Here is a 40,900-nt window from a genome sequence, read left to right as displayed (position 1 = left end):
CGACAATCACATGGGGGAGGTCGAGGGGGTCGCGCGCCGGCAGGGCGGGGATGACGCGGGCGTCTTCGCTGAGGCGGCCGGAAGGCGGCCCGTCCTCCGAGGGCGTCGGCCCCGCTTGCGCCGCCGGCACCTGGGAAGGGAGGGCAGCGCTCAAGGCCACGACACAGCATGCGCCTACAACGAGGCGCCGCAGCGCGGGGGTGAGGGTCAGTGAGGCCGACACGCGACTGGGGGCGGGGCGAAGGGTCAGATCCTCACGGCCGTGCCATTGGCGACGGCGGCAAGCATGCCATTGTCGGTGCCCAGGGTGAAGTAGTCGACGCGCACGCCTACCACAGCATTAGCTCCCATCGCTTCGGCGCGCTGGCACATTTCGTTAATGGCTGTCTGGTAGGCCTGCTGCAATTCGCCCTCGTATGCGGTGGAGCGACCGCCGATCATATTGCGAAAACCGGCGGCAATGTCCTTGAACATATTGACGCCCATGATGGTTTCGCCCGTGACCATGCCAACGTATTGCTGGATGGGGTGGCCTTCGATGGTGGGCGTGGTGACGGCGAACATGGGCTCTCCTTATGCGTGAGACAGTATCTGGGCACGCTGTGCGGCCCTGAGGACACTGCTAATGATTGTTGAGTCCATTGTGGCACCGCTGCCTGCGTAAGAGCGAGGACATCACCCCTGAAAACTCCCTGAAAAGGGGGAAAGAACGGGTGAAGAGCTTCAGAGAATGTAGCAGGCAGGATCGTCTACGAGGTCTTGGAGCACGCGATGAGCGGCACCCGTGACTGCGAGGTTCGCGGAATCTTCAAGGATTTCGATCTGAGGGTGAGTCCATGCCGATTGGAGGATGCGCATGGACATGATTTCCTGGGTGGTTTCGAGAATATGCGGGGCAATGTCGGCGAGATTCCCGCCCAGGATCACCAGGGGAATATCGGTGATATTCACGGCGGCCGACAGCGCGCGTCCCAGAGCGATGGCTCCCTGATGGAGAGCCGCTTGGGCGGTCTCGTTACCGGCCTCGGCCTCGGCGCAGACAGCAAGGGGAGGTGTCGTTTCGGGCAGCCCGGCGTGGCGGGCAAGGGCGCAGCGGCCGAGGAAGGATTCGAGGCAGCCGGTGGCGCCGCACTTGCAGGTGGGGCCGGAAGGGTCGACGCAGACATGACCAATTTCGCCCGCCCACCCGTTGGCGCCGCTGAAGGGCGCGTGGTGGAGGACGAGGCCGGCGCCCACGCCCACTTCACCTGAGACGAACATGAAGGAGGCGGGTCCGCCGGGTACGCCTGGGCGCGGGTGGGCGATGGCGTAGGCGGCGAGGTCGGCCTCGTTGGTTACGGTGCGGGGGTGGAGGTTGGTGATGGGGGCGAGGAGTTCGTTGAGGGGGAGGTTCTCCCATTGGAGGTTGGGGGCTTTGGCGACCATTTCGGCGGAGATAATGCCGGGGAGGGCCAGGGCTGAGCCGATGAAGGTCAGGGGGGTGGAGGCGTATTGGTCGAGGAGGTCTTGGCCGAGGGTGTTGAGTGCGGCCATGGTGGTGGCGGGGTCGCCGAGGACGGGGTTGTCGCAGGAAGTGAAGGCGAGAATCTCTCCCGAAAGGTCAATAAGTTGGGCTTTGAGGGTGGAGACGTTGACTTCCAGGCCCAGGGCGCAGTAGCGGCCAGATTGGGGTTGGAGGCGGATGGCGGGGCGGCCTCGGGAGGGTTCGCTGGAGGGTGCGAGTTCTTCAACGAGGCCGGCGCTGATGAGTTCGTCGACGAGGCGGGAGATCGTGGCGCGGGTGGTGCCGGTGTAATTGGCGATGGAGGCCCGGGAGATGGTTCCTGGGTTGGAGAGGATCTGACGCAGGACGAGGGAAAGATTCTTTGCGCGGAGGCTGTGTGCGGTGACGCCGGAGGCAGCCGGTGACGGAGTGCCCGGCTGGAGACATGGAGTCAGTGGCGTGGAGGCCAGGGAATGAAGGCGCATGGCTTGACTGTAGCGCACACATCCAGTATGTTTTTTAACACAACAAAATAAGTGGCCGATGCCGCATTTTCCTCCGCGCGAGTGAAGATGTGCAGCGCGGCAGACGCCTCCACACAAAAGCGTTCAAAATACTGAGCAAAAGACAGAAATTGTGCGGATTATGTGAAATCTCCATAAGCTGAGATCAGCAAAGGTGCTGAACAAAAATGCACAGCATCAAGAAAACTATGCAAAAATTTCCAACCCTGTATGTGCTCCACTACCACACCATGAGAGGCAAAGAACAATGACTACCCCACATAACAAGAAGTTCTCCTTCGGCCTTTGGACCGTCGGATGGACCGCAGCTGACCCCTTCGGCGCAGCAACCCGCCCCGCCCTCGACCCCTGGGAATACGCCGAAAAACTCGCCGAACTCGGCGCCTGGGGCATCACCTTCCACGACAATGACGTCTTCGACTTCAACGCCTCCGACGCCGAACGCGCCGACCGCATCGCACGCCTCAAAGCCGCAGCCGACAACGCCGGCCTCGTCATCGAAATGGTCACCACCAACACCTTCAGCCACCCCATCTTCAAAGACGGCGGCCTCACCAACAACGACCGCTCCATCCGCCGCTTCGGACTGCGCAAACTCCTGCGCAACGTTGACCTAGCCGCCGAGCTTGGCGCCACCACCTTCGTCATGTGGGGCGGGCGTGAAGGCGCAGAATACGACTCCTCCAAGGACCTCGGCGCAGCCATGGAACGCTACAAGGAAGGCCTTGACACCGTCGCCGCCTACATCAAGCACCAAGGCTACGACCTGCGCATCGGCCTCGAACCCAAGCCCAACGAACCCCGCGGCGACATCTTCCTACCCACCATCGGCCACGCCCTCGGCCTCATCGCAGAACTCGACAACGGCGACATCGTCGGCCTCAACCCCGAAGTCGGCCACGAACAAATGGCCAACCTCAACTTCACCCACGGCATCGCCCAAGCCCTCCACGCCGACAAGCTCTTCCACATCGACCTCAACGGCCAATCCGGCGTCAAATACGACCAGGACAAGGCCTTCGGCCACGGCGACCTCGCCAGCGCCTTCTTCACCGTCGACCTCCTCGAAAACGGCTTCCCCAACGGCGGCAATAGCTACGACGGCGCCCTGCACTTCGACTACAAGCCCGGCCGCACCGAAGGCATGGAAGGCGTGTGGGAATCAGCCCGCGCGAACATCGAAATGTACCTCATGCTCGCCGAAAAGGCCGCCGCCTTCCGCGCCGACCCGCGCACCCAAGAACTCATGGCCAAGGCCTCCATCCCCGAACTCGGCCAATCCACCCTGGCAGAAGGCGAAAGCTTCGAAGACTTCCTCGCCGACCGCTCGGCCTTTGAAGACTTCGACGCCGAAGCAGCCGGAGCACGCGAATACCACTTCGTTGAGCTCTACCAGCACGCCATGCGCCACCTCATCGGCTAAGGGACAATACGAGGGTGGCCTCACCATCGCACCGGTGCACCAACACCCGGCCACGAGGCCACCCTCGCCCTTTCCTCACAGGACCCACAACGGGCCCCATGCCTCGCCGAACGCCCTCGTCAATCACGGAAAGGAGACGCAAGGATGCGTCCCTATGTTGCAGGTGTCGACACCTCCACCCAGTCCTGCAAGGTCATCATCTGGGATCCCGCCACCGGCCAGATCGTGCGGGAAGGCAAAGCCTCACACCCCGACGGCACCGAAATCCACCCCGACCACTGGTGGACAGCCTTCGAGCAGGCGCTTGAGGCCGCTGGTGGGCTCGATGATGTGCACGCCCTGTCAGTCGGCGGGCAGCAGCACGGCATGGTGTGCCTCGATGCTGACGGGCAGGTCATCCGCCCAGCCCTGCTGTGGAATGACACGCGCTCAGCCCAAGCCGCCGTTGACCTCATTGAAGAATATGGGGGTGAAACGGGCGGAAATGCTGATGGTGTCCAGCGCGGCAATGACAGTGAGGGCCTAGATGCCGCCTGCTGTACCGGGGGTACCCAGGAGAGTGGGGTTGGCCAGCGCGCTACTGAGCTGGCGACCGCCCATGAGGTGGGCAAACGCTGGTGGGTGGAGGCCACTGGCTCCGTTCCCGTCGCCTCCTTCACCGTCACGAAACTACGCTGGCTGGCCGACAATGAGCCTGAAAACGCCGCGCGCATCGCCGCGATCTGCCTGCCTCACGACTGGTTGACCTGGAAAATCTCAGGCTCCACGGACCTGGCTGACCTGCGCACGGACCGCTCGGACGCCTCCGGCACTGGCTACGTCGCGGCCGATGGGTCCACCTACCGCTACGACATCCTCGCCCGCGCCCTGCACATCGACGAGGACGCCGCCCGGCGCATTATCCTGCCGCGCATCTGCGAGCCGTGGGAGGTGGCCGGACGAGGCGACGCCACCCGCGGTTGGGGTGAGATTCTGTTGGGCCCGGGCTGTGGTGATAACGCTGGCGCGGCCCTGGGTGTGGACCTGCGTCCTGGCCAGGCGCTTTTGTCCCTGGGGACCTCTGGTGTGATCTCTGCTGTTGCGGCCCAACCTGTTGCCGATCCGGAAGGCCTCGTCGCTGGCTTCTCAGACGCTTCCGGCCATTGGCTGCCTCTGGCCTGCACCCTCAATGCCTCGCGCATTATCGACGCCATGTGCAAGGTGACGGGCCTGGACTATGACGCTTTCGACGAGGCGGCCCTGTCTGTGCCCGACGCGCGCGGCCTGGTGCTCGTCCCCTACTTTGAAGGCGAACGCACCCCGAACCTGCCACACGCTACCGCAACACTTTCAGGCATGACCCTGGCCAACTCCGCCCCCGAATACGTCGCCCGCGCGACCGTTGAAGGCTTGTTGGGACTGATGCGTTTTGCTCTGGATGCCGTGCGTAACCTGGGCGCTCCCATTGACGAGGTCGTCATGGTCGGCGGTGGCGCTCGTTCGCGCGCTGTTCAGGCCCTGGCTGATGGCGTGCTCGGTGCGCGGGTGCGCGTGGCACCCTCGGCAGAGTATGTGGCCCTGGGCGCTGCGCGCCAGGCTGCTGAGGTGGCGCGCCGGGCGGGGTGAGGTACGGGCATGCCTTGTCTTGCCTGGCCTGGCCTGCACTGCTTAGGCCGTTGGGCGGTGTGCGCGGTGCGTGCTGGCGGTGGCCCCGCCCGATTCCCTCGCTCGCTACCGCTCGCTCAGTCCATACGCCCGGGCCTGCCCCGCCGCCGCCAACACACCCCGGATGTCCGTCGGCACTGGCATGCTCCGCCTACCCTGCCGCCGCCAGCACGCCCCGCACACTCGCTGTCACAGGCATTCTCCGCTTAACCGGTGGCTTGTTGTTATTCCGGTGGCGGGTGCGGCACAGGTATGACAACAAGGCACCGGTAAGCTGCGGAATCTGCGACAAGCCACCGGTTTAGGGCAGGCGTGCGTTGTTCTGGCACGCGGAAGCTGCGACAAGGCACCGGTTTAACGTAGGCGCCCGCGCAAATTAGGCGTTTGGAGAGGCCGAGCGTCTGTGCAAGGCTTTGCGGATGAATTGAACAATGCCAATGACGATGTGGGTGAGGGCGAATACGAGGCACCCTACGACGAGGATAGATATTGCGATGAAGGTTATTCTCTCGCCAAACAATCCGGTTCCCTGAAGCGTAACAATGAGGGAACCGGTGAAGAGAAAAAGTGGTGGGGTGAGGAAGAGGGCGTAGATGATGTGTTGTTGGGGTTGGGTGTTGGGGTCTTTGAAGTAGCGGTAGTGGGGGCTGAGCCTGGCGGGGTCTTGTTGGAGGTACCAGTATTTCCAGGCGTTACCAAAGATGTAGAAGGCGTAGCAGAGGAGGAAGGCTGGGATGGTGTTGAGGGGGTAGTGTCGGATGCTTATTGCGGCGACGATCAGGGGCAGGACAACGAGGGCGCGGACGCGGACGGCGTGGTTGCGGTGTGCTCCTGCGATGAAGGTTCCTGAGGCGAATAGGGTCTGGGCGGCGAGGAAGGCGTAGCTGGTGTTGGGGATGATGGCAGGTAATGCTAGTGCCGTTGCTAGGGCGCCGAAACCTGTCGTGAGGGCGCGGGGTGTGGGACGGTTGATGGGGGTGTCGAAGCACCCTTGAAAGATTTTCCACATAGGTTTATTCCCTCCCCAGCTACTGACGTGCAGCCAGCGATGGGTGTGAGACAGCTCCAAAGGAGCACGCGGCACTCATGCAGGACGAGCTTTTGACGAGGCCGCGCGTCTGCGCAAAAGCCTGCGGATGAGTTGAACAATCCCGATAACTACCTCGAGTGCTGAGAGTAGGAGGAGAAGGATGATGATGATTGTGGCAATGCGTCCGGATGTTTCACGAGTCGCAAGATGGAGTCCTTGAATGATGAGTCCGAGAATTCCTCCAATGAGGAATGTTGATGGTGCAAGGAGAACTCCGCGTATGATGTGCCGTTGAGGTTGGGTGTTGGGGTCTTTGAAGTAGCGGTAGTGGGGGCTGAGTCTGGCGGGGTCTTGTTGGAGGTACCAGTATTTCCAGGCGTTGCCGAAGGTGAAGAAAGCGTGGACCAGGAGGAAGCCCGCGGGGATAGCTTGGGGAGCTAAGCGGCCAACTACACCGGTGATGACCGCAGTGACGACGATCGGCATGGCAATGCGGATGCGGCTGGTGCGGTGGGCGCCTGCGAGGAAGACTCCCGAGGAGATAAAGGCTTGTAATGCGATGAAGAAGGGCTCCACGTTGGGCACGATTGCGGGCCATAGGACCGCGACACCTACTGCGGCTACAGCAGTGAGGAGATGTTGAGGTTCGGGACGCTTGATCTGATGATCGTAAGTCCACCCGAAACGGTACTTCTCCATGCCGTTCTCCTTTTCGATTTAGTGATCGCCAAAGTAAATAGTCGGGGCTGTGAAGTAGATCCGGGGTCGTGGGCCGCTGATGTCAAGATAAAAGCGGGAAAGCCCAATAGGGCGAACACAGGATCTTGGCTGACGTGATAGATCGGGATTACTTCTCACGGGATTAAATGACTTGCTCTCAGAAGTGTCGACAGTGGGTTCTGTGCGAGGACCGCTTAGATGAGGATTGAGGCTATACCCACCAGGGGCATCTTGGCTAATTTTGGCGGCGGAAGGAAGATCGAGATCCAGTGCCCGCGTGCCGTTTAATGCTCCCTGGACAGTTGCGCGGAAAGCTGCAACGTCCCAGTTTGCGGGTTGACCGCCGCCATAATGGTCGACTGCATTCGAGAGAAATACTTCACTGACTGCTGCACTACCTTCTACAACGGGGTCGACGAAGCGGCTGCTAACGTTCAGGCTTCTACTAATCTTGCCCCCCAGGACAGGAGTAAGAGCACCAATAGCCATTGTTCCTCCTGTTTTACTTGCCGTAAGGAAACTATCCTGGGGGTTCTCAATAAGATCGTGGATGGCATAAGGAGTCTCGCTTGCAGCATTCCCGACTGCGCCGGCGATAGGGGTGCCGAAGCGCACCCCCTGGAGACTTTTCAATGCTAGATGTCCAAACAATCCACCAAATAGGCCACTTGCAGCCCCGAGAGTTGCATCAAATCCTATTTGCCACCAATCGAGCGTGTTTGTAGTCCATTTCTGGATGACGAGGGAAGTGCCACCCGCAGCAAGGCCACTACCAGCAATCATGAGAGCTAGTCCCGCAGCAGTACCGGGACCAGGGAAAACTTGAAGAGCAATGCCGGCGATAATCGCAGCCCCACCAACAAGGTATTCCCAGTTATTGGCAATCCAGCGCATCGTGCTTGAACCGATATCAAGCCCGTAATAATCGTTGTACGCATTCAACTGCGCGTCCGTCACCGGCCGCAGGCCCAGGGGGTCAACGGCATTGAGGGGGTTGTTGGCCGCGTAGTTGTAGGGGTTGGCTTCCCAACTGCTTCCCGCAAGGGGTGGTAGCGGGTCGCGTGAGAGGAAATGACTGGTAGCAGGATCGTAGGGGCGTGCCCCCATCCACTCCAGTCCGGCAACGACAGGCGTGCCAGTGCTACTGATCTGCAGGCCCATTACACCCGAAAGCTCTCCCAGGGCAGGTGCCGTCCACGGATTAGCCGGGTCATGCCAGCGGCTGGTGCGCCACGAAGTACCCCCAGAACACCCCGCCTGCCCCTCCGCCTGAGGCTCCACCTGAGAGCTCCCACTGCGGATTCCCCCGCCTGGCATGTGCATGAGAGGAACACCATTCACGTTAGTCAAAGACGGGTAGAGGCTGGCACTATCCCAGGTTAAATCCACATCATTAACAGAGTTGAGTTCTCCTAGCCCATCAACCCACAGGCGATGGGTCACAGGTGATCCGCCCGCACGGTGCGTGGTGATTTCGGCAAGCCAATTACGCGCATCCCAGGCGTAGTGCACGCGCTCGCCGCTCGCACTTTCTGCGCTGACGCGGCGGCCTTTTTGATCGTAAGTGTAGACGGTTGAGTCTTCACCAGAAGTCATGCGGGTCAACTGGGAGGCCTGGTCGTACTCGAAAACCGTCTCAACGCCATCACAGACACTCCGAATAAGCCGCCCAGCCTGGTCATACTCCCACTGATTGACCGTGCCAGTACTACTCCTGACCTCACACAACTGATGAGCGTCGTCGTAGGCATAGGCGTAGGTGATGCCAGCATCCTCAACCGCGCTCACGCGGCCCCACATGTCGTAAGAAACCCGCGCGGACCCGCCCGCAGCGTCAGCCTCGTCCTGCCAGTGAGCGGCCAGCCAACCACCCTCGTACAGCCAGTGGCGACTCCCCTCAGAGGAGTTGGCGCGCAGCAAGCGCCCGGCCTCGTCGTAGGCGAAATCGACCCGCCCAAGGGTTGGGTGCTCCATGCATGCCAACCGTCCGGCCTCGTCATAGGTGTAGGTCGTGCGTGCCCCATCGGGGTTAATAAACGCACTGCGGCGGCCATCACGGTCATACTCCCACCGCGCAACCCTCACCTGCCCGGCACGCTCACGTGTGCGTGACACCAGACGCCCCGCATGATCGAACGCAAGCTCATGCGTCGTTGCACGCCCATCCGGGTGAGTATGGTCAAGCAGGCGCACCGTGCGCGTCACCAGGTCACGTTCCATGCGAGTCAGCAGCTTCCCATTCGCATACGTGGCCACGCGCTCACCCGCAGCGTTGTACTCAAAAGAGAGCTCCACCCCGTCTGGCCCCATCTGAGTCACGAGGCGACCAGCCGCATCATAGGAGGCGCGGGTAACATTCCCCAAAGGATCAGTCAACGCCACAAGACGCCCAGCCACATCATACTCACGCCGACTAACCCCACCAGCAGGATCAATCACCACCCGCAAACGACCCATTACGTCATACTCATAGCGAGTCGTGCCACCCACCCCATTCACTGCCCGAACGAGCTGACCGGCTTGGTCGTAGGAGAAGCGTCGTACACCCGTCAGCGGCTCGCGTGAGAACACCACCCGGCCACACAGGTCGTAACGGTACTGACTGCGCCCCACCCCCGGAATCGACGCCTCCACGAGGCGCCCCACAGGATCGTAGGAGAAGCAGCTTTCCTCACCCGTCGGCGAGATCCTCTTGGCCACCCGCGAACAGACATCGTACTCAAACCTGGTCGTACCAGCAGCATCATGCACGCCCTGAACGCGCCCACACGCGTCGTAGGTGTAGCGCACGCTCACGCCCTCAGGGCTGATGCGCTCAACGACGCGCCCCGCCAGGTCACGCCGGAACAGTGTCAACCCGCCGTCCGCGTCAAGGAACTCCACAGGGTTTCCGCCCAGATCATAGGTGACGATGCCCTCGTCTCCTGCCGGGCCGCTCCACCGCGTCGGCCGACCGTACTGATCGAACTCCACACCATAATCGGGCATCTTCTGATCAGCGGAATTAGCAGGACCGGCCACATCGGAGTCGGCTGTCACGCCAGAGGCCCTTACCGCATTGGCTGGCGAGGGCGCAGGGGCGTGCACCCAACGCTGAGACACCCCCGTCGGATCAGTGGCGCGCACAAGATTACCCATCTCATCCCACTCGTGACGCCACAAGCCGCCATCAGGAGTGCGCAGCTCACGCAGGCGCGAAAGAGCATCATGAACGAAGGAATACTCCGCACCATCAGGCAACAGCAAGGACTCGACATTACCGCAGGCATCAAAGACGCGGCGCGTCGTGCGGCCCAGAGGATCAGTCACCGACACGGGCTGACCGTGCTCTCCGTAGGTGGCAGACGTGCGCGCCCCATACGGATCCACCGTCGCCACAAGACGCGACCCCTCAAACTCATAGGACCAGCGGGCGCCATCAGGATGCTCCACCGCCACACAATGCCCGCGCTCGTCGTACTCCAAACGCGTCACCGCCCCGTCAGGAGCAACCGCCTGGCATACGCGGCCAGCCTCGTCACGCACAAAACGAGCGCAAACCCCCTGGTCATTCGTCACCGACACCAGGTCACCGAAAACGTCATACCCCAAAGAGACGCTCACGCCCGTAGGGTCAACAATCCGACACAGCAGCCCCTGATCCCACGTCAACGAGGTCTGCCCGCCCATAGGATCAACGATCACACTCGGGTGGCGCTGCGTATCGCTGTCATAGAGGTAACTCACCTGCCCGCCGCTGCCCGTGACCATAGTGCTCAAACGGTCATGCTCATCCCACGCGAAAGTGAACTCCCCGCCCGTGGGCAAAACGGTGCGAGTGCGTCGGCCTCGTTGGTCGTACACGTGGACGGTGACCTGCCCATCACGGTCCGTTGCAGCAACGAGGTTCCCACAGTTGTCGTAGCTCATCGACTGACGATTACCATCGGCGTCGATGACGCCAACCAGGCGACCCTGAGCGTTGGAAATCCACGCGTTCGCGCGGGCACCACTCTGGTCGGCGACCTCCGTGACGCCACCAGGAAGATAGGAAAAACGCACTTCGCGGCCAAAGTCAGTCACCTGAGAGACCACCCTGCCCGCCTCGTCGTACGTGTTGGTCACCTCACGCACGCCATCAACAGAGAAGACCTGCTCAATGAGCCCCTGAACGCCCAGAATATAGCGGCGCTCACCCAACTGGGAACTCACCCCAATCAGGCGAGAATCATCGTCGTAGTGGTAGTTCAGTTCGCGGCCATCGCTACCTTGCACCTTGACACACAGGCCATTGGTGTACTCGCAGGTGATGCTCCGCCCACGCTCATGAACTAAAGCTTGAATCATCCCATCCTCGCGGCGCTGGGCGCACACAAATGTACCCTCGCCGACACCAGAACCTAACCATGCACCCCTGTAGTCGTAGAACCAGCATGACCCCTGATTATCGGAAACGACGAAGCACTCATCGTCATGCGCGGGAATAAAACCTCGTACAAAATCGGGCACATGGTTGACCGGAATACGATCACACCAATAATGATCCTGGACGGCACGCTCAAAACCCCGGCCAAAACGAGGAAACAAAATGTGGCGGCCATCATCGCGCACCCAGCGGACCTGCTCGTCCTCAAGACATAACTGCTGGTCAAGGACCGAGGTCCAATGCGGTCCAAAGACGCCACCACTATCCCCCACAGAGTTATACATGCGCGTGAAAGCCAAACTCACGCAGCCCCCTGTGAAGACGAGATCCACCTCCGGCTCAATGAAACTACCCGATGCCGCATTCACCGGGTCAAGGACATAGCCTGTCGCCGGATCAATGCCGGCCAACGTGGGGGCAGTGATATCCAAAGGAGTGCGAGCAAGTGCAACCCCCTGCGCTTCCAAAGCGGCAAGGAGGGCAACATCCGACAGAGAAACAGGGAAATCGCCGCCTCCGCCGGCCTCTTCGAATGCTTGAGCGACCACGTTGAGCCATTGGGCATCTGCACGGTTGTATTCCAACCAGCGGCGAAGATTTTGGGTAAGGTCCCCGATATCAACCGACCCATACTGGCAGCGCGACGGGTACTCATGAAGATCAGCGATCAAGGCATCAACGCCGCTGATACGATCACATGCCGCGTGAATCATTGTCGCGGCGGTACGCAAACGCGCAGGGTAAGCCGACGATATCCCCATTCGCGCAATCGTTCCCATCCGTGAGTGGTCACGGGCGTGAAGCACCATCAAATGCTGGCCCGGTTTCTCAGGAAGGATCTCGGCGGGGAAGGGCGGAACAGTTGTGCCGGCGAACCAATCCCAGATGGATGACCACCAATCATCGTGCTCAGCCATGTAGTTCCGAATATGGGCGCGGCGCTTGTTTTCCTTGATGACCTCGTGGATCAGGTAATCAATCCGGTCTGCCACAATCCCTAGCACAAAGGACAGGTTCATCCCGTCAATGCGAGCGTGGTGCATATTGTCAGAGAAGACCTGCGAGAAAGCGCCCTCGAAACCATCGCTGGCAGTGCCTTCAGCACCAGCGCGAGAGACCTCATAATCGTCAATTTTTTGCGCCATCCACCGTAGATTGCACACCAGCTCGGAAGCAAAACCAAGATCATAAACAACATCGGTTTGGTACTCACCAAAGTAAGACACAGAGGATACCTTCTCTAAGGACGCAACAATGAAAACACCTTATACCGGGGGCTGCAGCAATTCGTGAAAATGAAATGCGAATTGTTCCTCAAAGCTTCGGGGACTGGGTTGGGGTGCTTGTGGCCATACGTTTCTGTTGACTGGCATTGCGCATACCGGTGGCTGTGGGGTGTGCTGGCGGTGGCCCCGCCCGATTCCCTCGCTCGCTCAGTCCATACGCCCGGGCCTACCCTGCCGCCGCCAGCACACCCCGCGTACTCGCTGACACAGGCATTCTCCGCTTAACCGGTGGCTTGTTGTTATTCCGGTGGCGGGTGCGGCACAGGTATGACAACAAGGCACCGGTATGCTGCGGAAGCTGCGACGAGCCACCGGTTTAGGGGCTGGTATGCACTGTTATGGCGCATGGAGCTGCGACAAGGCACCGGTATGCTGCGGAAGCTGCGACGAGCCACCGGTTTAGGGCAGGACTTTGCGCAGGGTGTCGCCCTCGTAGAAGATGGGGGGCAGGACAAGTGTCTGGGGCTCAGCCTCGGCGGGGCGCTCCAGCTGAAGCATCATCAACTCCACGGCGCTGCGCACCAGATCAGGGGTGCGCATATCGAAATGCGCAGGTGAAAACGCTGAGTGCGCATGCTCGGCATCCCAGGAACTGGCCACCAGTGACACCTCACGGCCGAGCCTATGCCCACAGTCATTGAGGGCATTACTCCAGTCGTCGGCAGACACTAGAGGGCCAAGAATCACGCCCTCATCAGGTAATTCGCCCAAAGAGTGAGCGGTCTGAAAAGCGCTGGGATAGGACGCTGAACAGCCAATGACCGACAGGGGCACATTTTGCGCATTAGCTTCACTCACCGCACCAGCCCGGAATCGCTCCAAGAAGTTCAGGCGTGAGAGGGTGGGATGATCTGGCATCACCAGGGTCAGATGCTCATGCCGGGCCTTGACCAGGACCCGCACAGCCTGCCGTCCGGCCTCGACATAATCAGCGTCCACGGCGTACACGCCCTTGCTGGGGCCGGGCAAGCCGACAAAGACCGTGGGGATCTGGGACTGAGCCACCAACTCCACGCGCGGATCTGCGTCAAGAACCTCCATGAGCAGCAGGGCGTCACACAAGGCGGTGTCAATGACGCGACGCAGCCCGCTGACGCCCTCGTCAGTCGTGACCAGCAGGATGTCGTAAGCGTATCGGCGAACCTCGGAAGTGAAGGCGACGAGGAAACGGTGTTGGGCGGCGGCGTCAGCGCCACTGCGGTAGGGGACAACGAGGCCAATGACGTTGGTGCGATTGGACTTCAATGCGCGCGCTCCGGAGTGGGGCTGGTAGCCCAGCTCTGCCATGGCGGCCATGACTTTTCGTTCGGTGTCGGGGGCAACGCTGCGCCGCCCGCTCATCACATAGGACACGGTGGTTTGCGAGACGCCAGCGAGCCTGGCGACGTCACGGCTGGTGGCCTTCTTTACCATCGTTGAGAGTCCTTCGGAGTCGTGTTGCTTCATCCTAACCAGGCAGGGCTGATTCCCACACGTTCTATGCAACTTGAGATGGAGGTCGCGTGACTTGTGGGCTTTCGTCCCGAGGTGGCCGATGCCCGGGGGCGCTCCGTTATCAAACTGTTGCCAGAAACGGTGCCAAGCGGTTGCGGGCGCCACAATAGCGTTTTAGCCTCTATAGCAAGTCACTGAACTGCCCCAGACCAATCAACGGTGATTGTCCTACGGGCAGGCCGCATACGTATGCGCGCCCAATGGGGGGTACGCAGAGAGGGCTATTGTGATCACCGTAGAAACCATTGTCGACGGCCTCGAAGCACACTACGAACACGAAGTGCTGCGCATTCAAGCCTGGGGCCCCAACGCCCTGCGCGTGCGCATCACCCGCGCCGGCCACACCGCCCTCGACCACGGAGCGCTCAGCGTCCCACCCACCCCAACAGACCCGGCCACCGGCAGATCCACCCCGCCGCCCTCGCCCAGCATCACCATCCACGAGGACGGCGTCGGCGCCACCCTCAGCCACGGACGCATTGGCGCCACCCTCACCACCGACATTGGTGCAGGCATCCCCCGCCTCCACCTCACCATCACCCGCGACGGCGAAACCCTCCTAGAGGAGCAACCCGAACACTTCCTCTGGCCCGGAGCCCACGGCTTCTACCCCACAGGCGGCATGACCCAAACCCACCAGGTCTTCGCCTCCACGCCTGATGAGCGCTTCTACGGCCTGGGGCAGTCCACCCATGGATTCCTCAACCACAAGGGACTAGTCATTGACCTCGTCCAACGCAATGGCGTGGTCTCCATCCCCTTCGTCCTGTCCAACCGCGGCTACGGCTTCCTATGGAACAACCCCGCCGTCGGCCGCGTCGAATTCGCCAGCCACCAAACCCGCTGGATCAGTGACGACAGCCAGGCTATCGACTACTGGGTGTGCCTGGGCGACACCCCCGCCGACATCCTCGACGCCTACACCGCAGCAACCGGGCGCGCACCCGTCCTACCCGAATGGGCCAGCGGATTCTGGCAGTCCAAACTCCGCTACACCTCCCAAGAAGAACTCCTTGACGTCGCCCGCGAATACCAGCGCCGCAGCCTACCCCTGTCCGTCATCGTCTCGGACTTCTTCCACTGGACCGCCATGGGCGACTACCGCTTCGACCCAGCAGAATTCCCCGACCCGGCCGCCATGGTCAAAGAACTCGCCGCCATGGGAACAAAACTCATGGTGTCCGTGTGGCCAACCATCGCGAAAACCTCGCAAAACTACGAGGAAATGCGCCAAAAGGGCTACCTTATCGCCACCGATCAAGGCCTGGAATTCCACCAGCAAATCCAAGACAAAGGCATGAGCTGCGCCATGCCCAACGCCTTCTACGACGCCACCAACCCCGAGGCTCGCCGCTACCTGTGGGACAAGCTCAAGGCCGGCTACCACGACCTCGGTATTGACGTGTTCTGGCTCGACGCCGACGAACCCGAAGTTGTCCCCTGCCAGCCCGCCAACCTGCGCTTCTACGCGGGCAAAGGCGCCGAAGTCTTCAACGCCTACCCGCGCGACCACGCGAAAGGCGTCGCGGAAGGCCTCGCCGCAGCAGGCACGCCCCACACGGTGCTCCTGTCGCGCTCAGCGTGGGCGGGCCAAGCCCAATACGGCACGGCCGTCTGGTCGGGCGACATTGCCCCCACCTGGCAGGCTCTCAAGGAACAAATCCCCGCAGGCTTGAGCATCGGCATTGCTGGCATCCCCTGGTGGACCTCCGATATTGGCGGTTTCCACGGCGGGGACCCCACCGACCCCGCCTACCAGGAACTCTTCATCCGCTGGTTCCAATACGGCACCTTCTGCCCCCTCTTCCGCCTGCACGGACACCGCGAGCCGCGCGAAGCCGTTGGTTCGGTCAACACCGGCGGCCCCAACGAAGTGTGGTCCTACGGTGAGGTGGCCTACGAGGTCGCCGCCGCCCACATCCACCTGCGCGAAAAGTTGCGCCCCTACATTCAGGGCCTCATGGAGGAAGCGGCCCGCAGTGGCCTGCCACCCATGCGCCCCCTCTTCATTGACTTCCCTCAAGACCAGGCCTGCTGGGCGGACCGCGAACAATTCATGTTCGGCCCCAACCTGCTGGTCTGCCCTGTGACAGCCCCCGGCGTCACAAGCCTTGAGGTCTACCTCCCCGCAGGAAGGCGCTGGCGCGACATTGCGACGGGCACCACCTACGAGGGCGGCCAAAGCGTTGAAGTTCCAGCGCCGCTGGAACGCATTCCGCTCTTCCTCCGTGAAGGCGCGGACATTCCCCTATAAGCCGCGCTTCACGCGACAACCATCCACCATCCATCCACGTGATCGATCAAAGGAGACCAGATCATGACCCTTACTCAACGTTCCCGCCGCAGCCTCGTCGTTGCGGCCTCACTGACCATGGCCCTGGGCCTGGCCGCCTGCGGCTCCGGCGCAGGCACCGCACCCTCAGGCGATAGTGCCACCAGCGGAGCCCCCGCAGCCGAGGCTCCCGCCGAAGGCACCGTCGTCGAAGTGTGGGACTACCTCGGCCAAGGCGTGTCCGACACGGCAATGGTCGCAGCCGTCAAGGCCTTTGAGGAAGCCAACCCCGGCATTACGATCAAGCGCACCTCCTTCGCCTACGGTGACCTGGCCAAGTCCATTGTTCAGGCTGGCGTTGGCGGTTCCGTGCCCGACGTCGCCATCGTGGACGTTGTCGACAACCAGAACTTTGCTGCCCTTGGCCTGCTCAAGGACCTGAGCGACACGGATGGTTCCCGCGCCAGCGAATTCCACCCCGGCCCCTGGACCTCCACCCAGATGGATGGCAAGACCTACGGCCTGCCTCTGAACTCCAATAACCTCGCCCTCTACTACAACAAGGCACTGCTGGATGCTGCGGGCCAGCAGGTCCCCACCACCTGGGAAGAACTCAAGGCCGTCGCCAAGGCCACCACCAGCGGCGACGTCACAGGCCTGGCAATCTCAGCCGTGAAGAACGAGCAGGGCACCTTCCAATTCCTGCCCTTCGTGTGGCAGACCGGCGGCGACCTCGACAATTACGCCACCTCCGGCGCTGAGGCCCTCGGCTTCCTCAAGGGCATGATCGACGAAGGCTCCATGTCCAGCGCAGTCGCCAACTACAGCCAGGAGGACGCCCGCACCCAGTTCACCGCCGGTAAGGTCGCCATGATGTTCAACGGCCCCTGGGAACTGCAAAACCTCGAAGGCGTCGACTTTGAATGGAGCGTCGCACCCCTGCCCACAGGCAAGGCGGCAGGCACCGGCCTCGGTGGTGAGAACGCTGTCGTCTTCAATGATGCCAAGGCTGGTGACGCCGGCCTGACATTCATCCAATTCCTCACCGGCCCCGAGGGAGCAAAGATCTACTGCGACGAATCCGGCCAACTCTCCGCCCGCCCCGACCTCGCAGGACAGCTCAAACTTTCCTCTGACCCCAAGCTCCAAGTCTTCGAAAAGCAGCTGGCCGATGCGCGTGCCCGCGCCTACGGCAAGGACTACCCGAAGGTCTCTGAGGTCATCCAGATCTCCCTCCAGGAAGCCCTGACCGGTGCGAAGACCCCCGAGGCTGCCGCAAAGGATGCCGCTGACGCCCTCGCTCCTCTTCTGGAGGGCATGAAGTGACCACCCTCCGTGGAGCGAACACCCGCTCGCCAGGAAAAACGCAGATACGTGCTCGGCGGCTCGGCCTCGTCCTTGCCCTGCCCGCACTCCTCTACATCGCGGTCTTCCTCGTGGCACCCCTGTTCTACAACCTGTGGATCAGCGTCTCCGACGCCAACGGTGCCAACCTCATCAGCGGAGAGTTCGCTCCACGGGGCTTCGACAACTACCGCGACGTCCTCGCCGACGCCGACTTCCGCAACGGCCTGTGGCTCAGCGCCGTCTTCACCCTCTCCTGCCTCGTCCTCCAATTCATCATCGGCTACGCCCTAGCCCTCTTCTTCCGCCGCCCCTTCCCCGGCAACGGCACCGTGCGCGCGCTACTGCTCGTGGGGTGGATTCTGCCGCCAGTGGTCACCGGCACCATCTTCAAATGGATGTTCGACTCCGACTACGGTGTCTTCAACTACCTGCTCATGCAGATGGGCCTCATTGATACCCCCATCCTGTGGCTCACCGGCGCTACCAGCGCCATGGTTGCCGTCGTCGTGGCCAACCTATGGGTGGGCATCCCCTTCAATATGCTCCTGCTGCTGTCTGGCCTGCACACCATCGACGATTCCCTCTACGAAGCTGCCGAGGTTGACGGCGCAGGAAAATGGCGCTGCTTCACCTCCATTACTGAACCCCTCATGCGCCCCGTTGTCATCTCTGTCCTGCTGCTGGGCGTCATTAACACCTACAAGGTCTTTGACCTGATCTTCACAATGACCAAGGGTGGCCCGGTCACCGCCACCACCACCTTGCCGGTCTACACCTACGTGGAAACCTTCACCCTTTTCGAATTCGGGAAGGGGGCGGCAGCCTCGACACTGACCCTGCTCCTGCCCCTTGTCCTGTCAGTGTTTTACGTGCGTAGCCTTCGGGAGGAGGAGCGATGAGCATCCGCCCCGCTGTGGTTGGCCTCCCCCGACCCCGCGCCGAACAGCGCCGTCGGCGTGCGGCGTGGATTCGTAGTGGTGTTGCGTGCCTGATTGCTGCGGTCTACCTCTTCCCCGTGTATTGGATGGTGACGACCTCGTTTAAGGACAAGGCCGCTACTTTTGCGCAGCCGCCTCAGATCGTTCCCCGCTCTTTGACGTTCACGTCCTACGAGGCGGCCTTCACTGGGAACTACGGGATTTGGCTGGCTCTGGGGAACTCCTTCATTATTGCCACCGGTGCGCTGGTACTGACCCTGCTTGTCGCCGTGCCCGCAGCTTACGCGGTCGCGCGTATGCGCAGTGTCATCACTACCTCCATGATGGTGCTGCTGACCGTGGTGCAGCTCCTGCCCGCGATTGCGATCTCCATCCCCATGTTCATCCTCTTCCGCCAGGTCAACCTGACAAACACCCACCTGTCGATCATCCTGGCGGACGTGTCCGTGACCCTGCCCTTTGCTGTCATCTTGCTGCGGCCTTATTTCAAGCAGTTCCCCTACGAGGTTGAAGAGGCGGCGCGCCTTGACGGGCTTGGGCCGATCGGGATTATTACCAAGGTCGTGATCCCCACGATCCGGCCGGGCATTGTGATGATTGGGTCTTTTGCTTTCCTCATGGCCTGGGGTGAGTTTACGTTTGCGTTGACGCTGTCGCCTGAGCAAAGTGTCCAACCGCTGACCGTGGCTTTGAATCGTTTGATTGGTCAGTATGGGACGAACTGGAATGACTTGATGGCGGTGGCCACCATTATTGCCCTGCCGGTGCTGGCAATCTTCATTGCGTTGCAGCGTTACATTGTTGCAGGCTTGGCTGGCGGGGCGACGAAGGGGTAGGGCTGGCATCGGCAAGAGTGTAAGTAGTTTCTTGATTTCGGAGCGGGAGAGGGATGCAAAGGGTACTCTCGAAGAGTGAGTGATCTTCATATCGTTGCGGGTGATTTTGAATATTTTTCTGACCGGGTGGCAGTGGCCGGTGATGATTTGAGTCGCCTGGATGTGGATACTGCTGCTGGTGACATTGCTGCGGGAATGCCTGGGAGTGTGTCGGCAGCGCAGGCCGCTGATGTCAGTGAATGGCTGGGGCAGGGAGTGGATGCTTTGGTGAGCGAGCTTGGGCGTTTTAGTGCGGATGTGCTGGACGCGTTGTGGCGGGCTCGGGCAGCGGAGGAAGAGGTGGCATCAACCTTTACTGCCGTGTTGGGTGTAGGGGTGTCTAGTGCGTTTGAAGACCTTGCGCGCCGTCTGGGAGGTCAGTGATGGCGCTGGTGTGGGCGGATGTGTCGCGGTGGGAGTCGGCACGTATTGATGATGCCGTGGGTGTGTATCGGCGCGCTCATGCGACTGTCGTGGGGGTGAAGCAGGATTTAGAGCGCGCTGTGAATGGGTTTGTCTCCCAGGGTGAGGGCGCTGAGGCGGTGCGTGAGAAGCTGCGGGAGCGCATCGGTGCTGTTGATGAGTTTGCGCAGGTGTTGGAGGCGTTGATCTCGGCGTCTGTGCGCACGTCTGGCGAGGTTGCTGGCGTGCGTTCGTTGGTGTTGGCGGCGATTCGTTTGGCTGATTCTTACGGCTTGGTTATTGGCGCTGATGGGACTGTGGGGGTTGGTGCGTCGTGGGTGGCGCCGTGGTCGTATTCGGAGGTTGAGGCGGCCGAACTTCAGGCGGTGCAGGTGAGTGAGGTTGAGGAGGCTATTGCGAAGGCTGTGAGTGAGGCTGAGGAGGTGGATGCAGATTTTCTGAAGGCTCTGGGGATTGGAAAGGGCTTCGGTGCTGGTGGGCAGTGGGGATGGTATGCGTCATCTGTGGTGGGTGTGACGGCACCGCATATGTTGCCGTTGTTTGGTATGGCATGGGCTGGGGGGCTGCTTGAGGATCAGCGGGGAGATCAGTCGTGGTGGTGGTCGCGTTCGTCGCGTCGAGGCGCTCGTTGGGGGCGAGGTGGGGGTGAGTCGACGGATTCAGCTCAGTCGGGTACAGGGAATAAACCGGGCGGTTTGGGCAAGCCTGTACAGGGAACGAGTGCCCCGATCCCTAAGATCTCGCCTTGGCAGTATCAGGGAGATAGTGCTGTGGAAGGGTCAGGAAAACACGGTCAGCGTGCTCCGGGATTTGGTGATTATGCCGTGCATGAGGCAGCAACCAGCGCTGCTGATGTGATGGCTCCGGTGTGGCCGGATGCGTCGAAGAACCTATTGCACTTCCTAGGGAACACAGGTGCGCCACTGGATATTAACGTGGACAGGATGCTTGAGGATCTACCTGAGTTCCAGGAGGTTGTTGATGAGGTAAAACATCACAGTGTTCGACAGGCGCTTGACGCCGCAAAGCAGATGGAAACCGCTACTCCTGTAACGTATCCGTTTACGACTGATTGGGATGTGCATTATGCAAAGAAACGTGATGATGCGAATTGGTTTTATGCGACGGGTGGCTACAGTTATGCGCTTGCTGGAACAGTAACCGTGTATCCCCCAGATGAGACCTCCTCTGAATGGAGGCATGAAGTGGCCTACCAGGTACATGTGGCTGATCGGTATAACTGGGATGGGTCGAAGCAGACGCAGATTGGGCCCTTGACGGTTACTGATGCTCAGCTTGCTGAGCTTCACCGGGCAGGGATTGCCCGAGAGTTTGATCTTGTCGGGCAGTCCGGTGTGAGGAGGGTGAAGTGAAGATGCGGTTATGTAGTCGGTGGTGTCGGGTGCTCATGCTTGGGGTGGCGGGGTTAAGTGTGCTCACCTCTTGTGCTCTTGTTGAGCCCGGTGTGAATGAAAGTGAGTCGGGAATGTCTTCTGAGGTGGGTATGAGTGTGGTTCATCAGGAGGGTGCGCCTTTTCCTGCGGATGTGGAGTATTTGGAGGATATTTTGGCGATTCCTCCGGGGAATAGTCTGCCTGCGGGTGCTGAGGTGGTCGGCGTTGGGCCTGCGGTGAAGTTTGCGGAGTATTACGAGGGGGGCTGGGGGTATGTTATTGCTTTCACCGCAGAGGAGCAGGCGATACGTGATTACGTTGATGAGCATACGAGCTTTTCATCGTCTGCAATTGATGATTACATCGTGGCTTCGGGTCCTGGGGATGGGTTGAATGATGTGGAGTTGGAGTCGATTTCTCGGCCGTGGCGGATCGGGTTTGGGAATGCCAAGCTGGTGTTGGAGCGTCCGTTGGGTCGTGGCTGGTTGTTGATTCGGGGGGCCCCGCGTTGATGGGTGCTGGTGTGGTGAGTCTGGTGCGGAAGGACACGAGGGTGGTAATACTGGGACGCCGTTTGGTACCTGTGTTTGTTCTGGCAGTTGCTTCTCTTCTGGTGGCGTCGTGTGCCGTGACTGTCCCGCCCTCCTCCTCTGATCATGCTGAGTCAGGGGAGTCTTCTGACGGAGCGATGTCCGCGGTTCATCAGGAGGGTGCGCCTTTTCCTGCGGATGTGGAGTATTTGGAGGATATTTTGGCGATTCCTCCGGGGAATACCTTGCCCGCGGGTGCTGAGGTGGTCAGTGTTGAGCCTGCGGTGAAGTTTGCGGAGTATTACGAGGGGGGCTGGGGGTATGTTATTGCTTTTACCGCCGATGAGCAGGCAATACGCGACTATGTTGATGAGAACGTAAGTGTGGGGTCAAGCGCTATTGATAAGTATCCTGTGGCGTCGGGTCCTGGGGATGGGTTGAATGATGTGGAGTTGGAATCGATTTCTCGGCCGTGGCGGATCGGGTTTGGGAATGCCAAGTTGGTGTTGGAGCGTCCGTTGGGTCGTGGCTGGTTGTTGATTCGGGGGGCCCCGCGTTAAAAACCAAGATCAGTGCTGCCCCACAAAATCATTCCGGATGAATCCGGCTTCTATCCTGGAATGCGTGACGTTATGCCTCACCGGCGTGTGTTAGGCCGATGCGGCAGATCCGGACGGCGGCCCCGTCTTATGCTCACCGCGTTGTCATGTGCACACCGGGTAACCCCCAGAAACGACAACAAGCCTCCCATTCGTGGGGCGGTGGGGCAGCTTGAAGTGTCGGCAACTGGGGGCACGGCAGTGCGCCTCCCTTATCCAGCCTGTTCTTTCAGCGCCCAGGCAAAAGCTGGCCGCAGCGGCAGTGTGCCGACGATCATGGCCTGCAGAGCGTGGTAAATGTCGGGCTTGCCCGTCCATGTGCAGGGCGCAGGTTCGTTCCGTTCATTGAGCTCTTCATGCCAGCATCCCGACGGGTCGATGAGGTATCGCTGCGCGTAGTCCCAGTAGTCGGCGATATCGTGCCAGTAGGACTCATCAGCGCTGGTGTGAGCCAAGGCAGCGGCTGCGCCAATAGCCTCGCACAGCACCCAGTGCATGCGCTGGCGCACCACCGGCGTCCCGGCAAAGTCAATGGTGTAGACAAAGCCTGGCGCGCCATCCCTGCCCCAGCCCTCCGCCAGCGACTTGCGGTACAGGTAGGCGGGCAGGACATCAAAGGATGCGGGGTAGTCCACGCCGTGGGCCTGACATTCGGCAGCCACCGTCAGAATCAACCGCGACCACTCCAGCCAGTGCCCAATCGTTGAACCAAAGGGCCTGAAAGCATCGGCGGGAATGTCTTCGTTGTAGGAGAGCATGGGCCGCCACTGCTCGTCGAAATGCTCGGGCAGGCGGTGCTCGTTGGCCTCGATAAAGCCGACCACTCGCGAGCTAATCCGCAGGGCTTGCTTCAATCGCCGCTGGTCTCCATTGGCGGCGAAGGCCGCCAGCAGCGCCTCCACGGAGTGCATATTCGCATTCACCCCACGGTAAGAATCCACCTCCATCGTTTCAGGATCACGGGCGTCAACGACCATGCCCGCTGCCTCATCCCACCACAGCGCATCGAAGGTTTCCAGCGCGCGGGTGAGGAGTGTGTTGGCCTCGTCAATCCCGGCGGCGAGGGCGGAGGAGGCCGCGAGGATGACGAAGGAATGATCGTAGGAGACGCGCATCTGTGAATCGGGCGTCCCGTCAGCGTCAACGGAGGACACCCAGCTGCGCGTGGCCGCGTCGTAGAGGGGGCCGTTGAGGAGGGTGTCAACGCCGTGGCGCACGTAGGGCAGGCAGTCGGCGAAGCCCAGCAGGTGGCCGAGGGCGAAGGCGTGGGTCATGCGTCCGGTGATCCACAGGCGCGTGCCGTAGGAGGGGTCGATGTGGCCCTCATCGTCAAGCCAGCCGAATCCGTAGGATGTGCGGCCGTGGCGCGCGAAATCAATGAGGGCGCGGCTTTCGGTGAGGAAGGCGCTGCGGAGGGTGGGAGGGATCGTCATTTGTCATCTCCATTCAGTGAGCTGCGGGTGGGGGTGTGGCCGCGCGTCTTTGCGTGGCGTGGTGGTCATCATTGACGAGGTCGCCGCCCTCTGCCAGCGTGATGCGGGCGAGGGCGAGGGCGAGGGCGGGGGGCGGGGGGGTGTTTAGTTATCGGGTGTGATGACGGTGACCTCGTGTTCGCGCAGGGCGGCGAGCAGGGGCGCGGGCGGCAGGGTGTCGGTGACGAGGTAGTCGGCCAGGCTGAGCGGGCCGATGGTGGCGAAGAGGCGGCTGGTGAATTTGGAGGAGTCTGCGAGGATTGCGACCTTGCGGGATTGCTGGGCCATTTGCGCGATCATCATGGCTTCGGCGAGGTTTGTCGTGGAAAAACCGCCTTCGGCGTCAACGGCTCCGACGCCGAGGAGGGCGAGGTCGGCCTGGACAGCGACCTGGCCTGCGCCGTTTGGGGCGGAGAAGGAGACGGGGCCGATGGCGACTCGGCCGGAAAGGCGGACGTGGCCGCCGATCATGTAGACGTCGCGGCAGCTGTCGGGGTTGATGGATGTGGGGATGACCAGGGAGTTTGTGGCGATGATGAGTTCGCGTCGGTCGGCGAGGTGGGGGGCCAGTGCGAGGGTGGTGGTGCCTCCGTTGATGAGGAGGACGGTTCCGTCGTCGACGAGGCCGGCGGCGAGGCGTGCGATGGTGTCTTTCTCGTGGGGGCGCAGGCGGGTGCGGTCGTCGAGTTGGGTGTCGTGCCAGGGGATGGCGGAGGTGGACATGGCTCCGCCGTGAGTGCGGATGAGGACGCCTTCGGCGTCGAGTTGGTCGAGGTCGCGGCGGATGGTGTCGACGGAGACGCCGAAGCGTCGCGCGAGGTCGGCCACCGTCACCTGGCCGACTTCGGCGATGTAGGTGGCGATGTGGCTTTTTCGTCCGGCGGGGAGTCGAGGCTGTGCGTCTTCCACGACAGTAGGATAACGCAGAAAAACGCATCTATCTGCATGGTGTTATCGCTTTGTAACCTCATTCCGGTTGCAGGGGGCAATAAGCGGCCATAGGCTCACACTACGGCCTCAAAAAACAGCGAATAGCTGCACAAAATTGCACATCAATGACGATGGAAGAAGGCAGTTCTCATGAAGAGACGACTCGTCGCGCTCGCCGCGACCCTTGGAATGTCAGCAATGGTGCTGACAGCATGTGGATCCTTAACCCCTCAAAGCGGCGCAGCAGAATCCGGCGCGCCCGTCGAACCCGCAGCAGAGGGTACCGTCACCCTCGAGTTCGCCCAATGGTGGGAACCTGAACTCCCCGACGGCTCCTTCCGCGCCCTCATGGACGAATTTGAAGCCGCAAACCCCGGCATCAAGGTCGAACTCCTCTCTGGCCCCTACGCCTCCACGAAGGAACAACTCGTTGCCGGCGCCGCCGCAGGCACCATGCCCGACGTCGTCGGCCTCGATGGCGCATGGGTGAGCGACTTCGTCAAACAGGGCGCCATCACCGACCTCACCGCCCTCATGGGCGAGGCAGGCTACGACGACGCCCAACTCGCCAGCCAAATCAAGGTCGCTGACGCCACCTATATGATCCCCGTGGTCAACTTCGTCTACCCCATGTTCGTCAACCGCGACCTCCTCGATAAAGCCGGTGTCGCGGGGGTGCCCTCAACGCGCACAGAGTTCGCCGATGCGGCAAAGAAGGTGAGCGAGGCCGTCCCCGACGCCTCAGGCTGGGTCATGCCCCTCTCCCTCGAAGCGCCCAACGGCATCCAAAACGACGTCATGGCGTGGGTGTGGGCCTCGGGTGGCTCCATGCTCACCCCCGACGGCAAACCCAATGTCAATAACGAGGACGTCAAGAGCGCCGTCGAATTCATCAAGGGACTGTGGGATAACAAGGTCATCGCCAACGGTGCCTTCACCATGAAGGAACAAGACAAGGTCGAGGACTTCACCAACGGCCGTGTCGGCATGATGATCGACTCCCTGGCCCACATTAACCTCATCCGTGAAGCCAGCCCCGACCTGAAGTTCGAAATCGCAGCCATCCCCGCCAAGGACGGCTACAGCGGCGAACGCGGCATGCCCTACGCCTCGTGGGGTATTGGCGTATCAAACTCCAGCGAGCACAAGGTTGAAGCGTGGAAACTCGTTGAGTTCCTCATGTCCAAGGACGTCAACGCGCGCCTATCCGACAGCGCCCACGCCTTCCCAGGCCACGTTGATGCTGAGCCCGCCTTCGTCAAGGATGACGAGTTCTTCAAGGCGGCCTTCGATATCTGGAACGCTGGACGCCCCGCTAATGAGTTCACCGGCCTGCCCGTCGCTGAAAAGCTCATGCGCAGCTTCGATGAAGAATTCCAGCGCTACCTCAGTGGTGACATCACCGTCGACGAAATGCTCACGACGGTGCAAACCACCTGGGAGGGCGAGTTTTAAGCCCCCTTCCCTGGGGCGAGGATGAGGGCAGCGGTACCCTCGTCCTCGCCCCGAAGGGGAGACTAAAAGGAGTCACTGTGCCTGGACGCTCGACTCAGCCTCGAGGAGATTCCCCGCGCCCCCAGCGTTGGAGGATGCTCGTTCCCTACCTGTACCTCCTGCCCACCATCACCCTCATGCTGGTGCTCCTTGCCGTGCCCATCGTGATGGTCATTCACTACTCCTTGCAGGATGCGGTCATTACCAACCCCAACCCCGTCTTTGTTGGCATCAGCAATTACGCCGAAATCCTTGGCCACCCGAAGTTCTACACGGCCCTGAAAAACACCGCTTTCTTCACCCTGGTCAGCGTCGTCGCCCACATGATTATCGGCCTGGCGTTTGCACTCCTGCTCAACTCTGACAAAGTCTCAGCCATTACGCGCACAATCTTTCGCACGCTATTTGTCCTCCCCTGGCTGCTGACGGTGGCAATCATTGCGATCCTGTGGCGGCTCCTCCTCAACCCCAATGGCGTGGTCAACTACATCCTCAACGCCATCGGCCTTATCAGTGGCCAGCAAGAATGGCTGGCCGACCCGGACATGGCCCTCACCGTCGTAACAGCCATCAATATCTGGGCGGGCTACCCCTTCTTTATGATCAGCCTCCTGGCTGGCCTGCAGGGTATCTCCCCTGACCTTTACGAGGCCGCCGAGGTTGATGGCGCAGGGCCGGTGCGACGCTTCACCAGCATCACGATCCCCCAGCTGCTGCCGGTGTTGACCTCCATGGCGCTGCTCGACATTATCTGGACCTCCCAACAATTCGCCCTCATCTGGATGACAACGGGCGGCGGTCCCCTGGATCGGACAGAAATGCTGGCCACCTACACCTACAAGCTCGCCTTCTCCGACTACGACTTCGCGGCAGCCTCGGCGGCGGCAGTGCTCATCTTCATCATGTCGATGCTGCTGGCCGCCCTGTACGTCAAGAGCCAGAAACTGAGGGATTGAGATGAACCTGTCCAAACGCGCCCGCCACCTGCTGGCTAAGGCTGGGGTCCTCATCGGCCTGACTTGCGGGGCGCTCTTTGCGGCCTCACCCATCGTGTGGATGTTCGTCTCCTCCCTGAAGAAGAACTCCGAAATCTTCGCCACCCCGCCGCGCCTGCTGACGGAAAACTCCAGTTTCGACGCCTACCTCGCGATCTTCAACGACCCGCAAAAGGTCCGCTTCTTCATCAACAGTTACGCGGTGGCGCTGTCAGTGACGCTCCTGACGCTGCTGGTCGCCATCCTCGCGGCCTTCGCCTTTAGCCGCTTCACTTTCCCGGGCAAACGCATCCTCAACGTCATCATTATTTCCGTCCAATCCGTCCCACCCATCACACTGCTCATCCCCTTCTTCGGGCTGATGGTCGCCCTCAAGCTCTACAACACCTACCAGGGTCTGATCCTCACCTACATGGTGTTCACCCTGCCCTACGCGATCATCATGCTGACCGGCTACTTCAACACCCTGCCGCGCGAGCTCGACGAGGCCGCCAAGGTTGACGGCGCAACCTCTTTCGGTGCCCTGTGGCGGGTGCTGGTGCCGATCTCCATTCCCGGCATCGTGTCGGTAGGGATCTACACCTTCATGATCGCGTGGAACGAATACCTCTTCGCGTTGACGCTGACGCGAACCAATGACATGCGCACTGTTCCCATTGGTATTCAACTGCTGATGGGACAACACTCCTACGACTGGAACCAGATGATGGCGATGTCCGTGTTGGGCTCCATCCCCATTCTCGTGCTCTTCATCTTCTTCCAGAGGTACTTCATCGGCGGCATGTCTGCTGGATCGGTGAAGAGCTAAACAACACAACAGGAAGGAACTCCCATGCTCGTAACGGGCGACGCCATTCTCCAGGTGGCACATCAGCACTCTTTTGCCGTCCCGGCATTCAATATTTCCAGCTACTCCATGCTTAACGCAGTAGTGGAAACCTGTGAGGAGCTCAAATCTGCCCACATTATCGCTATCCACCCCGACGAACTGCGCCACATTGGTGTGGACATGCTGCCCGCCATCATCCAAAAAGCGCACCGCTCGTCGGTGCCCACCGCCATTCACCTTGACCACGGGGCAAGCTATGAGCAGGTGCTTGTGGCGATCCAAAACGGCTTCACCTCGGTGATGATCGACAAGTCCTTGGAAACTTGGGAGGTCAACGTCGAACAGACCCGCCGTGTTGTCGAAGCCGCCCACGCCGTTGGACTGTCGGTAGAAGCAGAGCTGGGCACGATTGGCGCCACCGACTCCTACGGGGAGGCCGGAACGAATGACATCGTCTACACCGACCCTGAGGATGCGTTGCGGTTTGTCGAGGCGACCGGCGTGGATTCCCTCGCTGTGGCGATCGGGACGCGCCACGGCCTGTATCCTTCCGACCTGCAGCCTGAACTCAAGCTGGACCTGCTGGATCGTATTAAGGCCGCAGTGGATATTCCACTTGTCCTGCATGGGGGGTCGAATAATCCTGATGATGAGATCCGTCAGGCGGTGCAGCGTGGCATTAATAAGGTCAATATTTCTTCTGACATTAAGGCCGCCTACTTTACGCGCATGCGTGAAGTGCTGAGCGACTTGGGGGTGCGTGAGCCTAATGTCATTGAGCCGCCCTGCGAGGACGCCCTGCGTGTCTGCGCTGCCCAGAAGATTGAGCTTTTCGGGTCGGCGGACACGCTGCGTTTCTTCTAGGGCTGGGCTGCTATCGGAGTGACTGTAAGGGAGTAGGGCGATGAGGTCGGGAGTGGTCCTCGGACTTGGCGGGAACGTCGATTTCGAGGTGGTGTGGGATGCGGAGAGCCTTGATGCCCTGACGCGCGGCTTCGACATTTACGCGGGCGAATGTGAGGCCACGCCCCGCATTGTTGAGGATGAACGAGGGATGCTCGTCGCCCTCCTTCATGCGATCCGCCACCAGAAGGGGATGGAGGTGCGGGTGGTGGACCCGCAGGCCTTGCGCAGTTTCGCCGAGCGTTTCACCTACACCATGACCTTGGGTGGGACGAGCGTGCGTGCTGCGGTGTGCTTGGATCGCCTGGGGGTGGGGTCCCTTGTCCATCTGGTGTCGACGTGCGAGGAATTGCGTTCCCTCCTGCCTGAGAGGGTGTCCTCCGTGTCGAGCGCCCGCGAGGATAGCTTGGACCCGCATGTCATCGTCCAGTATCCGGCGGCACCGACGCTGCATTTCGCTGATGGAAGCCCCGTGTGGGAGGCGCCTGAGAAGGGCGAGGGCGGGCACGCGCTGGCAGCGGGCGAGGGCCGACCCAACCGGGTCATCTTCGTCAATGACCCCGCCAATGAGCGCATGAAAATCTCCCCTGATCTGGGTGAAGCGATTTCCACAGCGAAGGTGGTCGTCATTTCGGGGTTGAACGCCATGACTTCGGAGGAGCTCCTTGCCCGACGTCTCGACACGGTTGAGCGCATGCTCGCCCAGGCGCCCTCGGAGCAGCAGGGCCGTGACTGTATGCTGCCCCCGCCGGGTTTTGCCGGGCGGCCCGTGATCTATGAGGAAGCCGGGTTCCATCATGAGCATCTGCGTCAGCAGGTCCTGGCCAGTGCGCGCCGGTGGGCCACCATTCACTCGATGAACGAGGACGAAGCCCAGCACTACCTCGGCCGCAAGGCCAATATGACCGAAGCGGAGGACCTCGTCAGTCTGATGAAGTCCCTGCGGGTGCTGTCGGGTGTGCGCAATGTCGTGGTCCACACTGCTGACTATGCGGCGGTGATTGGCGAGGATGCTCCGGCGGTAGCGAAGGCCGCAGCGCTGGGCTGTCAGATGGCGTCGACCCGCTTCGCACACGGGGATGGCTTCACGGCCGAGGATTTCCACGCGATGGCTGCGGTGCCTTATTCCCCGGTTGGGCTGTATCTGACGGCCTCACCGGCGGTGCGCAAGGCGGGTGTCCTCATTGCTCCTTCGCATGCGGTGAAGATTGCTGACCCCACGACGATTGGTCTGGGGGATGCTTTCGTGGGCGGCATGGTGTTGTCGCTGTCCCACGAAAGGGGATAGGCCCGTTTGTATGCGGTGTCGGGCCTAGGAAGGGGGTGACCCCGTGGCGAATCCTCCACGGGGCCACTTGCATTTGTTCAGGTCAGGAGAATTGTTCTAGGTGTCTTTCATTTGCAGCCGATGGCAAATTGGTGGCACTCGGGTTCGGAACTGCAGTCTTTCCACTGAGGTGAGACAAAGTCTCGCTCAAGGGTGACAGGAACGTTGAGGGATTGCAGATCAAGGATCTCTTGTTGAATTTCTGGTGAAAGAGCTTTCCAGGGATTTGCTGCGTCTACCGAATCCATGAAGGGGATTTGCCAACAATGCATGGGAATAAGTCGAATGCCAAGGTGAATCGCACCGTCAGTGAAGCGCGCGTAGGAGATATCAGCGGCGCCGGTCCCTACCTTCTGCTCAAGAGCTTGCACTCGTTCGGCGATCTCTTGCTCTGAGAGGGCAGGCTTGGGAAGGATCGGAAGATCAGTCTCGTAAATGTTAATGGCGTAGGCGGCAGTTCCTTGGGGAATACCAAAGAGTCCGCCGGAAAGCGGCTCTTCCGATTTAAGGGTGTAGGTGGGGTTTGAAGCCGCCTGTTTCTAGCAGGCTGCGGATGATGTAGTTGGTCAGGTTGCGAAAGCCCAGAGCGGTGCCGCGTAGGTGTTCGAGGCGACCGTTGATGGCTTCGGTGGGACTGTTACTGGTCTTGGGGTGGTCGAAGTAGGCCAGGATGTCAGTGGCGCGTTTCTTTAGTGTTCGTCCCAGGGTTTTGATCTCTTTAAGGACCTCGGGCACGTCTTTGCAGATCGCGGTGATGAGGTCTTGCATGAGTTGCTTGCCTTTGGCCCTGTCGGGATGGCGGTAGGCGGCCACCATTTTTTTGTGGTACACACCCCAGGTCACCTCAACTTGGGCATGGTCATCGTTGGCAAACAGCGTCTCTAGACGCTTGTGCTGGACAGGGGTGAGCAGGTCGATGCCGGTGTGTAGGGTGCGGCGGGCCTTATACAAGGGATCAGTTGATCGCCCACGGCGTGCGTGGAGTTCTTGTTGAACACGCCGCCGACACTGGTCAAGCGCATCTCCTGCTAGTTTGACGACATGGAAGGGATCTAGCACGGCCCTGGCCTGGGGTAATTCCTCACTCGCGGCAGTTTTGAACCCGGTGAAACCGTCCATGGCCACCACTTCAACGCCCCGACGCCAGGCTTGATCGCGTTCGCTTAGCCAATTCTTGAAAGCTTGTTTGGAACGCCCCTGGACCATGTCCAGCAGCCGGGCCGGGCCAGTACCGTCCCTGACCGGGGTCAAATCGATGATGACAGTAACGTACTTGTCTCCTTTGCGTGTATGACGCCAGACATGCTCATCCACGCCAATAACTCTCACACCGTCAAACCGGGCCGGGTTATTGATCAAGACCTCCAGGCCCTCAGCCACTACAGCGTCGTTAGCGGTATCCCAAGCCACCCCTAGCCCCTGGGCGAGGCTAGCTATGCTCAAGTGCTTGCACACAACCGCTTCCAACGCCCATCGCGCCGCCCGTCTGGACAGGAGTGCTTTGGGGGCTGCTGCTGACTCCATGTTCTGTCGCCACACATGCCCACACTCCCGACAGCGGTACCTACGCAGCCGTACCAACAAACTGGTAGGACGCCACCCAAAAGGCACATGCACAAGCCTTCGCGTCACGCTGTCGCGTACTAGTCCTTGGCAGCCACACCTCCTGCACCAGTTATCCGGCTCTACCACGCGGCATTCGAGCACTGCTCGCTCAGGCTCAATACACTGGCCGGTAACAATGAGCCCAAGGCCGTCCAAACCAGCAAAAGTAGTCAAATCAGGCTCAATGAAGGTAGCGTTGGACATGTTGAGGTCTTCCCGTTGGGTGCTGTGTTAACTCCCATCATCGGAAGACCTCAACGCCTATCCACACACCAACACCCCCGCACTAGCTCACACCCACCCACACCCTCATTTGGGAAGAGCCCCATAACCTGCACAGCAATGCCACCACAAGCAGCTCTCACGCGGGCGAACAAGACGGGGCCATACCCCTGATTCCGTCCATCCCATTAGTGACCCACTACCACACAACAAACCGCAGAAATTCAACAAAAAAGGACGCGACACGCGAAAAGTGCACACACGTGAGCGAGTTGGGAGAATGCTCAGATGCCTACCTTCTTTCTTTTAGAGTGTTGTAATTATGTCTGACTGGCGTGGTCTTGTGAATCTCGCGTATTGGGTGTTTTCTGGATGCGAGGACGGCTCAAATGTTTAGTTTTCATGATTTGATTGAGGTGAAGTTCCTATAAATAGGAGGGTGCTCCCGTGGAGAATCCTCCATGGGAGCAGCCCTATCAAGCCAAGGAGCAGGGCCCTGGTTTGACTTTGAGAGTTTGGCTCTGACGTGAGCAGATAGTGCTCTACTCGGTGTGATCTACTCTGCGTCGGCGAATACCTCCTGCTCCTGCGGGGCAAGTCGGGCAATGCCAATGCCGGTGGCCGCCCAGATGAGTGCGAAACCAATGGCGATCCAGTTCGATACCGCCCATGGCAGGTAGCTGAGTGTGGCGACCCCCAGGGTGCCCGCCATGTAGGCGCCAGCGGAGGTCCATGGCAGGATCGGCTCGATGACGGTCACGGAGTCTTCAATGGTGCGCGACAGGTTCTTGGGGTGGAGGCCTCGTTGAATGTAGGCCGAGCGCAGCATCTCACCGGGAATAAGGATCGACACCTGACCGTTCGAGGTAATACCAATGGTGGCCAGGCCGGTAATAATCGTGGCGCCAATGAGGGCGAAAGTGGATTTCACGCCCGCCAACAGTCGCGAGATCAGCACATCCAAAGAGCCCGACACGGAGATCACGCCCGCGAAGGTGATAGCGCAAAAACAGATCAGCAGGACACTCATCATGGAGTTCATGCCGCCGCGGTTGAGCAGGCGCGTGACATCCTCAATGACAGTGTCGGCGTTGAAACCGCTGGCGGTCACCATCTCCACATTGAAGCCATTAACAGTTGACACAACAGTGTCCTTAAAGGAAATGCCCTGAACAACCATCGCATTAAACATGGCCACCGCAATGGAGATGAGCATGACAGGAATGGTGGGCTTACGCATCATGGCGCCGCCTAGAACGATCACCACCGGTAGGAGCAGCAGAAGAATATTCCAGGTGAAGGCAGCATCCAAGGTGGCAAGAATCGTGTTGACCTTCTCTGGCACAGTGCCGCCGGTCGAGTTCAAGCCAAAGATGAGGTAGACGACGGCGGAGGTAAGGAAAGCCGGAAGGGTGGTCCACAGCATGTGGCGGATGTGGTCGAAGAGGTTCACGCCTGTAGCAACCGCCGCGATATTGGTCGTATCCGACAGGGGAGAGAGCTTATCGCCAAAGTAGGCGCCCGCCACGACCGCGCCAGCAACCATCGCGAGGTTAGCGTTCATGCCCACGGCAACACCCATGAACGCCACGCCGATCGTGCCCGCCGACCCCCACGATGTGCCCGTACACAGGGACACGATCGAGGTCACCACCAAGGCAATAAGAGCCAAGTAGGCGGGGTTAATGATCTTCAGGCCGTAGTAGATGAGCATGGGGATCGTGCCGCCAGCCATCCATGAGCCAATGAGGGCGCCCACCGTAATGAGGATGAGGATAGCGGGCATGGTTTTGGCGATCTTCTGCGCAACCGAGCCAATGATCTCATCCCAGGTGTAGCCCAGCCTCCAGGCGACAATACCGGCGACGATGGCACTTGCGACGAGCAGAGGCTCAACGGGGAGTTCGGCCAGGATGTAGCCAAAACCCAATAGGGCGATGAGGGTAATGACGGGGATGGCAGCAACCGCGACGCTGGGGGTGCGGTGCTCGCGGGTTGTTTCAGCAGGTAGGGGTGTGGACATGAGGCACTCCGTTGTGATCATGCAGGGTGTTCAGTGGATGAAGAAAAGGTGGGGGTAATGGGTGAGGTGGCGTGGGTGTTGAGGCAGTAGCAGAACCGTTCCAGTGCGTCTTCAAGATCTGCAGGGGGCAGGGCGACGTTGACGCGGAAGTAGCTGCCGTACTCGGAACCGAAGTCGATGCCGGGACTGACGGCCACACGAGCCTCGTCCATCGCCGCAGTGAGGGTGTCGGCGTGGGGCAGGTAGGCCGCAGCATCCACCCACACGAGGTAGGTGCCGTCAGGGTCGGTGATGTGGGCGGCAGGCAGGAGGGTGTGTAGCAGGTCAACGGCGAGGGCGAGGTTTGCGTCGATACGTTGCCGGAGGGTATCCACCCACTTGTCCCCGTCAGTCCAGGCTGCGATGGTGGCGGGGATGGCGAAATAGTTCGGGTTGTGGAGTCCGGCGGCACGTTTGGCTTCTTCCAGCGCTTGCCCGAGGGCGGGTGGGGCAAAAATGGCTGCACTTTCCAGCCCCGCAGTATTGAAGGTTTTACCGGGAGAGGCGCAGTGGATGAGTAGTTCGCGCTCCCATAGCTCGGGGCTGACGAGGGCGAGGGGCGTGTAGGAGGTGCGCTCAGTGCGGGTGAAGTCAGCGTGGATGTCATCGCTGAATACGAGCACGTCATGCGTGAGGGCAAGGGTGGCGACGGCGTGGAGTTCGTCGCGGGTCCATACTCGTCCGGTGGGGTTGTGCGGGTTGCACCACAGGAGCACATCGGCACCCGTCATTGCCGCGTTGAGTAGATCGTCATTGATGCGGTGGGTGAGGAAGGCAGTGTTGGGGGCGGGTGGGAGATGAGGGGAACCTCGCGGATGTGTACTCCCAGACGGCGGGCGACCTCAAGGAGTGGCCCGTAGGCGGGGGTGAGGGTGACAAGGACGGGCCGCTCGCCATTCTTCGGTGCGATCACGCGATCCAAGAGGGCGCTGAGGCATTGGACGATGCGGGGAAAGAAGTGCGTCTCGTCTGGGTGAGGTTCCCACTGGTGGCGGACGCGCTGCCAGCGACAGGCTGCCTGAGCGAAGTCGGTGAAAACCTCGGTGTAGCCGTAGACGCCGTGGGCGGCGGCCCGCGTGATGGCATGAATGACGGTGGGTGCACTGTAGAACTCCATGTCAGCCACACTCAGGCTGATGGCGTCGCTGCCAAGAGGCGAGGCGAGGAGGTCCCACTTGGCGCTGTGAGTGCCCCACCTGTGGGGGCGGGCAGTGAAGGATTGTTGGGCGTCGGAGGGCGCGCCGGGATAGGGGCGGTACACGGAATCATCCATGCGAGGTCATCCTTGTTCATGCGTCGGCGTTGACGGCAGTGTCTTGGAAAGCGCTCGGATTTGTTATACAAAGAAACTTACTCGGGGGGAAGAAGGGCGTCAAGTAAAACCAAGGCTTCGTCGCTGAAGTGAGGGGGTGGCAGAAGGGAGCTAATAGAGGAAATGCGCGAAGTTGATCACCGTATTGACGTACTGTTCATGCGGATTGTGAAGTCGGATGAGTTTGCGAGCCACATCAATCGGTCCTGCCTCTTGCGCATCTGGAGAGAATGGAGAGAAGAAGGGGACTCCTGATTGGTGGAATTCTATGAGTTCAGAACAGATATCCGAACGAGATGCCAGCTTCTGCACCGTGATCTGAATGGATTCAAGGTCGGTCAATGGGGTAATTGAGGGCACCTGCGTGACACCGAAGGTCATTGGAGTCTTCGGATGAATAATGCGGCCGAATAGACGTTCTCCAGATCTCACCCACCGAGGCCGTTCAAGAGCCTCAGTCGTCATAATCGCATGAGTGATAAAAGGCGGAACATTCTGGTTCTGCGAGAGCTCCCGGGCATACTCCCACAACTCGGCGCCGATATCCTTCTTCGCAAGTGCAATCTGCTGCTCGTTGCTCAACGCCTTAGTTGCAAACCCCTTCTGAAAAGCAGTTGCAAGGACTGCGACGAGTAGGGCTGTCCATGCCGCTGTCGTGAACTCCTGTGGTGGGGGTACAAGGAAAGAAAGGGAGGGATGAAGGAAGTAGGCAGCCAAAGCGACGCCAATGGTCAAGAGGCTGTTAAGTACATACACAGGGAGCAAGATGCGGCGCCGAGTGTCTCGATACTTCAAGGCAGTGTAGGCAGCCAGGGCATCGGTGGTAACGATGAAGCTCAAGCAGCCCGACAGCGCACTCGCAATAGTTGATGCGCCCAGATTTGCGGTGGTGACGTTGGCTGCAAGGAAGGCTGCAAACAAGGGAAGCGTTCGGAAGAGAGCGTAGCGGGGGAACGTTGTGCGTTGGAAACGCTCGAACAAGCTCCGCGTGTACACATAAGACTCCGGCCAATGGGTATCAACCGCGCGATAGATGTACTTCGCGGCAAGACCGCCAGCAATGCCAAGGGCAATTCCGATGCCATAGGGACCCATGTTCCAACCTCGCCTTTGAATGCGGAAATGATCTGATCGAGCGGTTCCATTCTCGCTGATATTCTGCCCTTTACGATAGGCACTAGACTCGTGACAATGTGCCGTCTTCCCATCCCCATCACGCACTCACCGGAGGCATCCCATGACTGATGGACAGGCCCAGGGATTTGCTGTCTACCGCCAGCTTCTCAGGATGCCTCACGCTGCCCGCGTGACTGTGGGTGGTGTCATCGCCCAAGCCCCCGGTCCACTGGTGGGGATGGGGGTGCTGCTGGCGGTGCGCGCCCAATACGATTCCTTCACTATTGCGGGCACAGCATCAGCCGCCTCAGCGGTCTGCTTCGCCCTGACCAGCCCAATCGTTGGTCGCCTGATTGACCGCTACGGCCAGAGGCGCGTGGGAGTGCCCCTCATTGGCGTGTGGTGTGCGGCGATTATCCACCTGTGTGTGGCCCTGTGGTTCCAGGCGCCCGTGTGGGTGATTGTCTTCGCGTCGGCCACCGCCGGTTTGGCCGTGCCTTTCGGGTCGATGATGCGTGCCCGCTGGAATCTTGCGCTGAGGGACGAACCCGCACGCATGAACTCCGCTTTGTCGATGATCTCGGTCGCTGAAGAACTCATGTGGACGGTCGGCACGCCCCTCGCCACGGTCATTTCCACACTCTATTCCCCCTTCCTCAGTATCGGATTGGGGGCACTGTGCCTCATGAGCGGCGGGTGGGCAGTACTGGGCACACGCGCCTACGAACCCGTGCCCAATCTGGAAGCTGCGGCAATCTCCATGTCGGAAAACGAGGGCGTGCAGCGTGCCCCAGACCCCGCCCAATCAAAAGCCGGTGCAGGGACTCAAACTGGCACGGCGGCCTCGTCTGTTGGAAGGAAGGAGACACTCCTTTCCCCCGCGGTGGTGGCACTGCTGGTCATCCTCATTGGCTACGGAGCCTTCCAATCCACCATCGGCCTATCCGTCATCGCATTTTCTGAAGAGCTCAACCAAAAGACCTGGTCGGGCGCGGTGCTCGCCTGTTTTTCAGCCGGAGCAATGTTTGGCGCCCTCTTCTACGGGGCGCGCACCTGGCAATCGGCCCTCTGGAAACGCTTCTACGGGTTTCTTATCCTCTTGGCCTGCGGATGTTCGGCGCTGCTTCTGGCAACCTCTATGTCAATGGCGGCCGTCCTCATGCTGCTCGCCGGTGCTGCTCACGCGCCAACAGTGGTCAATATCAACCAACTGCTGATGCGCATTGCACCAGCCTCGCGCCTGACTGAAGGCATGGCACTCATGGGAGCAATGTGGGTGATTGGGCAGTCCGTCTCCAATGTTGTCACCGGGCAAATGATTGACAATTTCGGCTCTCAGGGTGGTTTTACCACCACCATCGCTTTCGCTGTCCTCGCCATGCTGATTGCCCTTGTAGCGTTACGTTCGATTCGGGCCGCTATTCAACCGGCACACGCTCCTCACGCTCCGTGATGCCCGATGTGGGTTTGGCCATGAAAACCAGGGTGAAAAATGCCTCTGACCTGCCGAAATAAGGTTTTTTAGAAGAGGGATTGTCTCGCATAGTGTGCAGAAAAACTGCATACGGCTGACGATCCTAAGCTAGGGGCGTTTAATACGACAGGTACAAAAACCTCAACCTTTTCAGCGAAAGAAGACCAGCCATGAGCGACACCCCAACTGCAGTAGGCCACACCGCCGACGCAGAGGAAAAGGGGCTGAAGCGTCGCCTCGGCACCCGCCACCTCAATATGATCGCCATCGGTGGAGCCATCGGCACAGGCCTCCTCGTCGCCACCGGCGGCTCCATCAGCGCAGCGGGCCCCGGCGGCGCCCTCGTCGCCTACGGCGCCATTGGCGTCATGGTCTTCCTGCTCATGCAATCCCTGGGCGAAATGTCCACCTGGCTCCCCACCGCAGGATCCTTCGAAACCTGGGCCACCCGCTGGGTGTCACCCTCCTTTGGTTTCGCCACCGGCTGGAACTACTGGTTCAACTGGGCCATCACCCTGGCCGCCGAACTCGTCGCCGTCGCCCTCGTCATGCGCTACTGGCTGCCCGACGTGCCCTCCTGGGTATGGTCGGCTATCTTCCTCACCATCCTCTTCGTCGCCAACGCCTTCACCGTGCGAGGTTTTGGTGAAAGTGAGTTCGCCTTCGCCCTGGTCAAGGTCGTTGCCGTCGTCGTATTCCTGGCCGTCGGCGTCCTCATGATTTTCGGCATCATCGCAGGCCCCGCCCCCGGCTTCGCCAACTGGACAGCGGGGGAAGGCCCCTTCGTGAACGGCTTCTTTGGCACCTTCTCCATCATGATGATCGCCGGATTCTCCTTCCAAGGCACCGAATTACTGGCCGTCGCAGCCGGTGAAGCCGACAAGCCCGAGGTCACCATCCCTCGCGCCGTACGCACCGTTTTCTTCCGCATCACCCTGTTCTACATCGGTGCGATCATCGTGATCGGCTTCCTCCTGCCCTACACCGACCCCCACCTGTTGGCCTCAGAGATTGAGGACGTTGCCGTCTCTCCCTTCACCCTCATCTTTGAAAAGGCGGGCATCCTGGGTGCAGCCTCGGTCATGAACGCCGTTATCCTGACCGCTATCCTGTCGGCAGGAAACTCGGGCCTGTACGCCTCTTCGCGCATGCTCTACGCCATGGCCCTTTCCGGCAAGGCTCCCAAGATTTTCGCCCGCGTCAACAAGCGAGGCGTCCCCATGCCCGCCGTCATCGCCACCACCGCCGTGGGAGCTTTTGCCTTCCTTACCTCCCTGATTGGGGATGGAGCTGCCTACATTTGGCTCATCACCGTCTCGGGTCTGGCAGGCTTTATCGTGTGGGCGGGTATTGCCTGGAGCCACTACCGCTTCCGCAAGGCCTTCATCCTGCAGGGCCATGACGTGTCCGAACTCCCCTTTAAGTCAAAGTTCTTCCCCCTGGGCCCCATCGTTGCCTTCCTGATGGTGGTCGTTGTCATTGCTGGCCAGAATCTTGACATTTACGCGGGCATCCTTGATTGGCAGACCGTGTTGTCGACCTACATTGGCCTCTTTGCCTTCCTGGCCCTGTGGGCGGGACACAAGATCGTCACGAAGGCTCCCGCCGTGGACCTGGCAACGGCTGACCTGTCACGTACCGACGCCTGAGGTTATGGGCTTTAGAGGAGCTTGTTCTGCTTGAGCCCTCCCTGTCTTACTGTTGCAGCAGGTCTGGCTTGGGGAGACTGTGGGCTGGGTGAAGTGGGTGGGCTTGACTGGGCTGTCTGGGGTTTTATTTCGAGGAACCAGCGCTACTTTTGTGACAGTTGTTGCACGGCGTGACGGTTGTTGCGTTATGGAGCAGCTATAACGGTCACGCAATGCAACAACTGTCACGTAACTGGCGGTGTGGCTCGGGCGGGGGCCGCAAGGGCCGGTGCGGAGGCATGGACAGGCCAACTTTGAAGGACATGAAGCCCGTAGAATCAGCATTATGACTGAACGCATGAATGTCGAGTCCTTTAACCTCGATCACCGCTTTGTCCGCGCCCCCTACGTCCGCGTTGCTGATCGCAAGATCCTGCCTGGCGGCGATATCCTCGTCAAGTACGATGTGCGCTTCACCCAGCCCAACGTTGACCACCTCGAGATGGACGCCGTCCACTCCATCGAGCATCTCACCGCTGAGCTTATGCGCAACCACACCGATAAGCTCATTGACTTTGGCCCTATGGGCTGCCAGACCGGCTTTTACGCCATGCTTCTCGGTGTGGAAACTGAGGAGTTCCTGCCCCTGCTGGAGGCTGCTTTCCGTGACGTGCTTGCTGCGACCGAAGTGCCGGCGGCGAATGAGATCCAGTGCGGCTGGGGCGCCAACCACTCCCTTGAGGCTGCGAAGGCCGCTGTCGCTGCCTTCCTCGACAAGCGTGACGAGTGGGAAGACGTGATGGACGAGGCTGCCGCCCAAGAAGCAGCCGACTCCCTGCCCACCGCGCCCTCAGGTGGCTGCGGCTGCAACTGCCAGCACTGAAACCACTGCCTGCGCACCACGGTGCGCAGGCACGCCGCTGTTGACGTTCCTCTGTCGCGCAGATCCTTGCTGTCGCGCTCGCGCCATGTGAATGCCTGACATTCGGGTATTTCACGTCCATGCGGCCACACATGGCACACTCCCCTTCGCCTCCTGCCCCCTCACCAATGGAGTTCCTATGCTCACTCTTCCCGCCCTGCCTGAGCGCACCGCCGTCGACGCCGTCATTCAATGCGCAATGGACATGGAGGCTGCCCCCTT

At 60.5% G+C, this 40,900-nt stretch carries 33 protein-coding genes (1 of these 33 only partly in view); 19 read left to right on the top strand and 14 right to left on the bottom strand.

Features of this window, described 5'->3' with window-relative positions; translation table 11 throughout:
* Window positions 1–246 precede the first annotated feature (246 nt).
* Both HWX48_RS08695 and HWX48_RS08690 read right to left on the bottom strand, forming a co-directional pair.
* A complete protein-coding gene (locus HWX48_RS08695) occupies window positions 247–564 on the bottom strand; it encodes a YbjQ family protein (RefSeq protein ID WP_175956615.1) in 318 nt (105 codons plus the stop codon).
* Between the two features lie 159 nt (window positions 565–723).
* Complete coding sequence (locus tag HWX48_RS08690; RefSeq protein ID WP_175956669.1) at window positions 724–1,968, bottom strand: ROK family transcriptional regulator; 1,245 nt, start codon at window positions 1,966–1,968, stop codon at window positions 724–726.
* A 286-nt stretch (window positions 1,969–2,254) separates the two neighbouring features.
* Here HWX48_RS08690 and xylA point away from each other — a divergent pair, with 286 nt between their 5' ends.
* Window positions 2,255–3,430 (top strand): xylose isomerase, encoded by a 1,176-nt coding sequence (xylA, locus tag HWX48_RS08685; RefSeq protein ID WP_175956613.1) that lies wholly within the window; start codon window positions 2,255–2,257, stop codon window positions 3,428–3,430.
* Window positions 3,431–3,574: 144 nt separating this feature from the next.
* The gene (locus HWX48_RS08680; protein ID WP_175956612.1) at window positions 3,575–5,035 is read left to right on the top strand and encodes a xylulokinase; all 1,461 of its coding nucleotides are present in this window, start codon (window positions 3,575–3,577) and stop codon (window positions 5,033–5,035) included.
* Window positions 5,036–5,450: 415 nt separating this feature from the next.
* On the opposite strand, the gene HWX48_RS08675 is transcribed toward HWX48_RS08680, so the two are convergent.
* The 4 genes from HWX48_RS08675 to HWX48_RS08660 form a co-directional block, all read right to left on the bottom strand.
* Window positions 5,451–6,083, bottom strand: a complete 633-nt coding sequence (locus HWX48_RS08675) for a hypothetical protein (protein WP_175956610.1) — start codon at window positions 6,081–6,083, stop codon at window positions 5,451–5,453.
* A 75-nt stretch (window positions 6,084–6,158) separates the two neighbouring features.
* Window positions 6,159–6,803, bottom strand: coding sequence for a hypothetical protein (locus HWX48_RS08670; protein WP_175956608.1), 645 nt, complete (start codon window positions 6,801–6,803; stop codon window positions 6,159–6,161).
* A gap of 18 nt (window positions 6,804–6,821) precedes the next feature.
* Window positions 6,822–12,455, bottom strand: a complete 5,634-nt coding sequence (locus tag HWX48_RS08665) for a DUF6531 domain-containing protein (protein ID WP_175956605.1) — start codon at window positions 12,453–12,455, stop codon at window positions 6,822–6,824.
* 459 nt (window positions 12,456–12,914) lie between these two features.
* The gene (locus tag HWX48_RS08660) at window positions 12,915–13,928 is read right to left on the bottom strand and encodes a LacI family DNA-binding transcriptional regulator (RefSeq protein ID WP_175956603.1); all 1,014 of its coding nucleotides are present in this window, start codon (window positions 13,926–13,928) and stop codon (window positions 12,915–12,917) included.
* Window positions 13,929–14,235: 307 nt separating this feature from the next.
* Here HWX48_RS08660 and HWX48_RS08655 point away from each other — a divergent pair, with 307 nt between their 5' ends.
* The 8 genes from HWX48_RS08655 (at window position 14,236) to HWX48_RS08620 (ending at window position 22,348) form a co-directional block, all read left to right on the top strand.
* The gene (locus HWX48_RS08655) at window positions 14,236–16,263 is read left to right on the top strand and encodes a TIM-barrel domain-containing protein (RefSeq protein WP_175956601.1); all 2,028 of its coding nucleotides are present in this window, start codon (window positions 14,236–14,238) and stop codon (window positions 16,261–16,263) included.
* Window positions 16,264–16,326: 63 nt separating this feature from the next.
* Window positions 16,327–17,607, top strand: coding sequence for a sugar ABC transporter substrate-binding protein (locus tag HWX48_RS08650; protein WP_254873042.1), 1,281 nt, complete (start codon window positions 16,327–16,329; stop codon window positions 17,605–17,607).
* Window positions 17,604–18,527, top strand: coding sequence for a carbohydrate ABC transporter permease (locus HWX48_RS08645; protein WP_175956599.1), 924 nt, complete (start codon window positions 17,604–17,606; stop codon window positions 18,525–18,527). Before HWX48_RS08650 ends, HWX48_RS08645 begins: the two co-directional genes overlap by 4 nt.
* Window positions 18,524–19,402: a carbohydrate ABC transporter permease gene (locus HWX48_RS08640; RefSeq protein ID WP_175956597.1), complete on the top strand. Its 879-nt coding sequence runs from the start codon at window positions 18,524–18,526 to the stop codon at window positions 19,400–19,402. Before HWX48_RS08645 ends, HWX48_RS08640 begins: the two co-directional genes overlap by 4 nt.
* A gap of 75 nt (window positions 19,403–19,477) precedes the next feature.
* Window positions 19,478–19,825, top strand: coding sequence for a hypothetical protein (locus HWX48_RS08635; protein ID WP_175956595.1), 348 nt, complete (start codon window positions 19,478–19,480; stop codon window positions 19,823–19,825).
* The gene (locus HWX48_RS08630; protein WP_175956593.1) at window positions 19,825–21,237 is read left to right on the top strand and encodes a hypothetical protein; all 1,413 of its coding nucleotides are present in this window, start codon (window positions 19,825–19,827) and stop codon (window positions 21,235–21,237) included. Before HWX48_RS08635 ends, HWX48_RS08630 begins: the two co-directional genes overlap by 1 nt.
* 113 nt (window positions 21,238–21,350) lie before the next feature.
* Window positions 21,351–21,770, top strand: a complete 420-nt coding sequence (locus HWX48_RS08625; RefSeq protein ID WP_175956591.1) for a hypothetical protein — start codon at window positions 21,351–21,353, stop codon at window positions 21,768–21,770.
* A 176-nt stretch (window positions 21,771–21,946) separates the two neighbouring features.
* The gene (locus HWX48_RS08620; RefSeq protein WP_254873041.1) at window positions 21,947–22,348 is read left to right on the top strand and encodes a hypothetical protein; all 402 of its coding nucleotides are present in this window, start codon (window positions 21,947–21,949) and stop codon (window positions 22,346–22,348) included.
* A 251-nt stretch (window positions 22,349–22,599) separates the two neighbouring features.
* Here HWX48_RS08620 and HWX48_RS08615 read toward each other — a convergent pair whose 3' ends face one another.
* Both HWX48_RS08615 and HWX48_RS08610 read right to left on the bottom strand, forming a co-directional pair.
* Window positions 22,600–23,820, bottom strand: a complete 1,221-nt coding sequence (locus tag HWX48_RS08615; RefSeq protein WP_175956589.1) for an AGE family epimerase/isomerase — start codon at window positions 23,818–23,820, stop codon at window positions 22,600–22,602.
* Window positions 23,821–23,964: 144 nt separating this feature from the next.
* Entirely contained in the window at window positions 23,965–24,768 is an 804-nt protein-coding gene (locus HWX48_RS08610; RefSeq protein WP_175956587.1) for a DeoR/GlpR family DNA-binding transcription regulator, read from the bottom strand.
* A 171-nt stretch (window positions 24,769–24,939) separates the two neighbouring features.
* On the opposite strand from HWX48_RS08610, the gene HWX48_RS08605 reads away from it, so the two are divergent.
* From HWX48_RS08605 to HWX48_RS08585, 5 genes are all read left to right on the top strand, one after another.
* Window positions 24,940–26,244 (top strand): sugar ABC transporter substrate-binding protein, encoded by a 1,305-nt coding sequence (locus tag HWX48_RS08605; protein ID WP_175956585.1) that lies wholly within the window; start codon window positions 24,940–24,942, stop codon window positions 26,242–26,244.
* Window positions 26,245–26,321: 77 nt separating this feature from the next.
* On the top strand, window positions 26,322–27,239 hold the full coding sequence (locus HWX48_RS08600) for a carbohydrate ABC transporter permease (protein WP_254873040.1): 918 nt from the start codon (window positions 26,322–26,324) through the stop codon (window positions 27,237–27,239).
* Window position 27,240: 1 nt separating this feature from the next.
* Window positions 27,241–28,086 (top strand): carbohydrate ABC transporter permease, encoded by an 846-nt coding sequence (locus HWX48_RS08595; protein WP_175956583.1) that lies wholly within the window; start codon window positions 27,241–27,243, stop codon window positions 28,084–28,086.
* 24 nt (window positions 28,087–28,110) lie between these two features.
* The gene (locus HWX48_RS08590; RefSeq protein ID WP_175956581.1) at window positions 28,111–28,971 is read left to right on the top strand and encodes a ketose-bisphosphate aldolase; all 861 of its coding nucleotides are present in this window, start codon (window positions 28,111–28,113) and stop codon (window positions 28,969–28,971) included.
* A 40-nt stretch (window positions 28,972–29,011) separates the two neighbouring features.
* Window positions 29,012–30,298, top strand: coding sequence for an ADP-dependent glucokinase/phosphofructokinase (locus tag HWX48_RS08585; protein ID WP_175956579.1), 1,287 nt, complete (start codon window positions 29,012–29,014; stop codon window positions 30,296–30,298).
* Between the two features lie 107 nt (window positions 30,299–30,405).
* Here HWX48_RS08585 and HWX48_RS08580 read toward each other — a convergent pair whose 3' ends face one another.
* From HWX48_RS08580 to HWX48_RS08560, 6 genes are all read right to left on the bottom strand, one after another.
* Window positions 30,406–30,708 carry a hypothetical protein gene (locus HWX48_RS08580; RefSeq protein ID WP_175956577.1) on the bottom strand — a complete coding sequence of 101 codons (303 nt, stop codon included), beginning with the start codon at window positions 30,706–30,708 and terminating at the stop codon, window positions 30,406–30,408.
* 133 nt (window positions 30,709–30,841) lie between these two features.
* Window positions 30,842–32,146 (bottom strand): ISL3 family transposase, encoded by a 1,305-nt coding sequence (locus HWX48_RS08575; protein ID WP_175956575.1) that lies wholly within the window; start codon window positions 32,144–32,146, stop codon window positions 30,842–30,844.
* 574 nt (window positions 32,147–32,720) lie between these two features.
* Window positions 32,721–34,187 (bottom strand): Na+/H+ antiporter NhaC, encoded by a 1,467-nt coding sequence (nhaC, locus tag HWX48_RS08570; protein ID WP_175956573.1) that lies wholly within the window; start codon window positions 34,185–34,187, stop codon window positions 32,721–32,723.
* A gap of 17 nt (window positions 34,188–34,204) precedes the next feature.
* Window positions 34,205–34,957: an aminotransferase class I/II-fold pyridoxal phosphate-dependent enzyme gene (locus HWX48_RS11285; RefSeq protein WP_254873039.1), complete on the bottom strand. Its 753-nt coding sequence runs from the start codon at window positions 34,955–34,957 to the stop codon at window positions 34,205–34,207.
* Window positions 34,954–35,499, bottom strand: a complete 546-nt coding sequence (locus tag HWX48_RS11280; protein WP_254873038.1) for a hypothetical protein — start codon at window positions 35,497–35,499, stop codon at window positions 34,954–34,956. Before HWX48_RS11280 ends, HWX48_RS11285 begins: the two co-directional genes overlap by 4 nt.
* Before the next feature lie 150 nt (window positions 35,500–35,649).
* Complete coding sequence (locus HWX48_RS08560; protein ID WP_175956571.1) at window positions 35,650–36,633, bottom strand: hypothetical protein; 984 nt, start codon at window positions 36,631–36,633, stop codon at window positions 35,650–35,652.
* A 142-nt stretch (window positions 36,634–36,775) separates the two neighbouring features.
* On the opposite strand from HWX48_RS08560, the gene HWX48_RS08555 reads away from it, so the two are divergent.
* The 4 genes from HWX48_RS08555 to mtnN form a co-directional block, all read left to right on the top strand.
* Window positions 36,776–38,107 carry an MFS transporter gene (locus HWX48_RS08555; RefSeq protein WP_175956569.1) on the top strand — a complete coding sequence of 444 codons (1,332 nt, stop codon included), beginning with the start codon at window positions 36,776–36,778 and terminating at the stop codon, window positions 38,105–38,107.
* 191 nt (window positions 38,108–38,298) lie between these two features.
* Window positions 38,299–39,777 carry an amino acid permease gene (locus HWX48_RS08550; RefSeq protein WP_175956567.1) on the top strand — a complete coding sequence of 493 codons (1,479 nt, stop codon included), beginning with the start codon at window positions 38,299–38,301 and terminating at the stop codon, window positions 39,775–39,777.
* A gap of 337 nt (window positions 39,778–40,114) precedes the next feature.
* Window positions 40,115–40,639 (top strand): S-ribosylhomocysteine lyase, encoded by a 525-nt coding sequence (locus HWX48_RS08545; RefSeq protein ID WP_175956657.1) that lies wholly within the window; start codon window positions 40,115–40,117, stop codon window positions 40,637–40,639.
* A gap of 178 nt (window positions 40,640–40,817) precedes the next feature.
* Window positions 40,818–40,900, top strand: the start of a protein-coding gene (mtnN, locus tag HWX48_RS08540) for a 5'-methylthioadenosine/S-adenosylhomocysteine nucleosidase (protein ID WP_175956565.1). 670 nt of this gene lie beyond the right edge of the window; 83 of the gene's 753 nt are visible here — the first part of the coding sequence; its start codon is at window positions 40,818–40,820; its stop codon lies off the right edge, out of view.

Origin of the sequence: Schaalia sp. Marseille-Q2122 (assembly GCF_903645355.1) — a bacterium.
Taxonomy (GTDB): Bacteria; Actinomycetota; Actinomycetes; order Actinomycetales; family Actinomycetaceae; genus Pauljensenia.
This window is presented reverse-complemented; position numbering and strand designations above follow the sequence as displayed.

Coding starts and splice junctions, on each gene's coding strand:
- HWX48_RS08615 (WP_175956589.1), bottom strand. CDS start 23,820: ATGACGATCCCTCCCACCCTCCGCAGCGCCTTCCTCACCGAAAGCCGC.
- HWX48_RS11285 (WP_254873039.1), bottom strand. CDS start 34,957: ATGACGGGTGCCGATGTGCTCCTGTGGTGCAACCCGCACAACCCCACC.
- HWX48_RS08590 (WP_175956581.1), top strand. CDS start 28,111: ATGCTCGTAACGGGCGACGCCATTCTCCAGGTGGCACATCAGCACTCT.
- HWX48_RS08585 (WP_175956579.1), top strand. CDS start 29,012: ATGAGGTCGGGAGTGGTCCTCGGACTTGGCGGGAACGTCGATTTCGAG.
- HWX48_RS08660 (WP_175956603.1), bottom strand. CDS start 13,928: ATGGTAAAGAAGGCCACCAGCCGTGACGTCGCCAGGCTCGCTGGCGTC.
- HWX48_RS08625 (WP_175956591.1), top strand. CDS start 21,351: ATGTCTTCTGAGGTGGGTATGAGTGTGGTTCATCAGGAGGGTGCGCCT.
- HWX48_RS08605 (WP_175956585.1), top strand. CDS start 24,940: ATGAAGAGACGACTCGTCGCGCTCGCCGCGACCCTTGGAATGTCAGCA.
- HWX48_RS08640 (WP_175956597.1), top strand. CDS start 18,524: ATGAGCATCCGCCCCGCTGTGGTTGGCCTCCCCCGACCCCGCGCCGAA.
- HWX48_RS08670 (WP_175956608.1), bottom strand. CDS start 6,803: ATGGAGAAGTACCGTTTCGGGTGGACTTACGATCATCAGATCAAGCGT.
- HWX48_RS08630 (WP_175956593.1), top strand. CDS start 19,825: ATGGCGCTGGTGTGGGCGGATGTGTCGCGGTGGGAGTCGGCACGTATT.
- HWX48_RS08555 (WP_175956569.1), top strand. CDS start 36,776: ATGACTGATGGACAGGCCCAGGGATTTGCTGTCTACCGCCAGCTTCTC.
- HWX48_RS08680 (WP_175956612.1), top strand. CDS start 3,575: ATGCGTCCCTATGTTGCAGGTGTCGACACCTCCACCCAGTCCTGCAAG.
- nhaC (WP_175956573.1), bottom strand. CDS start 34,187: ATGTCCACACCCCTACCTGCTGAAACAACCCGCGAGCACCGCACCCCC.
- xylA (WP_175956613.1), top strand. CDS start 2,255: ATGACTACCCCACATAACAAGAAGTTCTCCTTCGGCCTTTGGACCGTC.
- HWX48_RS08545 (WP_175956657.1), top strand. CDS start 40,115: ATGAATGTCGAGTCCTTTAACCTCGATCACCGCTTTGTCCGCGCCCCC.
- HWX48_RS08690 (WP_175956669.1), bottom strand. CDS start 1,968: ATGCGCCTTCATTCCCTGGCCTCCACGCCACTGACTCCATGTCTCCAG.
- HWX48_RS08595 (WP_175956583.1), top strand. CDS start 27,241: ATGAACCTGTCCAAACGCGCCCGCCACCTGCTGGCTAAGGCTGGGGTC.
- HWX48_RS08650 (WP_254873042.1), top strand. CDS start 16,327: ATGACCCTTACTCAACGTTCCCGCCGCAGCCTCGTCGTTGCGGCCTCA.
- HWX48_RS08675 (WP_175956610.1), bottom strand. CDS start 6,083: ATGTGGAAAATCTTTCAAGGGTGCTTCGACACCCCCATCAACCGTCCC.
- HWX48_RS08560 (WP_175956571.1), bottom strand. CDS start 36,633: ATGGGTCCCTATGGCATCGGAATTGCCCTTGGCATTGCTGGCGGTCTT.
- HWX48_RS08620 (WP_254873041.1), top strand. CDS start 21,947: ATGTCCGCGGTTCATCAGGAGGGTGCGCCTTTTCCTGCGGATGTGGAG.
- HWX48_RS08550 (WP_175956567.1), top strand. CDS start 38,299: ATGAGCGACACCCCAACTGCAGTAGGCCACACCGCCGACGCAGAGGAA.
- HWX48_RS11280 (WP_254873038.1), bottom strand. CDS start 35,499: ATGGATGATTCCGTGTACCGCCCCTATCCCGGCGCGCCCTCCGACGCC.
- HWX48_RS08575 (WP_175956575.1), bottom strand. CDS start 32,146: ATGTCCAACGCTACCTTCATTGAGCCTGATTTGACTACTTTTGCTGGT.
- HWX48_RS08695 (WP_175956615.1), bottom strand. CDS start 564: ATGTTCGCCGTCACCACGCCCACCATCGAAGGCCACCCCATCCAGCAA.